This window comes from Klebsiella sp. CB_Kp196 (genome assembly GCF_040061575.1).
GTDB classification, from domain to species: Bacteria; Pseudomonadota; Gammaproteobacteria; order Enterobacterales; family Enterobacteriaceae; genus Klebsiella; species Klebsiella michiganensis.
The window spans coordinates 57672-115342 of sequence record NZ_JBEAFH010000045.1; the positions used below are offsets into that span (position 1 = coordinate 57672).

Annotated in this window: 52 protein-coding genes (2 of these 52 cut by a window edge); 24 read left to right on the forward strand and 28 right to left on the reverse strand. The window is 55.0% G+C overall.

Going from position 1 to position 57671, the window contains the following annotated elements; all coding sequences use genetic code 11:
* The 4 genes in view from phnL to phnP are tightly spaced (at most 15 nt apart) and all read left to right on the forward strand, a layout consistent with a single transcriptional unit that may run on beyond the window.
* Positions 1-616, forward strand: partial view of a phosphonate C-P lyase system protein PhnL gene (phnL, locus tag ABLU87_RS14190; RefSeq protein WP_122117090.1) — the 3' portion only. Its footprint begins 71 nt before the window's first position; 616 of the gene's 687 nt are visible here — the last part of the coding sequence; its start codon lies beyond the left edge, outside the window; the stop codon is at positions 614-616.
* Entirely contained in the window at positions 613-1749 is a 1137-nt protein-coding gene (phnM, locus tag ABLU87_RS14195; protein ID WP_048262049.1) for an alpha-D-ribose 1-methylphosphonate 5-triphosphate diphosphatase, read from the forward strand. The genes phnL and phnM overlap by 4 nt, the downstream gene beginning before the upstream one ends.
* Positions 1749-2312, forward strand: a complete 564-nt coding sequence (gene phnN, locus ABLU87_RS14200; protein WP_122117089.1) for a ribose 1,5-bisphosphokinase — start codon at positions 1749-1751, stop codon at positions 2310-2312. Before phnM ends, phnN begins: the two co-directional genes overlap by 1 nt.
* Positions 2313-2327: 15 nt before the next feature.
* Positions 2328-3086 carry a phosphonate metabolism protein PhnP gene (gene phnP, locus ABLU87_RS14205; protein WP_049083646.1) on the forward strand — a complete coding sequence of 253 codons (759 nt, stop codon included), beginning with the start codon at positions 2328-2330 and terminating at the stop codon, positions 3084-3086.
* Positions 3087-3119: 33 nt separating this feature from the next.
* On the opposite strand, the gene yjdP is transcribed toward phnP, so the two are convergent.
* Together yjdP and rpiB are read right to left on the reverse strand one after the other, a co-directional pair.
* The gene (yjdP, locus tag ABLU87_RS14210) at positions 3120-3452 is read right to left on the reverse strand and encodes a DDRRRQL repeat protein YjdP (RefSeq protein ID WP_014837157.1); all 333 of its coding nucleotides are present in this window, start codon (positions 3450-3452) and stop codon (positions 3120-3122) included.
* A gap of 69 nt (positions 3453-3521) precedes the next feature.
* Positions 3522-3971, reverse strand: a complete 450-nt coding sequence (gene rpiB, locus ABLU87_RS14215) for a bifunctional allose-6-phosphate isomerase/ribose-5-phosphate isomerase RpiB (protein WP_032747528.1) — start codon at positions 3969-3971, stop codon at positions 3522-3524.
* Between the two features lie 363 nt (positions 3972-4334).
* Between rpiB and alsR the strand changes: the two genes are divergently transcribed.
* From alsR to ABLU87_RS14255, 8 genes are all read left to right on the forward strand, one after another.
* The gene (gene alsR, locus ABLU87_RS14220; protein WP_004097852.1) at positions 4335-5222 is read left to right on the forward strand and encodes a D-allose utilization transcriptional regulator AlsR; all 888 of its coding nucleotides are present in this window, start codon (positions 4335-4337) and stop codon (positions 5220-5222) included.
* A gap of 59 nt (positions 5223-5281) precedes the next feature.
* On the forward strand, positions 5282-6217 hold the full coding sequence (alsB, locus tag ABLU87_RS14225) for a D-allose transporter substrate-binding protein (RefSeq protein ID WP_009652711.1): 936 nt from the start codon (positions 5282-5284) through the stop codon (positions 6215-6217).
* Positions 6218-6282: 65 nt separating this feature from the next.
* Positions 6283-7815, forward strand: coding sequence for a D-allose ABC transporter ATP-binding protein AlsA (gene alsA, locus ABLU87_RS14230; protein ID WP_025107678.1), 1533 nt, complete (start codon positions 6283-6285; stop codon positions 7813-7815).
* On the forward strand, positions 7794-8774 hold the full coding sequence (alsC, locus tag ABLU87_RS14235; protein WP_014837152.1) for a D-allose ABC transporter permease: 981 nt from the start codon (positions 7794-7796) through the stop codon (positions 8772-8774). The genes alsA and alsC overlap by 22 nt, the downstream gene beginning before the upstream one ends.
* Positions 8775-8784: 10 nt before the next feature.
* Positions 8785-9480, forward strand: a complete 696-nt coding sequence (alsE, locus tag ABLU87_RS14240) for a D-allulose 6-phosphate 3-epimerase (RefSeq protein ID WP_032695089.1) — start codon at positions 8785-8787, stop codon at positions 9478-9480.
* The gene (gene alsK / locus ABLU87_RS14245; protein WP_122117787.1) at positions 9464-10375 is read left to right on the forward strand and encodes an allose kinase; all 912 of its coding nucleotides are present in this window, start codon (positions 9464-9466) and stop codon (positions 10373-10375) included. Before alsE ends, alsK begins: the two co-directional genes overlap by 17 nt.
* 256 nt (positions 10376-10631) lie before the next feature.
* Complete coding sequence (fdhF, locus tag ABLU87_RS14250; RefSeq protein WP_077598876.1) at positions 10632-12779, forward strand: formate dehydrogenase subunit alpha; 2148 nt, start codon at positions 10632-10634, stop codon at positions 12777-12779.
* A gap of 204 nt (positions 12780-12983) precedes the next feature.
* Positions 12984-13667, forward strand: coding sequence for a tetratricopeptide repeat protein (locus tag ABLU87_RS14255; RefSeq protein WP_014837150.1), 684 nt, complete (start codon positions 12984-12986; stop codon positions 13665-13667).
* 36 nt (positions 13668-13703) lie between these two features.
* On the opposite strand, the gene gltP is transcribed toward ABLU87_RS14255, so the two are convergent.
* Positions 13704-15017: a glutamate/aspartate:proton symporter GltP gene (gene gltP, locus ABLU87_RS14260; protein ID WP_004109428.1), complete on the reverse strand. Its 1314-nt coding sequence runs from the start codon at positions 15015-15017 to the stop codon at positions 13704-13706.
* Between the two features lie 411 nt (positions 15018-15428).
* Between gltP and acs the strand changes: the two genes are divergently transcribed.
* The 3 genes from acs to actP all read left to right on the forward strand — a co-directional run bounded on the left by acs (position 15429) and on the right by actP (position 19528).
* The gene (gene acs / locus ABLU87_RS14265) at positions 15429-17387 is read left to right on the forward strand and encodes an acetate--CoA ligase (RefSeq protein ID WP_047724829.1); all 1959 of its coding nucleotides are present in this window, start codon (positions 15429-15431) and stop codon (positions 17385-17387) included.
* 180 nt (positions 17388-17567) lie between these two features.
* Positions 17568-17882: a DUF485 domain-containing protein gene (locus tag ABLU87_RS14270; RefSeq protein ID WP_025107683.1), complete on the forward strand. Its 315-nt coding sequence runs from the start codon at positions 17568-17570 to the stop codon at positions 17880-17882.
* Positions 17879-19528, forward strand: coding sequence for a cation/acetate symporter ActP (gene actP, locus ABLU87_RS14275; RefSeq protein WP_025107684.1), 1650 nt, complete (start codon positions 17879-17881; stop codon positions 19526-19528). The genes ABLU87_RS14270 and actP overlap by 4 nt, the downstream gene beginning before the upstream one ends.
* A gap of 38 nt (positions 19529-19566) precedes the next feature.
* Here actP and ABLU87_RS14280 read toward each other — a convergent pair whose 3' ends face one another.
* The 7 genes from ABLU87_RS14280 to ABLU87_RS14310 all read right to left on the reverse strand — a co-directional run bounded on the left by ABLU87_RS14280 (position 19567) and on the right by ABLU87_RS14310 (position 26824).
* The gene (locus ABLU87_RS14280; RefSeq protein WP_025107685.1) at positions 19567-20670 is read right to left on the reverse strand and encodes a type 1 fimbrial protein; all 1104 of its coding nucleotides are present in this window, start codon (positions 20668-20670) and stop codon (positions 19567-19569) included.
* A 23-nt stretch (positions 20671-20693) separates the two neighbouring features.
* Positions 20694-21308, reverse strand: coding sequence for a fimbrial protein (locus ABLU87_RS14285; RefSeq protein ID WP_077267615.1), 615 nt, complete (start codon positions 21306-21308; stop codon positions 20694-20696).
* Complete coding sequence (locus ABLU87_RS14290; protein WP_047724832.1) at positions 21305-23893, reverse strand: fimbria/pilus outer membrane usher protein; 2589 nt, start codon at positions 23891-23893, stop codon at positions 21305-21307. The genes ABLU87_RS14285 and ABLU87_RS14290 overlap by 4 nt, the downstream gene beginning before the upstream one ends.
* Positions 23847-24533: a fimbrial assembly chaperone gene (locus tag ABLU87_RS14295; RefSeq protein ID WP_049083118.1), complete on the reverse strand. Its 687-nt coding sequence runs from the start codon at positions 24531-24533 to the stop codon at positions 23847-23849. The genes ABLU87_RS14290 and ABLU87_RS14295 overlap by 47 nt, the downstream gene beginning before the upstream one ends.
* Before the next feature lie 61 nt (positions 24534-24594).
* A complete protein-coding gene (locus tag ABLU87_RS14300; protein ID WP_049079196.1) occupies positions 24595-25134 on the reverse strand; it encodes a fimbrial protein in 540 nt (179 codons plus the stop codon).
* A gap of 597 nt (positions 25135-25731) precedes the next feature.
* Entirely contained in the window at positions 25732-26421 is a 690-nt protein-coding gene (locus ABLU87_RS14305; RefSeq protein ID WP_046876820.1) for an LrgB family protein, read from the reverse strand.
* Entirely contained in the window at positions 26414-26824 is a 411-nt protein-coding gene (locus ABLU87_RS14310; protein WP_004097823.1) for a CidA/LrgA family protein, read from the reverse strand. Before ABLU87_RS14310 ends, ABLU87_RS14305 begins: the two co-directional genes overlap by 8 nt.
* A 103-nt stretch (positions 26825-26927) precedes the next feature.
* Between ABLU87_RS14310 and ABLU87_RS14315 the strand changes: the two genes are divergently transcribed.
* Positions 26928-27809: a LysR family transcriptional regulator gene (locus ABLU87_RS14315; RefSeq protein WP_025107691.1), complete on the forward strand. Its 882-nt coding sequence runs from the start codon at positions 26928-26930 to the stop codon at positions 27807-27809.
* Between the two features lie 48 nt (positions 27810-27857).
* Here the strand turns inward: ABLU87_RS14315 and ABLU87_RS14320 are convergent, their stop codons facing one another.
* The 4 genes from ABLU87_RS14320 to soxR form a co-directional block, all read right to left on the reverse strand.
* Positions 27858-29504 (reverse strand): Na+/H+ antiporter, encoded by a 1647-nt coding sequence (locus ABLU87_RS14320; protein ID WP_025107692.1) that lies wholly within the window; start codon positions 29502-29504, stop codon positions 27858-27860.
* A 147-nt stretch (positions 29505-29651) separates the two neighbouring features.
* Positions 29652-31001: an NCS2 family permease gene (locus ABLU87_RS14325; RefSeq protein ID WP_004097818.1), complete on the reverse strand. Its 1350-nt coding sequence runs from the start codon at positions 30999-31001 to the stop codon at positions 29652-29654.
* 389 nt (positions 31002-31390) lie between these two features.
* The gene (locus tag ABLU87_RS14330) at positions 31391-32059 is read right to left on the reverse strand and encodes a glutathione S-transferase (RefSeq protein ID WP_014227554.1); all 669 of its coding nucleotides are present in this window, start codon (positions 32057-32059) and stop codon (positions 31391-31393) included.
* Between the two features lie 257 nt (positions 32060-32316).
* The gene (soxR, locus tag ABLU87_RS14335) at positions 32317-32775 is read right to left on the reverse strand and encodes a redox-sensitive transcriptional activator SoxR (RefSeq protein ID WP_004097815.1); all 459 of its coding nucleotides are present in this window, start codon (positions 32773-32775) and stop codon (positions 32317-32319) included.
* Between the two features lie 83 nt (positions 32776-32858).
* Between soxR and soxS the strand changes: the two genes are divergently transcribed.
* The gene (gene soxS, locus ABLU87_RS14340) at positions 32859-33188 is read left to right on the forward strand and encodes a superoxide response transcriptional regulator SoxS (RefSeq protein ID WP_004097813.1); all 330 of its coding nucleotides are present in this window, start codon (positions 32859-32861) and stop codon (positions 33186-33188) included.
* Here the strand turns inward: soxS and ABLU87_RS14345 are convergent.
* Complete coding sequence (locus ABLU87_RS14345) at positions 33173-34777, reverse strand: EAL domain-containing protein (RefSeq protein ID WP_122117194.1); 1605 nt, start codon at positions 34775-34777, stop codon at positions 33173-33175. The two genes, soxS and ABLU87_RS14345, sit on opposite strands and share 16 nt — an antisense overlap.
* A 543-nt stretch (positions 34778-35320) precedes the next feature.
* Between ABLU87_RS14345 and ABLU87_RS14350 the strand changes: the two genes are divergently transcribed.
* Positions 35321-35602 carry a YjcB family protein gene (locus ABLU87_RS14350; RefSeq protein WP_004097808.1) on the forward strand — a complete coding sequence of 94 codons (282 nt, stop codon included), beginning with the start codon at positions 35321-35323 and terminating at the stop codon, positions 35600-35602.
* A 156-nt stretch (positions 35603-35758) separates the two neighbouring features.
* Here the strand turns inward: ABLU87_RS14350 and iraM are convergent, their stop codons facing one another.
* Complete coding sequence (gene iraM / locus ABLU87_RS14355) at positions 35759-36148, reverse strand: anti-adapter protein IraM (protein ID WP_004097807.1); 390 nt, start codon at positions 36146-36148, stop codon at positions 35759-35761.
* A 319-nt stretch (positions 36149-36467) separates the two neighbouring features.
* Positions 36468-38891, reverse strand: coding sequence for an outer membrane protein assembly factor BamA (gene bamA / locus ABLU87_RS14360; RefSeq protein ID WP_122117196.1), 2424 nt, complete (start codon positions 38889-38891; stop codon positions 36468-36470).
* A gap of 445 nt (positions 38892-39336) precedes the next feature.
* Between bamA and ABLU87_RS14365 the strand changes: the two genes are divergently transcribed.
* Entirely contained in the window at positions 39337-39687 is a 351-nt protein-coding gene (locus ABLU87_RS14365; protein WP_014227551.1) for an AraC family transcriptional regulator, read from the forward strand.
* Between the two features lie 269 nt (positions 39688-39956).
* Here the strand turns inward: ABLU87_RS14365 and ABLU87_RS14370 are convergent, their stop codons facing one another.
* A complete protein-coding gene (locus tag ABLU87_RS14370) occupies positions 39957-42218 on the reverse strand; it encodes a TonB-dependent siderophore receptor (protein WP_025107697.1) in 2262 nt (753 codons plus the stop codon).
* Between the two features lie 595 nt (positions 42219-42813).
* Between ABLU87_RS14370 and ABLU87_RS14375 the strand changes: the two genes are divergently transcribed.
* Positions 42814-44409 (forward strand): lytic transglycosylase F, encoded by a 1596-nt coding sequence (locus ABLU87_RS14375; protein ID WP_241182990.1) that lies wholly within the window; start codon positions 42814-42816, stop codon positions 44407-44409.
* Positions 44410-44495: 86 nt separating this feature from the next.
* Here the strand turns inward: ABLU87_RS14375 and ssb1 are convergent, their stop codons facing one another.
* A complete protein-coding gene (gene ssb1, locus ABLU87_RS14380) occupies positions 44496-45023 on the reverse strand; it encodes a single-stranded DNA-binding protein SSB1 (protein ID WP_004097799.1) in 528 nt (175 codons plus the stop codon).
* 246 nt (positions 45024-45269) lie between these two features.
* Between ssb1 and uvrA the strand changes: the two genes are divergently transcribed.
* The 3 genes from uvrA to ABLU87_RS14395 all read left to right on the forward strand — a co-directional run bounded on the left by uvrA (position 45270) and on the right by ABLU87_RS14395 (position 48958).
* Entirely contained in the window at positions 45270-48095 is a 2826-nt protein-coding gene (uvrA, locus tag ABLU87_RS14385) for an excinuclease ABC subunit UvrA (RefSeq protein ID WP_004097797.1), read from the forward strand.
* A 132-nt stretch (positions 48096-48227) separates the two neighbouring features.
* On the forward strand, positions 48228-48638 hold the full coding sequence (locus ABLU87_RS14390) for a hypothetical protein (protein WP_122117192.1): 411 nt from the start codon (positions 48228-48230) through the stop codon (positions 48636-48638).
* A 2-nt stretch (positions 48639-48640) separates the two neighbouring features.
* Positions 48641-48958: a hypothetical protein gene (locus ABLU87_RS14395; protein WP_122117191.1), complete on the forward strand. Its 318-nt coding sequence runs from the start codon at positions 48641-48643 to the stop codon at positions 48956-48958.
* 2 nt (positions 48959-48960) lie between these two features.
* On the opposite strand, the gene ABLU87_RS14400 is transcribed toward ABLU87_RS14395, so the two are convergent.
* From ABLU87_RS14400 to dnaB, 6 genes are all read right to left on the reverse strand, one after another.
* Complete coding sequence (locus ABLU87_RS14400; RefSeq protein WP_032747498.1) at positions 48961-49314, reverse strand: MmcQ/YjbR family DNA-binding protein; 354 nt, start codon at positions 49312-49314, stop codon at positions 48961-48963.
* Between the two features lie 2 nt (positions 49315-49316).
* Entirely contained in the window at positions 49317-49733 is a 417-nt protein-coding gene (locus ABLU87_RS14405; RefSeq protein WP_348865968.1) for a secondary thiamine-phosphate synthase enzyme YjbQ, read from the reverse strand.
* A 142-nt stretch (positions 49734-49875) separates the two neighbouring features.
* On the reverse strand, positions 49876-50589 hold the full coding sequence (aphA, locus tag ABLU87_RS14410) for an acid phosphatase AphA (RefSeq protein ID WP_004097791.1): 714 nt from the start codon (positions 50587-50589) through the stop codon (positions 49876-49878).
* A gap of 194 nt (positions 50590-50783) precedes the next feature.
* Entirely contained in the window at positions 50784-51977 is a 1194-nt protein-coding gene (tyrB, locus tag ABLU87_RS14415; RefSeq protein WP_122117190.1) for an aromatic amino acid transaminase, read from the reverse strand.
* 238 nt (positions 51978-52215) lie between these two features.
* Positions 52216-53295 carry an alanine racemase gene (alr, locus tag ABLU87_RS14420; protein WP_004097789.1) on the reverse strand — a complete coding sequence of 360 codons (1080 nt, stop codon included), beginning with the start codon at positions 53293-53295 and terminating at the stop codon, positions 52216-52218.
* A 145-nt stretch (positions 53296-53440) separates the two neighbouring features.
* A complete protein-coding gene (dnaB, locus tag ABLU87_RS14425) occupies positions 53441-54856 on the reverse strand; it encodes a replicative DNA helicase (protein WP_004097788.1) in 1416 nt (471 codons plus the stop codon).
* A gap of 61 nt (positions 54857-54917) precedes the next feature.
* Here dnaB and ABLU87_RS14430 point away from each other — a divergent pair, with 61 nt between their 5' ends.
* Entirely contained in the window at positions 54918-55901 is a 984-nt protein-coding gene (locus ABLU87_RS14430) for a quinone oxidoreductase (RefSeq protein WP_014227544.1), read from the forward strand.
* Positions 55902-56078: 177 nt separating this feature from the next.
* Here the strand turns inward: ABLU87_RS14430 and pspG are convergent, their stop codons facing one another.
* The 3 genes from pspG to ABLU87_RS14445 form a co-directional block, all read right to left on the reverse strand.
* The gene (gene pspG / locus ABLU87_RS14435) at positions 56079-56321 is read right to left on the reverse strand and encodes an envelope stress response protein PspG (RefSeq protein WP_049079202.1); all 243 of its coding nucleotides are present in this window, start codon (positions 56319-56321) and stop codon (positions 56079-56081) included.
* A 140-nt stretch (positions 56322-56461) separates the two neighbouring features.
* The gene (gene dusA / locus ABLU87_RS14440) at positions 56462-57460 is read right to left on the reverse strand and encodes a tRNA dihydrouridine(20/20a) synthase DusA (RefSeq protein ID WP_116280016.1); all 999 of its coding nucleotides are present in this window, start codon (positions 57458-57460) and stop codon (positions 56462-56464) included.
* A gap of 104 nt (positions 57461-57564) precedes the next feature.
* Positions 57565-57671, reverse strand: partial view of a cupin domain-containing protein gene (locus ABLU87_RS14445; protein ID WP_014227541.1) — the 3' portion only. 382 nt of this gene lie beyond the right edge of the window; 107 of the gene's 489 nt are visible here — the last part of the coding sequence; its start codon lies beyond the right edge, outside the window — the gene reads right to left on this strand; it ends in the stop codon at positions 57565-57567.

A 57671-nucleotide genomic window follows, 5' to 3' on the forward strand; every position in this document is an offset into this window, starting at 1 on the left:
GGTACTCGCCGACGCCTCGCTGACCGTGACTGCCGGTGAATGCGTGGTGCTGCACGGCCATTCCGGTAGCGGAAAATCGACCCTGCTGCGTTCGCTGTACGCCAACTATCTCCCCGATAGCGGCCACATTCATATTCGCCACGGCGATGAATGGGTGGACCTGGTCACCGCCACGCCGCGTAAAGTGCTGGAAGTGCGCAAAACCACCATTGGCTGGGTCAGCCAGTTTCTGCGGGTGATCCCGCGCATTTCCGCCCTCGACGTAGTGATGCAGCCGCTGCTCGAACTGGGCATCCCGCGCGAAGAGAGCGCCGCGAAAGCCGCCCGCCTGCTAACGCGGCTGAACGTACCCGAACGCCTGTGGCACCTCGCCCCCTCGACCTTTTCCGGCGGCGAACAGCAGCGGGTTAACATCGCCCGCGGCTTCGCGGTCGACTACCCGATTTTGCTTCTCGACGAACCCACCGCCTCGCTGGACGGCAAAAATAGCGCCGCGGTGGTGGAACTGATCCATGAAGCCAAAGCCCGCGGCGCGGCGATCGTCGGTATTTTTCACGACGAGGCCACGCGCAACCAGGTCGCCGACCGTCTGCACCCGATGGGGATTTCAGCATGATTATCAATAATGTAAAGCTGATCCTCGAAGACGAGGTGATTAACGGCTCGCTGGAAGTCCAGGACGGCAGAATTTCGGCCTTTGCCGAAAGCCAGAGCCGACTGGCGGAGGCCATCGACGGTGAGGGCGGCTGGCTGCTGCCGGGGCTTATCGAGCTGCATACCGACAACCTGGACAAGTTTTTCACCCCGCGACCGAAAGTGGACTGGCCCGCCCACTCGGCGATGAGCAGCCACGACGCGCTGATGGTCGCCAGCGGCATCACCACCGTGCTGGATGCCGTGGCTATTGGCGATGTGCGCGACGGCGGCGATCGCCTGGAAAATCTCGAAAAAATGATCAACGCCGTGGAAGAGACGCAGAAGCGCGGCCTCAACCGCGCTGAACATCGGCTGCATCTGCGCTGCGAACTGCCGCATCACACCACCCTGCCGCTGTTTGAGAAGCTGGTTGGCCGCGAGCCGGTGAGCATGGTCTCCCTGATGGATCACTCCCCTGGCCAGCGCCAGTATGCCGACCGCAGCAAATACCGCGACTACTATCAGGGCAAATATCACCTGACCAACGAAGAGATGGACAAATTCGAAGAGGAGCAGATGGCGCTGGCGGCGGCCTGGTCTCAGCCTAACCGGCAGCGCATCGCCGCCATCTGTCGCGAGCGAAATATCGCGCTGGCCAGCCACGATGACGCCACCTGCGAACATGTGCTCGAATCGCGCCAGCTTGGCAGCGTCATCGCCGAATTTCCCACCACGATCGCCGCAGCGCAGGCGTCGCGCCAGCACGGGATGAACATTCTGATGGGCGCGCCGAATATCGTACGCGGCGGCTCGCACTCGGGGAACGTCGCCGCCCACCATCTGGCGGCCAGCGGCCTGCTGGACATTCTCTCCTCCGACTATTATCCCGCCAGCCTGCTGGATGCCGCTTTTCGCATCGCCGACGACGAGGGCAACGCCTTTACCCTCGCGCAGGCCATTCGTCTGGTGAGCAAAAACCCGGCCCAGGCGCTGGGGCTGCACGACCGCGGGGCGATTGCCGAAGGTAAGCGGGCGGACCTGGTGCTGGCGCGCCGTCACGGCGAGCATATCCATATTGATCACGTCTGGCGGCAAGGCAAGAGGGTCTTCTGATGACAGGGAAACTGATTTGGCTGGTCGGCCCCTCCGGCTCCGGCAAAGACAGCCTGCTGGCGGCGCTGCGCCAGCGGGAGCATCCGCAGCTGCTGGTGGCGCACCGCTACATAACCCGTCCACACAACGCGGGCTGTGAAAACCATATCGCCCTCAGCGAGCATGAGTTTTTTACCCGCGCCGAACAGCATCTGTTTGCTCTTAGCTGGCATGCTAACAACAATTACTATGGCATTGGCATCGAGATTGACCTGTGGCTGCACGCCGGGTTCGACGTGGTCGCTAACGGTTCACGCGCCCATCTGCCGCAGGCGCAGGCGCGCTATGCCGACGCGCTGCTGCCCATCTGTCTGCAGGTTTCTCCGGCGGTGCTGCGACAGCGCCTGGAGCAGCGCGGACGGGAGAACGAGACGGAAATCGCCCAGCGCCTGGCGCGCGCGGCGCGCTATACGCCGAATGAGTGTCTGATGCTGAATAACGATGGCCGACTTAGCCAGTCGGTGGATGCCCTGGTTTCGCTGATTCGTATTCACGGCAACCGGCGCGAACAGCAGCCTGCCTGAACGCGAGGAGAAGAGATGAGCCTGACTATCCGCTTAACCGGCACCGGCGGCGCGCAGCTGGTACCGGTTTTCGGCTGCGATTGCCCCGCCTGCCGCCGCGCCCGCGTCGACGAAGCGCATCGTCGCCGTCCCTGTAGCGCGGTCGTCAAATTCAACAACGCGGTGACCCTGCTCGATGCCGGGCTACCGGACCTGATGACGCAGTGGCCCGCCGGCAGCTTTCAGCAGTTTCTGCTCACCCATTATCATATGGATCACGTTCAAGGCCTGTTCCCGCTGCGCTGGGGCGTGGGCAAACCTATTGCGGTATACGGCCCCCCGGATGAACAGGGCTGCGATGATCTGTTTAAGCATCCGGGCCTGCTGGATTTCAGCCATACCGTCGAACCCTTTGTAAGATTTGAACTTCAGGGATTGCGCGTTACGCCGCTGCCGCTGAACCACTCAAGGCTCACGTTTGGCTATCTGCTGGAGTCGGCCCACAGCCGGGTCGCCTGGCTATCCGACACCGCCGCGCTGCCGGAGAAAACGCTGAAGTTCCTGCTGAATAACCAGCCGCAGCTTATCATTATCGACTGTAGCCACGAGCCGCGCCCGCAGCCGCCGCGCAACCACTGCGACCTGAACACCGTGCGGGCCATTAACCAGATCATCGGCTGCCCGCGGGTGATCCTCACCCATATCAGCCACCGCTTCGATACGTGGATGATGGAAAATGCTCTACCAGCGGGATTTGAAGCGGGATTTGACGGCATGGAGATAGCGCTGGATTAAGCGGGCGCGGCGAAAGCCGCGGGTCGTGCCGCATCAATAATCATCATCCAGCCTGCGCTGGTCGCTTTCCAACTGACGGCGGTCCCGATCAAGCTGGCGCTGGCGCTCGTCAAGTTCGCGTCGGCGATCCTCAAGCTGTCGCCGCCGGTCGTCATACTGCCGCTGGCGATCGGCGCTCTGCTGGCGGCTGTCCTGATAGCGCCCATCATCATAGTCATCATCGTCAGACCGGCTATCGCCCGGATGATAAGCATCATTAATGGCCTGCTGAATATTGCCGATCGCGTCATCAATCATATCGGCGTGCGCCAGCTGGCCGGCGAGGGACAAGGTGCAGATAAGCAAAGCGGTAGAGTAACGTTTCATAAAGCCAGTCTCATCGGGGGGCTGGCTCTACGTTAATCAAGGGCTATCGCCGGGAGTAGCGGAGGAATCTCAAATCCGCTGCTGTTCAATCGCGCCGATGGCGTCCACTCGCCCCTGATGTCGCCCGCCCTCAAATTCGGCAGCCAGCCAGGCATCGACGATCATTTTCGCCAGTTCAAGGCCGATCACCCGCGCGCCAAAGGCCAGAATATTGGTGTTGTTATGCTGTCGTGAAAGCTGCGCCGAGTAGGGCTCGCTGCACACCACCGCACGAATACCCGGGTGCTTATTGGCGGCGATAGAGATTCCGACGCCGGTGCCGCAGATCAGGATCCCGCCGTCGACCTCGCCGGCGGCAATGGCCTGAGCGACGGCGCTGGCATAGCGCGGATAGTCGGTACGTTCCGTGGACCATGCGCCTTTATCTACGACGTCAATACCGCGCTGGCGCAGATGCGCAAGAATATCGTCTTTCAGGATAATCCCGACGTGATCGCAGCCAAATGCAATCCTTTTCATACTTAGCCTCGCCTGTTGTTAACTTTACAAGGATGACTGGCGTTGTGATTTAAACGCCTAAAAATGCCCCAGGAAACGCTGAAAACAGCATCGTCAGGCTCCTTTCTACACGGGCAAATTTTACAAATCAAGACGAAAGCGTTATTTAACCTGATTTTCACCTTGCAAAAAAAGAACTGAAAAAAACAGTAATTCACTGATTTATAATGAATTCATAAGAAATTAAGATAAAATCAACATTAACAAAACTTCACGATAAACATAACTTTATAAAAAGTATAATTTTGTGAAGTTGGTAGTATCTTTTTTGTTTCGCCTGTGGTGATATAGTGTCGTCTTCATTTTATGGACAATGAGAAAGCGATGAGTCAGACAGAATCCAGTTCGCTCCCTAACGGCATCGGCCTTGCCCCCTGGCTTCGCATGAAGCAGGAAGGGATGACCGAAAACGAGAGCCGTATCGTCGAATGGTTGCTTACCCCCGGCAATCTCAGCGATGCGCCGGCAATCAAGGACGTCGCGGAAGCGCTGTCGGTATCAGAAGCCATGATCGTTAAGGTTTCTAAGCTGCTGGGGTTTAGCGGTTTTCGTAACCTGCGCAGCGCGCTGGAGGCCTACTTTTCGCAGTCTGAACAGGTGTTACCGACCGAACTCTCCTTTGATGATGCGCCGCAGGATGTGGTGAATAAGGTGTTCAACATCACCCTGCGCACCATTATGGAAGGCCAGTCGATCGTGAACGTTGACGAAATTCACCGCGCGGCGCGCTTTTTTGCCCAAGCCAACCAGCGCGACCTGTACGGCGCGGGCGGCTCCAACGCCATCTGCGCCGACGTGCAGCATAAGTTTTTACGCATCGGCGTACGCTGCCAGGCCTACCCGGACGCGCATATCATGATGATGTCCGCCTCGCTGCTGAAGGAAGGCGATGTCGTGCTGGTGGTCTCGCACTCCGGGCGCACCAGCGATATCAAATCAGCGGTGGAGCTGGCGAAAAAGAACGGGGCGAAAATTATCTGTATCACCCATAGCTATCATTCGCCGATTGCCAAGTTAGCTGATTTTATTATTTGTTCGCCAGCACCAGAGACGCCTTTATTAGGGCGTAACGCCTCAGCGCGTATATTACAACTCACATTATTAGATGCGTTTTTTGTTTCCGTTGCACAGCTCAACATTGAGCAAGCGAATTTAAATATGCAAAAAACTGGCGCGATTGTTAATTTCTTTTCACCCGGCGCGCTTAAATAAAAAACCGATCCCACACTGGTGGGATCAATATAACTGTATCCTACACTGAGAATACTGCCATGAATAAATATCTGAAACTTTTCAGCGGCACGCTCATGGGCGTAATGTTATCCACCAGCGCCTTTGCCGCCGCCGATTATGCTGTGGTATTAAAAACCTTATCCAATCCATTTTGGGTGGATATGAAAAAGGGTATTGAGGACGAAGCCAAAACGCTGGGCGTAAGCGTCGATATTTTTGCCTCGCCTTCCGAAGGGGATTTTCAGTCACAGCTGCAGCTGTTTGAAGACCTGAGCAACAAAAACTACAAAGGTATCGCCTTTGCGCCGCTCTCCTCGGTAAACCTGGTCATGCCGGTGGCCAAAGCGTGGAAAAAGGGCATCTTTCTGGTCAACCTCGATGAAAAAATCGATATGGATAACCTGAAGAAAGCCGGCGGCAACGTAGAAGGTTTTGTCACCACCGATAACGTGGCGGTCGGGGCAAAAGGCGCGGAATTTATCATCGACAAACTGGGTGCTGAAGGCGGCGAAGTCGCTATTATCGAAGGCAAAGCCGGTAACGCCTCCGGTGAGGCCCGCCGCAGCGGCGCCACCGACGCCTTCAAAAAAGCGAGCCAGATCAAGCTAGTGGCCAGCCAGCCTGCCGACTGGGACCGCATCAAAGCGCTGGACGTCGCCACGAACGTGCTGCAGCGTAACCCGAACGTTAAAGCGATTTACTGTGCCAACGACACCATGGCAATGGGCGTCGCCCAGGCCGTCGCGAACGCCGGCAAAACCGGCAAGGTGCTGGTGGTGGGTACCGACGGTATTCCGGAAGCGCGCAAAATGGTCGAAGCCGGGCAAATGACCGCCACTATTGCGCAGAACCCGGCGGATATTGGCGCTACGGGTCTTAAGCTGATGGTCGACGCCGAGAAGAGCGGCAAAGTCATCCCGCTGGATAAAGCCCCGCAGTTTACGCTGGTGGATTCCATTCTGGTGACGAAATAGGTTTGTAAATCCCCTCTTTCTTTGGGAGAGGGGAAATCACGCAGCGGTAATAAAGGAAATTTTCTATGCTCACGCCATATATTTCAATGGCGGGGATCGGCAAATCCTTTGGCCCGGTTCACGCATTAAAATCGGTTGATTTAACTATTTACCCCCATGAAATACATGCGTTACTAGGGGAAAACGGTGCCGGTAAATCAACGCTGATGAAAGTATTGTCGGGAATACATGAACCGACCAAAGGCACCATTACGATTAATAACGTTAACTACCACAAGCTTGACCATAAATTAGCGGCCCAGCTCGGCATTGGTATTATTTACCAGGAGCTCAGCGTCATTGATGAATTAACGGTGCTGGAGAATTTATATATTGGCCGCCATCTGACGAAAAAAGTCTGCGGCGTCAACGTTATCGACTGGAAGGAAATGCGCGTACGGGCGGCGATGATGCTGCTGCGCGTCGGGCTGAAGATCGATTTAGACGAAAAGGTGGCGAATCTCTCCATCAGCCACAAGCAGATGCTGGAGATCGCCAAGACGCTGATGCTCGACGCTAAAGTGCTGATCATGGATGAACCGACCTCCTCGCTGACCAATAAAGAGGTGGATTATCTGTTCCTGATCATGAACCAGCTGCGTAAAGAGGGCACCGCCATTGTTTATATCTCGCACAAGCTGGCGGAAATACGCCGCATCTGCGACCGCTACACGGTGATGAAAGACGGCAGCAGCGTCTGCAGCGGGAAGGTCAGCGAAGTGAATAACGACGACATCGTACGCCTGATGGTCGGCCGCGAGCTGCAAAACCGCTTCAACGCCATGAAAGAGAGCACCGGCAACATCGCCCGCGAGACGGTGTTCGAAGTGAAAAACGTCACCAGCCATGACAAGAAAAAGGTACGCGATATCTCATTTAGCGTGAATCGCGGCGAAATTCTCGGTTTTGCCGGGCTGGTCGGCTCCGGGCGCACCGAGCTGATGGACTGCCTGTTTGGAGTAGATAAGCGTAGCAGCGGTGAAATATACCTCAACGGCAACGCGATCTCGCCCCGCTCGCCGCTCGACGCCTTAAAGAAAGGCATGGGGTATATCACCGAAAGCCGCCGGGAAAACGGCTTTTTCCCCAATTTTTCCATCGCTCAGAATATGGCGGTCAGCCAGAGCCTGAAGCGCGGCGGCTACAAAGGGGCCATGGGGCTGTTCCGCGAAGGCGACGAACGCAGAACGGCGGAGGAGCAGCGCAAGCTGCTGGCGCTGAAGTGCCATTCGGTCGATCAAAACATCACCGAGCTCTCCGGCGGCAACCAGCAGAAGGTGCTGATTTCCAAATGGCTATGCTGCAGCCCCGAAGTGATCATTTTTGACGAGCCGACGCGCGGTATCGACGTGGGCGCAAAAGCCGAAATTTATAAAGTGATGCGCCAGCTGGCCGATGACGGAAAAGTCATCCTGATGGTGTCGTCCGAACTACCTGAAATTATCGCCGTCTGCGACCGCATTGCCGTGTTCTGCGAAGGGCGACTGACGCAAATCCTGACCAATCGCGACGACATGAGCGAAGAGGAGATTATGGCATGGGCACTACCACAAGAGTGAAAGGCGAGATGGGCGAGAAAAAACCGTTTAACTTCGCGCTGTTCTGGGATAAATACGGCACCTTTTTTATTCTCGCCATCATCGTCGCCATCTTCGGCACCCTGTCGTCAGAGTACTTCCTGACGACCAACAATATTACGCAGATCTTCGTCCAGAGCTCGGTCACCGTCCTGATCGGCATGGGCGAGTTCTTCGCGATCCTCGTCGCCGGGATCGACCTGTCGGTCGGGGCGATCCTCGCGCTCTCCGGGATGGTCACCGCGAAGCTGATGCTGGCGGGCGTCGACCCGTTCCTCGCGGCGCTGATTGGCGGCGTGCTGGTCGGCGGCGCGCTGGGGGCCATCAACGGCTGCCTGGTCAACTGGACCGGCCTGCATCCGTTCATTATTACCCTCGGCACCAACGCCATCTTCCGCGGTATCACGCTGGTGATCTCTGATGCCAACTCGGTGTACGGGTTTTCGTTTGATTTCGTTAACTTTTTCGCCGCCACGCCGCTGGGCATTCCGGTTCCGGTGATCTTCTCGCTGATTGTGGCGGTGATCCTGTGGTTCCTGACCACCCGTATGCGCGTGGGCCGCAACATCTACGCGCTGGGCGGTAACAAGCACTCCGCTTTCTACTCCGGCATCGACGTCAAGTTCCACATGCTGCTGGTGTTCATCATTTCCGGCGTTTGCGCCGGGCTGGCCGGCGTGGTCTCCACCGCCCGCCTCGGGGCGGCGGAACCGCTGGCCGGCATGGGCTTTGAAACCTACGCCATCGCCAGCGCCATCATCGGCGGCACCAGCTTCTTCGGCGGTAAAGGACGCATCTTCTCGGTGGTCATCGGCGGCCTGATTATCGGCACTATCAACAACGGACTGAACATCCTGCAAGTACAAACCTACTACCAGCTGGTGGTAATGGGCGGATTAATCATCGCGGCTGTCGCCCTCGACCGTCTTATCAGTAAGTAAGGAATTTATCATGAAAATTGCTCCCTCTTTAATGTGTATGGATCTGCTGAAATTCAAAGAACAGATCGAGTTTATCGACCAGCACGCAGACTATTTTCACATCGACATTATGGACGGTCATTTTGTACCAAACCTGACCCTGTCGCCTTTTTTCGTCAGCCAGGTCAAAAAGCTGGCCAGCAAACCGCTGGACTGCCATCTGATGGTCACCCGCCCGCAGGACTACATTAGCCAGCTGGCGCAGGCGGGGGCGGATTTTATCACCCTGCATCCGGAAACGATTAACGGCCAGGCCTTCCGCCTGATCGAAGAGATCCGTCGCCACGGCATGAAGGTCGGACTGATCCTTAACCCGGAAACCCCGGTTGAGACCATGAAGTACTACATTCATAAAGCCGACAAAATCACGGTGATGACCGTCGATCCGGGCTTCGCCGGGCAGCCGTTTATCCCGGAGATGCTGGAAAAAATCGCCGAACTGAAAGCCTGGCGCGAGCGCGAGGGGCTGAGCTACGAGATCGAAATCGACGGCTCCTGCAATAAAGCCACCTATCAAAAACTGATGGCGGCGGGCGCGGACGTCTTTATCGTCGGCACCTCTGGCCTCTTCAATCACGCCGATAAGATAGAAGACGCGTGGCAGATCATGGCAGAGCAGATCCTGACGGCAAAACGCGAGGTACTGCCTCATGCAAAAACAGCGTAACGTCGTCGCGGGCGTGGATATGGGCGCGACCCATATCCGGCTTTACCTGCAAACGGCGCAGGGCGAAGCGTTGCACTGCGAAAAGCGGCGCACCGCCGACGTGATTAGCGCCGACGGCCTGGTCAACGGTATTAAAAACCTGCTGCAGCAGCAGCTGACCCAGCACGACGCCCACTGCTGCGGGCTGGTGATGGGGTTTCCGGCGCTGGTGGCAAAAGACAAGCGGACGATTATCTCAACGCCCAATCTGCCGCTGGCCGCCGACGACCTGTATAACCTGGCCGAGCGGCTGGAAGCGGCGCTGGGCTGCCCGGTGGAGTTTTCCCGCGATGTGAATCTGCAGCTCTCTTTTGATGTGCAGCAGAACGGCCTGCAGGAGCAGGAGGTGCTGGCGGCCTATCTTGGCACCGGTATGGGCTTCGCGGTCTGGCTGAACGGCGGGCCGTGGACCGGCGCCCACGGCGTGGCGGGCGAGCTGGGGCATATTCCGCAGGGCGATGACGCCCTCACCTGCGCCTGCGGCAACCCCGCCTGTCTGGAAACCGTCTGCTCCGGGATTGCGCTAAAGCGCTGGTATGAACAGCAGCCGCGCGCCTATGAACTGGGCGAGCTGTTCGTTCACGCCGCGCGGGAGCCGTTTGTGCAGCAGCTGCTAAACCACGCCGCCCGCGCCATCGCCACCAGCATCAACCTGTTCGACCCCGATGCGGTGATCCTCGGCGGCGGCGTGATGGATATGCCTGCCTTCCCGCGTGAAGCCGTCATCGCCATGATCAAAACCTACGTCCGCCGTCCGCTGCCGTATCAGGCCGTACGCTTTATCGCCGCCTCCTCTTCCGCGTTTAACGGCGCTCAGGGCGCGGCGGCGCTGGCGAGAAGCCGGTATTTAAGCTAGCCGAGGTAACGCCAATAGCCCGGACCTGCCTCTTCCCCCCCGGCGGCGGTGCTGCGCGCCTGGCCGGGCTACCCGGCCGCGTCACAGGCGCCCGCGTCGACACGTCAAAACTGACGATAGCCTGTTTTTCGTCAGCATTTCGCCCAAAAAAACGACGTATCATCAGTCAATACCCACAGTGAAAACATGGCATAGAAGATGCATAGTGACGGCGCGATAGCGCGTATGCGCCAATTGATTAACTGGAGCAAGACCGATGAAAAAAGTCGTCACGGTTTGCCCGTATTGCGCATCAGGTTGCAAAATCAACCTGGTGGTCGATAACGGCAAAATCGTTCGGGCGGAGGCGGCACAGGGGAAAACCAACCAGGGAACCCTGTGTCTGAAAGGCTATTATGGCTGGGACTTCATTAACGATACCCAGATCCTTACCCCGCGCCTGAAAACCCCGATGATCCGTCGCCAGCGCGGCGGCAAGCTGGAATCCGTCTCCTGGGATGAGGCGCTCGATTACGTCGCCACTCGCCTCAGCGCCATTAAAGAGAAGTATGGCCCGGACGCGATTCAGACTACCGGTTCGTCCCGCGGGACGGGTAACGAAACCAACTATGTGATGCAAAAATTCGCGCGCGCCGTTATTGGTACCAATAACGTCGACTGCTGCGCTCGCGTCTGACACGGCCCATCGGTTGCAGGTCTGCACCAATCGGTCGGTAACGGCGCTATGAGTAATGCCATCACCGAGATCGACAACACCGATCTCGTGTTTATCTTCGGGTATAACCCGGCAGATTCACACCCTATTGTGGCGAATCACGTGATTAACGCCAAACGCAATGGGGCGAAAATCATCGTCTGCGATCCGCGTAAAATCGAAACCGCGCGCATCGCCGATATGCACATTGCGCTGAAGAACGGCTCGAATATCGCGCTGCTCAACGCTATCGGGCACGTGATCATCGAAGAGGATCTCTACGATAAATCTTTCGTCGCCAGCCGTTCCGAAGGCTTCGAAGAGTATCGCAAAATCGTCGAAGGCTATACGCCGGAGTCGGTGGAAGAGATTACCGGCGTGAGTGCCCAGGAGATCCGCGCCTGCGCCCGCATGTACGCCAGCGCGAAATCCGCCGCCATCCTGTGGGGCATGGGCGTCACCCAGTTCTACCAGGGCGTAGAGACCGTACGTTCGCTGACCAGCCTGGCGATCCTCACCGGCAACCTCGGCAAGCCGAGCGTCGGCGTCAACCCGGTGCGCGGCCAGAACAACGTTCAGGGCGCCTGCGACATGGGCGCGCTGCCGGATACCTATCCGGGCTATCAGTACGTTAAATTCCCGGAAAACCGCGAGAAGTTCGCCAAAGCCTGGGGCGTCGACAGCCTGCCGGCGCACACCGGCTACCGCATCAGCGAGCTTCCGCACCGCGCGGCGCATGGCGAAGTGCGGGCGGCATACATCATGGGGGAAGATCCGCTCCAGACCGACGCCGAGCTGTCCGCCGTGCGTAAGGCTTTCGACGATCTGGAACTGGTTATCGTCCAGGATATTTTCATGACCAAAACCGCCTCAGCGGCCGACGTTATCCTGCCCTCCACCTCGTGGGGCGAGCACGAAGGCGTTTATACCGCAGCGGACCGCGGCTTCCAGCGCTTCTTTAAAGCGGTAGAGCCGAAGTGGGACCTGAAAACCGACTGGCAGATCATCAGCGAAATCGCCACCCGGATGGGTTACAAGATGCACTACAACAACACTCAGGAAATCTGGGACGAGTTGCGTCATCTGTGCCCGGATTTCTACGGCGCCACCTACGAGAAAATGGGCGAGCTGGGCTACGTCATGTGGCCGTGCCGCGATGAGTCCGACGCCGACCAGGGGACCTCTTATCTGTTTAAAGAGAAGTTCGATACCCCGAACGGTCTGGCGCAGTTCTTCACCTGCGACTGGGTCGCGCCGATTGATAAGCTCACCGACGAATACCCGATGGTGCTGTCGACGGTGCGCGAAGTCGGCCACTACTCGTGCCGTTCGATGACCGGCAACTGTGCGGCGCTGGCCGCGCTGGCGGATGAACCGGGCTATGCGCAGATCAATACCGCTGATGCCGAACGTCTGGGCATTGAGGATGAGGCGCTGGTGTGGGTGAACTCGCGTAAGGGCCGTATTATCACCCGCGCGCAGGTCAGCGATCGTCCGAATAAAGGGGCGGTCTATATGACCTACCAGTGGTGGATTGGCGCCTGTAACGAGCTGGTTTCCGAGAACCTGAGCCCGATAACCAAAACGCCGGAGTACAAGTACTGCGCCGTCAACGTTGAGCCGATTGCCGACCAGCGGGCCGCCGAGCAGTACGTAATTGACGAGTACAATAAGCTGAAAACCCGCCTGCGCGAAAGCGCGATGGGCTAATCAGGCCGCCTCCCCGGAGGCGGTGCTTCGCACCTGTCCGGGCTACACAATCGGTAGCCCGGGTCAGGCTTTTACGCCGCAACCCGGGAAACAGACGGCACGATGGTTCGAGTAAAACGTTCATATCCCCCACTCGTTCCCGTCGTTTTCTTCTCCTTCACCTGCCTTTATACTGCTCGCTATGTCCTCTACCGATAATAAAAAATGAAATACCTCTATTTACTGCTGGTGATGGCAAGCGTCGCCGCAGGCGCCATGGAACCCGGCAGCCAGTACAAACCGCTGGCCGAAGCGGGCGACCCGCGCGCACAGTACTACCTGGCCGACACTTACGTCAGCTTCGGCGATTTTCCGCAGGCTGAATACTGGGCGCAGAAAGCGGCAGACAAGGGCGACGGCGATGCGCTGGCGCTGCTGGCTCAGCTCAAAATCCGCAATCCGCAGCAGGCCGACTACCGCCAGGCGAAAGCGCTGGCGGAAAAGTCGGTGCAGACCGGCAGTAGGGCGGGAGAAATTGTCCTCGCCCGGGTGCTGGTGAACCAGCAGGCCGGTACGCCGAACTATCCGCACGCCATCTCCCTGTTACAGCATGCCGCCCAGGATCCGGAAAGCGATTCAGCCGTCGACGCCCAGATGCTGCTGGGGCTGATCTACGCCAGCGGCGTTCATCCCCCGGAAGATGACGTAAAGGCGACGCAGTATTTTAAAGAGAGCTCTGCCCTCTCCCGCACCGGCTACGCTGAATACTGGGCCGGGATGCTTTTCCAGCAGGGGGAAAAAGGCTTTATCGAACCCAACAAGCAGAAAGCGCTGCACTGGCTCAACGTCAGCTGTCAGGAGGGGTTTGATACCGGCTGTGAAGAGTTCGACAGGATCAGTAAAAGATAAGAAAAAGCCCGGTGCGATGTCACCGGGCTTTCTGTTTTATTGCGCCGTTTTATCAAATTTTCCCAGCACTTCACGCTCGTACGCCAGCGCTTTTTTGCGGTCAAACTTGTGTTCCCATTTGGCGATAACCAGCACCGCCAGCGCGTTGCCCACCACGTTCAGCGCGGTACGCGCCATATCGAGGATACGGTCAACGCCGGCGATAAACGCCAGACCTTCCAGCGGAATGCCCACGCTGCCCAGCGTCGCCAGCAGCACCACGAAGGAGACGCCCGGTACGCCGGCAATCCCTTTCGACGTCACCATCAGCGTCAGCACAAGGGTAATTTCCTGCCAGATGGAGAGGTCGATACCGTACAGCTGGGCAATAAAGATCGCCGCAATGCTCTGATACAGCGTTGAGCCATCAAGGTTAAAGGAGTAGCCGGTCGGCACCACGAAGCTGGTGATTGACGCCGGCGCGCCATAGGCTTCCATCTTCTCAATAATCCGCGGCAGCACGCTCTCGGAGCTGGCGGTAGAATAGGCCAGAATTAGCTCATCCTTCAGAATGCGGATCAGGGTCCAGATGCTCAGTCCGCACACCCGCGCCACGATGCCTAATACCACCAGCGCAAAGAACAGAATGGCGAAATAAACCAGAATCACCAGCTTCGCCAGCGGCCACAGCGAGGCGAAGCCGAAGGTCGCCACGGTCACCGAAATCAGCGCGAACACGCCCACCGGCGCATAGCGCATGACCATGTGCGTCACTTTGAACATGGTTTCAGAGATAGAGCGGAACACCGTTACCAGCGGTTCGCGATGGGTGGCGGGCAGCGAGGAGAGGCCCAGACCAAACAGCACCGAGAAGAAGATGATCGGCAGCATATCGCCTTTCGCCATCGAGGCCACGATATTGGTCGGGACCAGCGAGAGGATCGTGCCCATCAGGCCATGCGCGTGGCTCTGCACTTCCGCCGTGGTGTTTTGATATTTCGAAATATCCACCGCCGCCAGCTGCGACATATCGATTCCGCTCCCCGGCTGGAAGACGTTAGCCAGAGTAATCCCCAGCACGATCGCCACCGTGGTGATCACTTCAAAATAGATAATGGTCTTCGCGCCGATACGGCCCAGCTGCTTCGCATCGCCCACGCCCGCAATACCGACCACCAGGGTCGAGATGACGATCGGTACGACGATCATTTTAATCAGATGGATAAAGATATCGCCTGCCGGAGTCAGCAGGTTTGAGATTAACCAGTCACGGCTTTCGGCATGGTAATGCAGGTAACTGCCCAGAAGTATGCCCAGCACCAGAGCCAGCAAAATTTGCCAGGCCAGGCTGACTTTTGTTTTTTTCTTCACTACAGACTTCCTCGATGAAAAGCGCCATTCCGGGAGGTAATGGCACCCACTGAAAGGGGTATGAATTGTGTTGCGTTGCTTTATAGGGTTATTTAACGCGCAATATCAGTATCATTTGCACGGCATGCTGCGCAAGTCTTTAAGAACAGCGGTTTACTCTGGTTTTATGCATAAACCCGCTAATATCCCCACCTTATGTTGCATAAGTATTTGTTATAAAAAATATTTAATATATTCATTTTCTATAAATCCACTTCAGAAATTATTTCATATCAAAGTTTCATTTGATTGCTTTTCATTCAATTTAATTATTGCGTGATCTGCCCCCCAAATAGCAAACAAAGCCGCCAAAGCCCCTACTATTAACGTTTATTTGACATATATTTAACAACCTACAGGAGAAAAAAAGCCATGAGCCAAATACATAAACACTCTATTCCCGCTAATATTGCGGAACGTTGCCTGATTAACCCGGAACAGTACCAGGCGCAGTATCAGCAGTCCGTCACCGAACCTGACGCCTTCTGGGGCGAGCAGGGCAAAATCCTTGACTGGATAAAACCCTATACGCGCGTGAAAAACACCTCGTTCGCGCCGGGCAATATTTCCATTAAGTGGTATGAAGACGGTACGCTGAACCTCGCCGCTAACTGCCTCGATCGCCATCTGGCGGAGCGCGGCGACCAGACGGCCATCATCTGGGAAGGCGACGATGCCAGCCAGAGCAAAAACATCACTTATCGCGAGCTACATCGCGATGTCTGCCGCTTTGCCAACGTCCTGCTCGATCTGGGCATTAAAAAGGGCGATGTCGTGGCTATCTATATGCCGATGGTGCCGGAAGCGGCGGTAGCCATGCTGGCCTGCGCGCGCATCGGCGCTATCCATTCGGTCATTTTCGGCGGCTTCTCGCCGGAGGCGGTCGCCGGCCGTATCATCGATTCCAACTCTCGCCTGGTGATCACCTCGGATGAAGGGCTGCGCGCCGGCCGCGCGATCCCGCTGAAGAAGAACGTCGACGACGCGCTAAAAAATCCGAACGTGAAGAGCATCGAAAACGTGGTGGTGTTCAAACGTACCGGCGGCAAAATCGACTGGCAGGAAGGCCGCGATCTGTGGTGGAGCGATCTGATCGAGAAAGCCAGCGCGGAACACCAGCCCGAAGAGATGAACGCCGAAGATCCGCTGTTTATCCTTTATACCTCCGGTTCGACCGGTAAGCCAAAAGGCGTGCTGCACACCACCGGCGGCTACCTGGTCTATGCGGCGTCAACCTTTAAATACGTGTTCGACTATCATCCGGGCGACATCTACTGGTGCACCGCCGACGTCGGTTGGGTCACCGGCCATAGCTACCTGCTCTACGGCCCGCTGGCCTGCGGCGCGACGACGCTGATGTTCGAAGGCGTACCGAACTGGCCGACCCCGGCGCGTATGTGCCAGGTGGTCGATAAGCATCAGGTCAACATTCTTTATACCGCCCCTACGGCGATCCGCGCGCTGATGGCGGAGGGCGATAAGGCCATCGAAGGCACCGACCGCTCTTCCCTGCGCATTCTCGGCTCCGTCGGCGAACCGATTAACCCGGAAGCCTGGGAGTGGTACTGGAAGAAGATCGGCAACGAGAAGTGCCCGGTGATGGACACCTGGTGGCAGACCGAAACCGGCGGCTTTATGATCACCCCGCTGCCCGGCGCTATCGAGCTGAAGGCCGGTTCCGCCACGCGTCCCTTCTTCGGCGTCCAGCCGGTGCTGGTGGATAACGAAGGCGCGCCGCTGGAAGGCGCGACCGAGGGGAACCTGGCGATCGCCGATTCCTGGCCGGGCCAGGCGCGCACGCTGTTTGGCGACCACGAACGCTTCGAACAAACCTACTTCTCCACCTTTAAAAATATGTACTTCAGCGGCGACGGCGCGCGCCGTGACGAAGATGGCTACTACTGGATCACCGGCCGCGTCGATGACGTGCTGAACGTTTCCGGCCACCGTCTGGGTACCGCCGAAATTGAATCGGCGCTGGTGTCGCATCCGAAAATCGCCGAAGCGGCGGTGGTCGGCATTCCGCATAACATCAAAGGCCAGGCCATCTACGCCTACGTGACCCTCAACCATGGCGAAGAGCCGACGCCGGAGCTGTACGCCGAGGTGCGCAACTGGGTACGTAAAGAGATTGGCCCGCTGGCGACGCCGGACGTGCTGCACTGGACCGATTCGTTACCAAAAACCCGTTCGGGCAAAATCATGCGCCGCATTCTGCGCAAAATTGCCGCGGGCGATACCAGTAACCTCGGCGATACCTCAACGCTTGCCGATCCTGGCGTGGTGGAAAAACTGCTCGAAGAGAAGCAGGCCATCGCTATGCCATCGTAAACCAACGATCCCCTACACCCTCTCCCCACCAGGGGAGAGGATATAATTACGACTCCCCAAGGATTTCAGGTAGCAGGAAAGCGGTAAACAGGCTGATTCCCGACAGTTAACTGCCGGGCGGATGAGTGTTGCCGACGACCGGCGCGTGAATGACGAAAGGGAACCTCTGGAGACGCTACGATGAACGAACAGATTTGTCAGCGGATAGAAAATAGTGCGCATTTTAAGGAGCTTGTTGCAGCCCGGCAAAGGTTTGCCGCCATCCTGTCACTGATTATGCTGGTGATTTATGTGGGCTTTATTCTGCTTATCGCCTTCGCCCCCGGCTGGCTGGGCACGCCGCTGCATGCGGGAACCAGCGTCACCCGGGGTATTCCGATTGGTATCGGCGTGATCGTTATCTCTTTCGTCTTAACCGGAATATACGTCTGGCGGGCAAATGGTGAATTTGATCGGCTGACGAAAAGCGTTCTCAGCGAGGTAAAAGCATCATGAAGAAAGTCCTGACGGCGCTCGCCGCCACGCTCCCGTTGACCGTCAATGCCGCGGATGCTCTCACCGGCGCGGTACAGCGCCAGCCGACCAACTGGCAGGCGATTATCATGTTCCTGATTTTCGTCGCCCTGACGCTCTATATCACCTGGTGGGCCTCAAAACGCGTACGTTCGCGCAGCGATTACTACACCGCGGGCGGCAATATCACCGGTTTCCAGAACGGGCTGGCGATTGCCGGCGATTTTATGTCGGCGGCCTCGTTCCTCGGCATTTCCGCGCTGGTTTACACCTCCGGCTACGATGGGCTGATCTACTCGCTCGGTTTCCTCGTCGGCTGGCCGATTATTCTGTTTCTTATCGCCGAACGCCTGCGTAACCTCGGCCGCTACACGTTTGCCGACGTAGCGTCCTATCGTCTTAAGCAGGGGCCGATCCGCACCCTCTCCGCCTGCGGTTCGCTGGTAGTGGTGGCGCTCTATTTGATAGCCCAGATGGTCGGCGCGGGTAAGCTTATCCAGCTGCTGTTCGGCCTCAACTACCACATTGCGGTGGTGCTGGTCGGCGTGCTGATGGTGCTTTACGTCCTCTTTGGCGGCATGCTCGCCACCACCTGGGTGCAGATTATCAAAGCCGTCCTGCTGCTGTTCGGCGCCAGCTTTATGGCCTTTATGGTGATGAAGCACGTCGGCTTCAGCTTCAATAATCTGTTCACCGAAGCGATGGCGGTCCACCCGAAAGGCTCGGCGATTATGAGCCCCGGCGGACTGGTGAAAGACCCGATATCGGCGCTATCGCTAGGCCTCGGGCTGATGTTCGGCACCGCGGGTCTGCCGCATATTCTGATGCGCTTCTTCACCGTGAGCGACGCCAAAGAAGCGCGTAAGAGCGTGTTCTACGCCACCGGCTTTATGGGCTACTTCTATATTCTGACCTTTATCATCGGCTTCGGCGCCATCATGCTGGTGGGGGCGAATCCGGCGTTCAAAGACGCGGCCGGTCAGCTTATCGGCGGTAACAATATGGCGGCGGTGCATCTGGCGGACGCGGTCGGCGGTAACCTGTTCCTCGGCTTTATCTCCGCCGTGGCCTTCGCCACTATTCTGGCGGTGGTCGCTGGCTTGACGCTGGCTGGCGCGTCGGCGGTCTCTCACGACCTGTATGCGAACGTGTTCCGTAAAGGGGCGACCGAGCGTCAGGAGCTGAAGGTGTCGAAGATTACCGTGCTGATCCTCGGCGTGGTGGCGATTCTGCTGGGCATCCTGTTCGAGAATCAGAACATCGCCTTTATGGTCGGCCTCGCGTTCTCCATCGCCGCCAGCTGTAACTTCCCGATTATCCTGCTGTCGATGTACTGGTCGAAGCTGACCACCCGCGGGGCGATGATTGGCGGCTGGCTGGGTCTGCTGACCGCGGTGATTCTGATGATCCTCGGCCCGACCATCTGGGTGCAGATCCTCGGTCACGAAAAGGCGATATTCCCGTATGAATATCCGGCGCTGTTCTCTATCGCCGTGGCCTTTATCGGTATCTGGTTCTTCTCCGCCACCGATAGCTCAGCGGAAGGCGCGCGCGAGCGCGAGCTGTTCCGCGCTCAGTTTATCCGTTCGCAGACCGGTATCGGCATCGAGAAAGGCCAGGCGCATTAATCATTGCCCGTTCCCCGGCCTGCCGGTCGGGGAATATTTTATTGGTAGATAAAGGTTATCGTTCCGCTCGCATTCGCGGTGCCTGGCGTCACGTTAGATCCGGTTTTGTAATAGTTCGCGGTAAACGTCAGGACGTTCGATGCCGCCGCCCCGCCGGGATTATCAGGATCGGTGAATATTGTATAGCTGGCCTCCGAGCCGGGGTTGGTCACAGTCGTTCTTTTCGATTCTGAAAATACCCTGTAGATTGCATTATTCACGATTAATGGTGTGTTATAAAGATTCAGCTGTACTCCAACGCCGGTCGCTACGTTTTCGCCGGACGTTAACGCAATAACGGTATGATCGGAATTATCACCCTCCGCTTCTGGCGCCGTAACGCGCATCGCCACGAATGTTCCCGGCTCACAGGTTAGGGTCAGCGTTTGCTGAGCTGAGCCAGCTTTGTTAGAAAGATTAAACTCACTTGTTTTCACTGAGCCCATTTGGAAATTCAGCGCGGTCGAATCAACCGAACACCCCATCGGGGTCAGCTGGATTTTTGTCGAGCCCGTCACGTGCAGCTGGGAAATAGCCATCGTTCCGTCAAGATCCAGAATAGAAACCGTGGAAATCGGATCGGCCAGCGTCAGCGTGCTGTTACTGGCAATAGCTCCCCCCGTTGCCACAAGCTGGACCTGGTACGTTGGCGCATAATATGTGCTTGCCTTGTCATCAAAAGATCCATTAGGTTTTCCCAGATACAAGTCTGCATCACCGATATGATGAACGCTGTAGTCAGCATTAAAATCATCGTTATCACCACCATATTCACCCGTGATATTGAGCCAGAATTTGACGCGAATACCGATACCCTGCACGGAGGTCGAGTAGATGTTATCCCCCACTAAGGTGCCCGCATTCCCCGAGCTCCATCCGAACAGTGCATATAACCAACCCCGACAATCCGTAATGGAGGTGGTTGGATGCGTTATCTGCCCTGAATCATAAAGGATGGTCCCCGCCGAGTAGCTACCAGCATTAACCAGTATCTGTGGAGGTAAATTAGTTAAAGCGATATCGCCCGAGTTTGCACCCGTTTGGCATGCCCAACTGTAAGCCGGTAATAAGCAGGCCAGCAGCAATAAAATTAACGTCTTCATAGTTCTTCCCTGGCGAAAATAGATCATTTATAGGCAACATTGAACGTGACCGTATAGGAGACACTGCCCGCCGTCACCCGACCATTCGGCGTATACATTCTTGCGATCATATTAAAAACATGTTCAGTGCCATCAGTGAAAAAATAGGTATAGCTATCACCTGGTCCCAGGTTTTTCTGGTCCACCGCGCTTTGCAACTGTAGCCACACGTCCTGAGCACCAGAAAAAAGCTCATTCATATATACATTGATATCGTTGCCAACAAATACAATACCGCTAAACATTAGCGTCACTGACGCCGTACCCTTTGAGCAATTATCAAAGGCGATTGAAACTATCTTAGCCGCGCTACTCGCGCCCGGTTTACCGCTCAAACTTTGATAGGAAACCGTTCCTAAATCGATAGCGCTGGAGGGTTTTACCGATACCTCACATACGGGCTCTTCAATCTTACCGGTGATATTGAAATTAACAGTACTATTGGCGTCATAAGCCCAGGCTGGCCTTACAAACATCAACGCAAGTCCGATAGTGATAATAAATACCTCGAACGATTTCATTAATCGCCCGCCATTATTTACCCTCATTAATTCCATTCTTAATTTATGTATCAAGGCAATCATCCAGTTATTCATCATCGGCAATCCGCTGCATAAAAAACGATATCATCAACCGATTTATTGGTGGATAAATCATAGTTAACATAGCATTGGCTATTTTTGCTATCACCCCACTTCACAAATAACCGGCCTTTTTCAGATAGCCCGGTCAGATAGGCCTGTCCGGAATCCCCTACGATAGTGCTGCGTTTTTCTTGAGGTTGCTGGCTTGCATCATCTAATGTAATAACGGCGCCAAAAGGGACCTCTTTATTATTAAAACGCAAAGTCATCATCGCTTTATAGCCAATCCAGGTATTATATTTAACTTTTACAATCGCATTACGCGTCGGGACCACCGTTTTGGCAATATTATCGATTTCCGCTCCCGAGACCTGCTGTTCATCAAGAGAGAGATTATTTTCATGGTAGGGTCGTACGAAGGGTACAACGGCGTATCCGGCAGAGTCGGTCATCACGTTAGTCTGCCCGCGCACCGCAATATTGCTGACGCCAGGCGCTTCAACCAGCGCAACGCTTTCGCCCAGATAGCGTGACAGCGTTATTCCACTGGAATGGGCCAGCATCCCACCGCGTAGCGAGTAATTATAGTGGGCGCTATAGCTGTCATACCCGTATCCCGCGGTGACTTCACCTTTTGAACCCTGATAGTTGAGATTGACGTTGCCGGAAGTCCTTTTAGCGCTGGCATTGTAACCCTCCTGCATATTCCAGTTCAGAGAACGGTCCGCAAAAGCCGAACCGCTTAAACCCAGGCTATGGGTCGTGTCGCCCATCCGGCTGCTGTTCATATTGTAGCTGGCCGAGATATCCGCACCAAAAGGCACGCTCACCGTGAGTGAAATAAGGTTATCGCTGATCTGAGAACTATCGCTATTCTGGCCTGAACTCTGGACATTTCGACTATAGGAATAGTTAATGAAATAGGAAATGCGGCCAATGGTATTGCTGTAGCTCACGCCCAACGACTCCATGCGTGAATTATCCCAATAAGATTCACTGACCAAAGAGAAGGAGAGTGAACCATACCCTGAGAGAGTCTGAGAGGCTGAAGCGTCAAAACGATCTTTAGTCCGCCCCGTTGATGAACAGCACCCGCTATGCGCATTCGACCTATCAATAAAATTCTGCAGAGAATAATAGCCATGGGTTGAATAACGATACCCGGCAACGGAGAAGTTGGTTCCCGTCTGCGGAATATCTTTGCTAAAGCGCACGCGATAAGATTGCCCTTCGCTGGATGACGTGTGATTCGACGTTGGCGTCTCTTTTATATCCGCCCGGGACTGGGACGCATCGAGGGAGAGCGCGCCGATCGTGCCCAGGTTAAGCCCGGCGCCCAGGATAACATTACTGTATTTGTTCTCCAGCTGCTGAAAACCGCTATACAGCGTGACGTTGCTCGATGCTCCCCAGGCAATGTTAGATTGCAGGAAGCTATATTCTTTTCCGCCGGAACTCCCCGAACGCGTTTTACCGCTGCTCAGGGCGTAATCTATCTGGCCCTCGCGCTGCAAAATCGCCAGCGAAGCAAAAGGCACCACAAAGCTCTGTTCACTGCCATCGGACTCTTTTACCGTCACATTCAGATCGCCCGCGCTCCCGGTTGGGTAAAGATCGTTTATTTCAAACGCGCCAGGGGGAACCGTTGTTTTATAAATGCTGTATCCGTTCTGATAGACCGTCACGTCGGCGGTGGTGCGGGCGATACCTTTAATGACCGGCGCAAAACCATTCATGCTATCCGGCAGCATCTCTTTATCTGAGTTCAGCTGTAGCCCGGTGAAGCTAATACTGTCGAACACGCTTGATGACGTATAGGTCTGACCCAGGATCAGCTGGCCTTTCAGGGCCTGGATATCACGTGAAATATAGCTGTAGACCGAGTCCCACTGGTTGCCGTCATCATTATGGTTGAGAGTACTGTAGTTCCGTAAACGCCACGGCCCGACGTTTAAACCCGGCTGCAGGCTCACAAACTGGCTGGACGTCGCTTCGCCGCCGTGCCGCGGATCGGTCTTTTGCCCGGAGAGATTATAGTTAAGTAGCCCCGCGGTAATACCCTGTTGCCACCGGCTTTCAGGGACATATCCCCGCGGATGATGCATCACCGCGACCTGAGGCACGTTAAAATCAACGCGCTGTTGTGAAAGTAATACCGTGGTTCCCCATCCAGGGATTGCGGATAGTCGGGCACAGCGGGAACCCGCGACCGTGAGCTCGGGATAATTTTCCGTTTTGATTGACCACGCTTTCAGATGCGCGACGCTGATACAGGGTGAAGAAGCGTCACGATCTTCACTCTGTTGCGTGAAGCTGATTGATTCGGAAGCAATAAATTCGTCGTTAATATAAACATCAAGGTTATATTCGCCCGGCGGGACGGTTTCCTGGGAAATATAGCTCAGGTCGACGGCCGTTGTACCGGTTTCATTGACCTCCAGCAGGTGAGGATTGAAATACTCACCTGCGATAGCGGGTAACGGGATAGTGATAAAGCAGGAAATAATGGCAACGTAGCCACGTTTCAACAGGAATGTAAAATTCTGTCCAACGTTATTGAATGATGGCGGTATATTTTGGTCCCGGCATTCCATAGTCATTGATCACGCTCCATGTGATTTTCTTTTTCCCTGGTGAAGATGTGTTTGCTACCGGTATTTTTATGGTTGAAAAAGGCGCAACAAACCATGCTTCAGGAACTGACTTACCATTAACCGTAATATCAGAAAAGTTCATATATAATGGCGAGGGGTTTTTAACTTTAATATCTCTGCCTTCAGCAGACCACTGCAGTTTTTCGGCAAACTTTTCCGGTATGGCATTTTTTAATGCCGCTGGTCGAAAAATAAGTTTAATCCGCGAGTTAATGGCAAACTGCACCATGTTTTTGTCCGGCGCGCTATCCATAGCGGGAATACCTTTAATATTCAGCCAAAACATCGACTCTCGCTCTTCGGGCAGCGGTTTACCTGAGCGGAGGATTCGGACAAACCCTTGTTCGCCGGCCTTCAGGCGAAACAGCGGAGGGGTGGTAATAAAGGAATCTTTTGCTGGTGATGCCTCATCCACAATCGCGATCCAGGACTGTACGATATTTGTCACGTTATCCTTATTTTGCACAGAGACCGTCGCCGCCTTTTGGGTACCATCGAATATGACTCGCGTGCCCCCCACCACCACGCTGGCCTGTGCGACAGACATGCAGGAAAAAAAACAGATTAAGTAAGCTAATTTTTTCATGGTAGAGTCCAGGAAGGGAAAGCGGCGAGCTTTCCCTTTTGTCGGTTTATATGACGCTAAATTAATAGTAGGTAACGTTGTAAGTCACGGTTGTCTGCACCGCCCCTTTGGTGGGAGCATCCGCGCCAGATTTAGCCAGTTTGACGGTAAAAGGAATGGTCGCGGTGCCGGAGGTAATATCGACGTCAGCACCTTCCGTATTGTTCTTCAGCAGGGCACCCTTGTTGTCAAAAATCGCCACCGCAACGCCGGTAGCGGGTGAGTCTGTCGCCTGGTTCCTGAAGTAATCGCTATTCGTCGTGTCCGCTTCGCCACCAAACGTCACTTTGGCCACACTGGTACCGCCGTCTGTAGTCTTAGGGCATCCAGTTAAAGTGAAAGAAAAACTCTTCGCCGCACCGTAGATATTCGCATCCAGATCGGCTACCGATGAGGTCCCCATATCAATGGACGAAACGCCATTATCGATAGTGGCTGTACAGGTAGTGTCGGAGACCTTACCCTTAAAAATAATGGTATTCGCGGCCTGAGACAGATTAACCAGAGAGCAGCCGGCAGATAAGGCTAATATTTTGGCAAGCGTTTTGGTACTGAAGTTCATTGGTATTCCCCTTTTTATTAAGATTAACAATCAATCCATCAATTGTTTTATGGCGTCTATTAGAGAATGAAGCCAGACATCAGCTAAAACTATAAGCCGATAATATGCATGGGGAGTGAGTAACCTGCATTTAATATTACTAACCTATAAATACAAGAGCTTTAGTTCCACATGAATCCATTCAATAATAAAAGCTCACGTCAATAAGGTATCTAAAATCGAGACTATTCTCAATAACCATATGTGAATCATCTCAAATGAATAATAACTTTGAACCAATCAATACAAAATATATATTATAAATAACCAAATAAAATCATAGCGTTAAACATTAAACTTATTCATAAAAAATATCATTTCACATATTCACATTCTTCATTAATATCAAAAAAACCTCAAATTGAAACATTTAATTACAATTTAAGAGGGGGACAAATAAGGATAAAACCTATGATACCATCGGATTATCTTACAAATACGAATATTTAATTAACCGTTCATCTCGATAAGATGAAATGACTATTCATATGAGTATAAATAGTCGTGAGATATGGAAAAGTACCTTAGCGAGTATGCGTTGATTAATTAAAAAGGGGTTCAGAACATGGCCCATCTCACCAGCGGCGCGGCCAGCACCATCACCACTCCGGATAGCATCATCACCAGGCTGGCGACCACGCCCTCCTGAGGGCCAAGCTCGTAGGATCGTGCGGTACCCGCGCCGTGCGATGCGGCACCCAATCCGGCCCCTTTTGCCATACCTTCGCGAATAGAAAGACGCAGAAACAGTACATCCCCTACCGCCATCCCGAATACCCCGGTGACCACGACAAACAGAGCGACTAAATCTGGCTGGCCGCCCAGCGGTTTGGCTGCCGCCAGCGCAAAGGGGGTGGTAACGGAGCGTACCGCCAGGCTGCGCTGGATCTCATCAGGCAAGGTAAATAATCGCGCCAGCCACACCGAACTGGTCACCGCGACAACCGAGGCGGTAGTGACGCCAGCCGTCAGTGACATCCAGTGGCGTTTAATAATCGCCAGGTTGTCGTATACCGGCACGGCAAAGGCGATCGTCGCCGGGCCCAGCAGCCACAGCAGCCAGTGCGTCTCCCCCATATAGCGTTGATAAGAGATATGGCCGAATACCAGCATCATGACCAACAGGATCGGGGTGAAAACCAGCGGCATCAGCGGCAGTTTATGGAAGCGGCGATAAAGCCGCTTGTTGGCAAAATAGAGTCCCAGCGTGACAAGAAGGCACAGGAGGCTCAGCTGAAAATCACTCATGTTTCATCCTGCTGACTTCATAGCGATACACTTTATCAACCACCCATGCCGTGGCGCCCAACACCATCGTAGTGCTCAAGCCAATCACCAGAAAGATACGCCAGCCATCAACCATCAGCAGCTGCGCGTAGTTGACGACCGCCACCACCGCCGGTACGAAAAACAGCAGCATCTCCGCCAGCAGCCAGCGGGCTCCGGCGCGTACCCAGTTTAAAGGAATGACCCGGCAGACGATCAGCGCCAGCATCATCAGCATGCCCACCAGATTCGCCGGAAGCGGCAGGTGCAGCCAGTTAACTAAATATTCAGCGCAGACGAACAGTCCGGCGTAGATCAGGACCTGAACCGGTACCTGAAGACGTTGCATAACGAAGGGCGTCACGCGAGCTGGCGCAAAGGCCATGAGCGGTATTCCTGAAAAAGAAGACAGGCGTGCAGTATAGAGAGCCGCCCGGCGCGGCAGAAATGAATTAAAATCATCACAGGTATAGTCTCAGGGAATAATTATGGATATCCGAACGCTGCGTTATTTTGTCGAAGTGGTTCGCCAGCAAAGCTTTACCCGCGCGGCGGAGAAACTGTTCGTCACGCAGCCCACCATCAGCAAGATGCTTAAAAACCTTGAAGATGAGCTGAACTGCACGCTGCTGATCCGCGACGGTCGCAGGCTGCTGCTGACCGATACCGGACGCGTGGTTTTCGAGCGCGGGCAGGCCATCCTTGGCGAATTTCACCAGCTGGAGTCGGAGCTGAGCGATATTAATCATCTGCACAAAGGCGTACTGCGTCTCGGGATCCCGCCGATGGTCGGCATGCTGATGGCCGAGCCGATTAGCCGCTTTCGCCAGCGCTATGCGGGTATCGAGTTGAAAATCTCCGAGTTTGGCGGATTGACCGTGCAGCAGGCGGTCAGCAACGGCGAACTGGATTTAGCCATGACGGCGCTTCCGGTTGATGAGGCCAGCGGTCTGACGACGCTATCTCTGTTCAGCCATCCGCTCTGCGTACTGACGCCGAGAACGGCACAATGGGAGGGCCTCAGGTCATTGTCGCCGCAGGCGCTCGCCGCGCATCCGCTGGTGATTTACAACGAGGATTTCGCCCTCAGCCAGCAGCTGATGCGGCTGTTTGCTCAGCATGATGTTAAGCCGCGCATCGCCGTGCGCAGCGGACAGTGGGATTTTCTGGCCGCCATGGTCCAGGCGGGGATTGGCATCGCGATTTTGCCGGAGCCGATTTGCCAGCGCCTCGACCCGCAGAGCTTTTGCTGGATGCCGTTGCAGAGCGATCTGCGCTGGGAGCTGGGGATGATTTGGCGGGAAGGCGTTTATCTGTCGCACAGCGCACGAGCGTGGCTGGAGTGCAGTAAGGCGTTCTGGCTGAAGTAAGTCCCCGGGTCGCGGCGTCAACGCCTGACCCGGGGAACAGGTACGGTGTTACTGATCTTCGATAAGCAGCGCTTCCAGCAGATCGAGGTCGTGCAGCAGCTTCTGCAGCGTCTCGTTGCTGATCTGCCGGGTGGCGCGCAGGTGGTACAGCTCACCGCGTTCGGAACGCAGCGCCGCCAGGCGGAACCGGCGTTCGAGGCTCTCCTCCAGCATCGACGTTTCAACATCGTTGCGGCCATCAACGCGACGACGCAGGTTACCAATCACCCGCGAACTGACCTCGGTCAGCAGCTGATTATCAATATTCTCTTTGGTATCCGCAGCCAGACGCTCTTCCATTTTCTGAATCGCGACAATCGCCACATCCGCCGTAGCGGCCCGCGCCAGACGCTCCTCTTTGCGCTGCTGGACATGGTCGGTCGACTCGATATGGCGCAGCAGAATCGGCAGCACAATCACGCCGACGAACAGTGAGAACAGAATCACCCCGGCGGCGAGGAACACCAGCTCATAGCGCGCCGGGAAGACGTTGCCGTCCGGTAGCAGCAGAGGAATCGACAGTACGCCGGCAAGGGTAATCGCCCCGCGAACGCCGGCGACGGAGGAGATCAGCAGCTCGCGCGTGGTCCAGGAGCCGAACTCCATCGGTTTCTTTTTCAGGAAACGCTGGCTCAGTTTGCGCATCGTCCACAGCCAGCCAAAACGCACCAGCATCAGGGCGGCATAAATCAGAATGATATCGGTAAACAGCATCCAGGTTTCGACGTTGGGATCCGCTTCTGCGGCCACCAGCGAGCTGGAAAGGATGTCCGGCAGCTGCAGGCCCAACAGCAGGAAGACCATGCCGTTAAACACGAACTCCAGCATCGCCCAGGTGCTGTTGGCGCGCAGGCGCATCGCCAGCGGCGCGCTGCGCATCACCCCGGAACGCGTAATGGTCATCCCCGCGGCGACCGCCGCCAGGATCCCGGAAAAGCCGATATGCTCCGCGATCAGATAAGAGGCGAACGGCAGCAGGAACAGCAGCACAATTTGCGTTGCCGGTTCATCGCCGCCCCAGCGGCTGAGGAAGCGCATCGAGCGCCCGTACAGCCAGCTGACCACAAAGCCCGCGAGAATACCGCCGACCGCCACCTTGAAGAACTCCACCGTCGCGCCGCCGACGGTAAAGACCATGGTGCCCATCGCCACCGCAACGGCGAACTTCAGGGAGACCAGGCCGGAGGCATCGTTCATCAGCGCTTCGCCTTGCAAAATGCCCATTATTTTTTTCGGAATGCGCCCTTCGCCGACAATTCCCGACAGCGCCACGGCATCCGTTGGCGACAGAACCGCCGCCAGAGCAAAAGCCGGAATCAGCGGAATACCCGGCACGATCCAGTAGATGAGGTAGCCAATACCGACCACCGTTACCACCACCAGCGCCAGCGCCAGACCGAAAATTTCCCGTCCATGCTCTATGAACTCACGGGTTGGCGTCTTCCAGCCATCGGCAAAAAGCAGCGGCGGAATGAACAGAACCAGAAAGAGTTCGGGGTCGAATTCAACGTGCAATCCGAAGGTAGGCCAGGCCAACAGCGCGCCGATGCCAATTTGGATTAAGGGGAGTGGAACCTGAAAGGGCAGCACGCGTGTAACCACCCCGGAGAGAGAGACCACGAGGGTCATGATGAGTATGGTAAAGAATATTTCCATGTGTTCCCTGTTTGCTGCGTGTCTTTTTTTTACATCTGAGGCGTCATGTCTCGGCATAATACGCTACTCAGATTAACGCAAAAGGAAACAGGATGTGGCTTAAAAATTAAACGGGCGGCCAAAGCCGCCCGTTGTTAGCAGGAAAAGTTAAATCGCCCAACCGCCGGCGTAGAAGATAACCAGCGCCGCGGCGATGATCACCGTACCCAGGTTTAGCTTACGCCATTCGCCGGACACCAGACGACCGATCACCAGCGACGCAAAGCCGATCATGATGCCGGTCACGATGTTGCAGGTCAGCACGATAAAGACCGCGGTAATCAGGCCCGCCATCGCGTCGACGAAATCGTTGAAATCGATTTTCGCCACGTTGCTCAGCATCAGCAGGCCGACGTACATCAGCGCCGGCGCGGTGGCATAAGCCGGCACCAGATACGAGAGCGGAGAGAGGAACAGGATCAGCAGGAACAGCACGCCGACGGTCACTGCCGTCAGGCCCGTTTTGCCGCCCGCCGCAGTACCGGCAGCGGATTCGATATACACCGCCGCCGGCGCCGCCCCGACCAGGCCGGAGAAGACGCTGCTCAGGGAGTCGGTGGTCAGCGCTTTGCCGCCGTTAATAATCTGCCCGTCTTTATCCAGCAGGTTCGCCTGGCCGGCCACCGCGCGGATGGTTCCGGTGGCGTCAAACACCGCGGTCATCACCAGCGCAAGCACGCTTGGCAGAACCACCGGGTTCAGCGCGCCCACGATATCCAGGCTACCGATCAGCGAGTTGCCTTTATCGTCGCTCAGCGACGGCATGGCGAAGATACCGGAGAAGTGAACGTTAGGATCGAAGATCAGGCCGATAATCGAGACGCCGATAATCGTCAGCAGGATACCGCCCGGCACTTTCAGTTTTTCGAGGCCGATAATCACCGCCAGCCCGACCAGCGACATAATCACCGGGAAGCTATCAAAATTACCCAGCGCCACCGGCAGACCATCCAGCGGATTTTTGATAACCAGGCCCACGCCGTTGGCGGCAATCAGCAGCAGGAACAGACCGATACCAATCCCCGTACCGTGCGCCACGCCCTGCGGCAGGTTACGCAGGATCCAGCTACGAATGCCGGTCGCGGAGATCACGGTGAACAGGACACCCATCAGGAACACCGCGCCCAGCGCGACCGGAATGCTGATCTGTTGACCCAGTACCAGGCTAAAGGCGGTAAACGCGGTCAGCGAGATGGCGCAGCCAATCGCCAGCGGCAGGTTCGCCCACAGCCCCATCACCAGCGAGCCGACGCCGGCAACCAGACAGGTGGAAACAAATACCGCAGCCGGTGGAAAACCCGCTTTGCCGAGCATACCCGGCACCACGATGACGGAGTAAACCATCGCCAGGAAGGTGGTAAGACCGGCAACGATTTCCTGACGCACGGTGCTGCCGCGAGCAGAAATTTTAAACCAGGCGTCCAATGAACCGCCGGTACGCGCTGAAGGCGTAGACATAGAAAACTTCCCCTGAGAATTTTTATCGTTCGTCCGAATGCGTGGTGGACCATCCACTGCCAGCTAAACGCGATCTCCTTGTGCTACATCGCAGCGCCAGGGGCCGCGAAAAAGCAAACGTTTAACTCCGCGCATACAGTACGGTGTGAAGAATGACTTTGCTCCCCTCTGTCAGCAGAGGAAATGATGAGCAAAATAAAAAGGCAAACGATTATCCAGCCTTTAGACGGGCCTTTTCAACTGAAGTTTGTCGTATTTCGCTAAATTTCGCTTATGACGTTCAGGAAATAACCAGCCGATGCGCAAACGTTATCGTCCATGCGCAATCCGGTAACATTTTTGTATTGCGCTGATAGCAATTTTCCCCGGTCATCGGCTTTAGTAATAGTTTATTCGCCGGGTAAGGTGAACGGCCCCCCGCGCTCAACCGCTTTTTGCCAGGCCGGGCGCTGCTCCACGCGCTGAACCCACTGCGTCAGATGGGGTAAATTCTCCACGCCGCCGCGCGCCAGCAGCGCCATCGCGGGAAAGCTCATCTGAATATCGGCCATACTCAGCTCAGCGCCGGCAAACCAGCGCTGGCGGGAAAGGTGCGCTTCAATAAAGCGGGCATGGGTGTCCACCTGGCGGTTAAGCCAGGCCTTCTGTACCCCCTTGCCCAACGCATTACCCAGCGTGCGCATACCAAACGGCACCGGCGGTTTGCCCAGGCTGGCAAACACCAGCTTCATCAGCAGCAGGGGCATCAGCGACCCCTCGGCGTAGTGCAGCCAAAAGCGATATTGCAGCTTATCTTCCACCGACTCAGGTTTTAAGCGCCGGGCGCTATCATAGGTTTCCTGTAAATATTCCAGAATGGCGCCGGACTCCGCCAGAATGTGGCCGTTATCCTCAACCACCGGCGATTTACCCAGCGGATGAACGCTTTTTAATTCCGCCGGTGCGAGCATATCCTTGCCACGCTGATAAGAGACAACCTGATAAGGCAGCTGCAGCTCTTCCAGCGCCCATAACACGCGCTGCGATCGTGACTGATTGAGATGATGTACCGTTAACATGGGCCTCTCCCGCTGTTTGTTCAAATTAACTATAGGAACAGGCGGCGGATGCCGGGAATTTTTCGGCAAACTGAAGAGGCAAATTCAGAGAAAAGAGCCACACTTAAATTGTCGGCGCAAACCGGAACCTCCATCAAAGATTGCGCAATACTGAGGTGAGCCGACGTCGGGGGAAACCCTCCTGCGTACCAGCGGGATAGTGCGAAAGACCAAGACCGGAAAACAACTAAAGCGCCCTGTTGTGGCGCTTTAGTTTTTTAGTCATCCTCCAGCAATCGCGCGCCGGTCCCCTCTTCACCCAGCTTATCGCCCGGGTTGCGTAACGGGCAGTCGCGACGCGACAGACAGCCGCAGCCGATACAGCCATCAAGCTGATCGCGCAGCGCGGTCAGGGTATGAATGCGCCGGTCCAGCTCCTCCCGCCACTGGGACGACAGCATCTTCCACTCTTTGGCGCTGAGGTTATGCCCTTCCGGCAGTACGCCGAACGCGTCGCCGATGGTCGCCAGCGGAATACCAATGCGTTGCGCAATCTTAATGATCGCCACCGCGCGCAGGACGTCGCGCCGGTAGCGCCGTTGATTGCCCGCGTTGCGCTGGCTATGGATCAGCCCTTTACTTTCATAAAAGTGCAGCGCGGAGACGGCCACGCCGGTTCGTTTTGCCACTTCGCCGGGCGTCAGCAGCATTTTGATGCGGGGTGATTTCTTTTCCATAAAGCGCTTTACCTCAAGTTAACTTGAGGAATTATACTCGCCCGCAGACAAAACGACGAATCGAGAATTGAGAGAGGCCGCTTATGTCCCATCAGGATATTATCCAAACGCTTATTGAATGGATTGATGAACATATCGATCAACCACTTAACATTGATATAGTCGCCAGAAAATCGGGATACTCGAAATGGTATCTGCAGCGGATGTTCCGCGCCGTGATGCATCAAACGCTGGGCGATTACATTCGCCAGCGCCGCCTGCTGCTCGCCGCGGAAGCGCTAAGAACCACCCAGCGCCCTATTTTTGATATCGCGATGGATCTCGGCTACGTGTCGCAGCAAACCTTCTCGCGGGTGTTCCGTCGCGAATTTGACCGAACGCCGACCGCCTATCGCCATCAAATTTCTGCCTGATAGTGCGGCTGATAGGGGCTGAGGCAGGTGCGCTCATTCGCCAGCCACAGCATGAACTCCTGCGGCGGCATCGCTTTCGCAAAGTGCCACCCCTGACAGTACTGCACGCCGCGTTGCTGGAGCCAGGCTACCTGCTCTGCCGTTTCGACGCCTTCAGCCACGATTTTTAAATGCAGGCTGTTTGCCATCTGGATAATATGCTCGGCAATCAGGTGGCTGGTGGTATTGCTCGTCAGCATGTCGACAAAAGATTTATCAATCTTCAGAACGTCGACGTTGAGCGCATGAAGATTGTGCAGGTTGGAGTAACCGGTGCCGAAATCATCGATGGCGATTTCATATCCCGCATCGCGGAACGCCTGGATCACCGGCGTCGTTTTCGCCACGTCGATAAACCCGCGTTCGGTCACTTCGATTTTGATTTGTTCCGCCTTGACCGCGTAGCGCTGGATCTTCTCGTTGATGTGCTCAATCAAGCGTGCGGAATGGAAATCGGAAGCGGAGAGGTTAATCGCCACGTACAGATGCGGCTGCCGCGCCAGAAACTCGCCCAGGTCGGAAAATACCTCATCGATGACATAGTCGGTGACCTGGGCGATCATCCCTTCATTTTCCGCCATCGGAATGAACTCCGCCGGACTCATCACCGGCCCATCAAAGCCTGGCCAGCGCAATAATGCTTCGGTACCGACGCAGCGGTTATTTTTAATATCGATAACCGGTTGATAGTGAAGGCACAGCTGACGACGGTTTAACGCGCGCTGCAGCATCTTCCGCGGAGAGTGGTACTGCTGACGGGTGCGCGACCACACCAGCAGGAGCAATACGCTGCAAATCAGCCCCAGCGGTAGCGTCAGGGTCACCTGATTATAAAAATTCTGATAATAGCTGACGCGCGAAGTGGACATAATGACGGCTATCGGGCGAACGGTGGAATGGGCGATGGTATAAACGCGGCCATCCTGGTGAAATAAAGACGCTTCAGCGCGAATCAGGCGATGCAGCTCATCGGGGTCGGCATTCTTGCTGATGGAAAAAAACTGGTGGGTTTTGGTATCAAAAACGCCCCAGGCGAGGTCGCGGTCGCTGGTGATCAACGCGCTGTATGAGAGCGGATTAACCACCACCACATAGTTGCCGCGCTGCATATAGTTCATCGCATAGCCAGGGTAGAAAGGGGTCTCGCGGTAGTAGTAAATCGCGACATCCGGCTTTTTGGTATAGGTTGCGGCCGGAATTTGCCACCCCGTCTGGCGGCGAACCGAAGTGGAGCAGAAGAAATGGGTGCCGTTGGCGTAGATTAAATCGTCGATATAGAGCAGGCCGCGAACAATACCGAGCAAATATTGCTGATGCTGTGGTGAACATATCGCTCCCTGATACAAGCGGGCTTTATCGCGCGCTTCGTCGGCTTCACGAATCACCATCTCCGTTTTTTGCAGCGCCAGTCGAGAAAACAGCCTCAGCTGATCGGCGGTTTCCGCTTTGGCGCGAATTTGCGCAAACCACAACGCCAGCAGCACCGGCAGCAGAATGACCAGCACGATGCCAAATATTCTCAACGCCTTATGCGGCGCGCTATGATTCATTTCCGCTTTTTATCCATGCGATACGCCTTAATCAAGGTGAACAGCCCCGATGACTCTGCTTACTGTGATATGAACGGAGCATCTCAGCAACCCACGCTTTGACGTAAAAACCTCATGACGATGAATTATGAATAATACTGGCTTATAGGACCACTGGAGAAACATTCTCAACATAATGAGATTAGCTCCACTATGTCATTCGGTTTATCCGTATAATTAGCCAGAATAAGTAATAAAATCCGCAGAACATAAACCTTATTAAAAAACCAAAACCGCCGATAATCCCTTATAATCAGCCTTCACATTGCAAGAAAGCCCCGCGCCCTCCTTATTAACCCTGCTATTTACATGGCTAATAAGCGCAAGAAAACACCATTTTTGGCTGGTGAATAAAAGAACAAGTGTGATATAGTTCACATTAGCTGATGAAACAAAAACGTTGTTTCATTACGATCTTGTTTGCCTGAAGATAGCCAGAGCGCCGTTCCATCGTCAGTCTCATCCGGTTGTCAAAGGCTCCCAAATTTCGTTGAGGATAGGTTGATGGCTTCCATTACTACCAGTGTCGTGCTTTTGCGCTGGCCACTCGTGAGCGCAGTGCTGATGTTTCTGGCCAGCTCGTTGAACATTCAGCTACGTAAAAGCGATTATGCCGGTTTAGCGGTGATTTGTAGCTGTATGGGCCTGGCCGCAGCCTGCTGGTTCGCCACCGGTCTGTTAGGCATTACGCTGCTGGACGTGGCGAAAATCTGGGGCAATATCAAGGACGTGATGATTGAAGTCATGAGCCAGACTCCGCCAGAATGGCCGATGATGATGACCTGATATCGGCCCACCTTATCCGGGCGCCGATGTCGCTGACCGGACCACCAGACGGCGGTGAACCGGTTGCCCGGACAGGTGCACAGCACCGCCACCCGCGATTTCCCCCTCTGCGACAGCCTAAACCCATCACCGATATACACCGCAGCGATGACACCATTATGGTCTGGTTATAACGCTTCCGCTGGCCGACGGACGACTGCCCAATAGCCCGCGTGGAAAGTTGTTCGGGCAGCGTTTTATTGCGCAGTGCGCCTGGTAAGAACAGGCGTTTGCCGTCGTGGCGGTAGATTGATACGGACAAGAAGGCCGCTCCCGCAGTTTCTCCCACTGGGCTTCATCGTATCGCGTGATGTTATAAACCTTTACCGCATGATATTGCTCGTTAATTAACACGCTGGACGAGTAGAGCTTCATCGACTCTCCCGGCAGTAATAAAATGTCGGCTTCATACCAAAGAATAAACTTTAAAAACCGCAGGCTGGAAATCGAAGAAAAAGCCACGCCGGAATACGGGCAGACAAGCGTATTATGAATAGTCCATTTCATTTTTTATCCTTGCTGGCATTGCTGATAAATGACTCTATATAGTGATAGCATCCATGATAGCTAACCGCAAGGTTATCGATTAATAATGTGATATCAGACAATACTCAATACCACCCGTACTCAATAAGGCTTACCTTAAATATAGCATTCTAATAATGAATGGTTAACCATAATAGCCAGAAGCGCGCCCCGCAGGAATATACATAAATAAGAATATACTGACAATTAATTACAGGCTACCCACAGCGGTAGCCTGCGGTACTATTTTTAGCATTTACCACAAAGAACCGAGCTCTCCTTCAAATAATAAGCAGCAGGATTACCAGGTTTTACCAATATTAAACTGGAACTGCTCGGCTTTATCACCATCGTATTTTTTAAAGGGTTCGGCCCAGGAGAACACCAGCGGGCCCAGTGGCGACATCCACTGCACCGCAATCCCGACAGACATCCGGATATGCGACGGATCGCCATAGTCCGGGATCCCGGCCGCCAGCGTCTGGCCGGTATTTTGCCAGGAGGTGCTCCATACCGTACCGGCGTCGAGGAATAGCGACGTTCGCAGGCTGTCGGCATATTTGTTATTCACAAACGGCGTCGGCACAATAAACTCGCTGTTCAGCACCGCCATCGCGTTACCGCCAACCGCATCGGATGATGAGTCCAGCGGACAGGTGCTGTAGCTGCTTTCAGAACCATTACAACGATAATAAGCCGCTTTTGGGCCAATCGTATTCGACGAAAAACCGCGAACCGACGACGATCCGCCGGCATAAAAGTTATCGTAAAACGGCACCGATTTGCCGTTCAGCCCATCGGCATAGCCCGCGCGCAGGTGCTCCATCCATACCCAGCTTTTGCTCTCGGCCAGCGGCATATATTGGGTGGTATCGAAAGTCACTTTGTAATAGCTGTTATCCGAACCGGGTACGGTGACCTTGGCGGTCAGGCTGCTTTTATTCCCAGCCCGCGGGAAGAAACCGCGATCGAGGTTGTTATAGCTCCAGCCAACGCTGGCAAAATAGTCATTGGCGCTATAGGTCGCACCGCTGTCGCCGTCTTTGGTGACGACGTCAGGATAGATGCCCCGTGAGTTAAGATAGCTCCAGGTGGTGAGCTCCGGCTCCATATTGGTCAGGCGGTTATGGACATAGTCCAGGCCAAGGTTGAGGGCGTTATTCTCGCTAATCGGGAATCCCAGCGTACTGCCAACGCCGTAGCTTTGCTGGTTGTAGCTTCCGGAATCGGCATCCGAGGCGTCGTAGCTGTTGTAGAAAATTTTGCCGCCGAGGCTGACGCCATCCACGGTGAAGTAAGGGTTCGTCGCTCCCAGCTCAATATAGGACTGGTAGCTGTTGCGCGTGCCGTTGAAGCTGACGCTATTGCCGGTCCCCAGCCAGTTATCCTGAGTGACGCCGAGCTGGTAGCTCACGCCGCTGTCGGTACCAAAGCCCAGACCAACGTTAAAGGAGCCGGTATTGCGCTCCTTCACCTTATAGACCACGTCCACCTGATCCTGGCTACCGCTTACCGGAACGATCTGCTTGTCGACGGTTTCAAAAAATCCGGTACGATCCAGCCGCGTTTTTCCCTGCTCGACTTTCTCGTCATTCAGCCACGCGCCTTCCATCTGGCGCATTTCGCGACGCAGCACCGCATCGCGGGAAGTATCGTTACCCTCAAAGCGAATCTGACGAACCGAATAACGGCGCCCGGCATTGACGTTAATATGCAAAACGACGCTTTTTTTCGTCTCATCAATATCCGGCGCGGTATTAACCTGCGGCCAGGCATAGCCGTATTTTCCCAGCAGCGTCTTAATGCTGTTCTCAGCCGCCGTGATTTCCGCGCCGCTGTACCATTTCCCCGCTAAAGGCTTCACCAGCGCTTCAATTTCCTGGTTATGCTGCGCCATGTCGCCGGTCACGACCGTACTGGCCACGTTATAACGATCGCCTTCGGTAAGATTGATCGTGATATACAGCGATTTTTTATCCGGGGTAATACTGACCTGACTGGAGTTAATGGTAAAACGCGCGTAGCCGCGATCGAGATAATAGCTACGAATGGTCTCAAGATCCGCCGCCATCTTTTGCTTTTGGTATTTCTTATCGCCAATCACGTTCCACCACGGAACGCTGTCGCGAAGCTGCAGCTGGTCCAGCAATGTTTCTGCGCTAAAGGCCTGGTTGCCAATAATATTAATTTGCGCAATTTTTGCCGATACCCCCTCCTGAAAGACAAAGGTTAAATCAACGCGATTACGCGGTAGCGGCGTGACGACAGCATGGACCTGAGCGCTATATTTCCCGACGCTGTAATAGAAATCCTGGAGCCCCTTTTCTATTTCCGTGAGCGCATTGCGATCCAGCGCGCTGCCTTCTTCAATACCGCTGGCGGCCAGATTCTCCTTGAGGGCATCATCCTTAACGGATTTGTTCCCGGAAAAGCTGATTTTAGCGATGGTTGGCCGCTCTGTGACCTGCACCACCAGCGTGCTGCCATCGCGCAGGATCTGCACGTTCTCAAAGTTGCCGCTGGCGTACAGGGCGCGGACCGAATCACTGATATCCTCGTTAGAAACCTCTTCTCCCGTATGAACAGGCATGCTCAGTAGCGCAGCGCCAACGGTAACGCGCTGTAGCCCTTCGAAACGAATGTCATCTACCGTATAGGCGGTTGATGCGTAAAGCGTTAAAGGGGAAATCAATAGACCGGCGATGAGACTCGTTTTTTTTAGCATGGAGGTGTCGTCTAAAAGATATTTGGCAATAGCAGATACCTGCTGGGAATAATGCAGTTCATTGCGCCAGACAGATTCTGACGCCGTTTTAAATAACCTGAACGAGGCGCAGAATTGCACGCAATTATGACGAGAAAATGGAGAAAAAATGGATATGTGAGAATGGTGAAAAAATTATTTTTTAATGGAACTTTCCTTCTCCCACCCAGTCAGATAAGCATTTCCTGACAATATTAAAATTCAACATCTTTTGTTTTTTAATTAAAAAAACAAAAAGCCCCCTTTCTCATTGGTTGAAAGGGGGAAAAAGATCTTGTTAGGAATGATGCTCTCTGGGATAAACCAGGAACAGCCACAAACTAACCTATAACCCCGTAGATAAAATGAAGAGATAGTGAATAAATTATGCAGCCAGATTGCCATTATAATGAAATGAGTAGATATCATGCCACGAAATGAAATTCAGCGCTCAGTGCTTAGCGAGCTGGTGCAATGGATAAAAAACAATCTTGAAAAGAGGCTCACCATGCGGGCGCTGAGCCTCTTTTCCGGCTATTCTGAATGGCATCTTTTTCGCCTGTTTCGTCACTATTTTAACATGTCGCCAATGGCCTATATTCGCCAACAGCGGATGCAATTAGCCCTTGATTTATTAAAGGTTAAACCGGCTTTTCGCATCGTTGATATTTGTATTATGGCGGGCTATGAAGATATCAGCGCCTTTAACCGTACCTTTAAAAGATACTATGCGATTACGCCTGGCCAGTTTCGCAAAATCCTGTGTATCTCCGGATAGGGGATCCCCCTCCTCCGCATTGCTGCGGTTGGGAATGGAAGGGGGAAGAGGAACACAACGTTAGAATGGAAATGGCAGGATGCCACCGTTAATCGTTTCCGGGATCAAGCAGACCCGATCAACAGGAAACAGTGTAAGCTGCTAAGTTGAGTTAATTGTGTAGAAGCCGTGGAGATTTTGTCATCATTTATATCACTGGCCTTTTTCCCCGACATAAAAAATAAAAAGCCGGAATAGTTCACTATCCCGGCGGGTGTTTGAGTAGATAATCAGAAGTGCGTATTCACGCTGACATAAAACGTCCGACCCGATTCATTGTAGGTCTCCGCGCCCGCGCCATACAGATAGGCGCCGGTCGTCGAATTCCCCGTGGTCTGCGCGTTACCGGCGCGGTAGTGGCGAATATCGAACAGGTTATCCACGCCGCTGGTCAGGCTCAGGTTTTTATTCACATCCCAGGTCGCGCTGAGCCCGACGATACTGTAAGGACTCACTTCATTCAGCTCGCTGCCGGATACCGCCTCGCCCTTATAGTTGAAGCGCTTAGGTTTTTGTCGGCCATACCAGGTGAAAGTACTTTGCAGCGAAAGATCGTCACGTACCTGCCAGCTGACGGTCGAATTAAGGGTGAACTGCGGGATCACCGACAGGCGATCGCCGGTGGTCTTGTTCTTACTCTGCAGCATCCACGTCAGGTTGTTGCTCCAGTTGACCGTTTCGCTTACCGGCAGGTTTAATGAGCCTTCCAGCCCTTCAACCAGCGCCTTCGGTACGTTTTCCCATTGATAAATATTGGTCGTGCCGTTGCTGGCCGTTCCCACCGCCGAGTAGCCCGATTCAATCTTGTTATGATAGTCGTTACGGAACCAGGTCAGCCCCGCCTGATAGCCGTTGTGCTTATACTCAAGGCCAATCTCTTTATTAACGCTGGTTTCCGCCTTCAGATCGCTGTTCCCCATCAGGTAACAGGCTGAGCTGCTGGCATAGCAGCCCTGGCCGTTGCTGTAGAGAATATAGTTCGGGTTGAGCTGATAAAGGTTTGGCGCTTTATAGGCGCGGGCGATGCCCAGCTTCAGCGTCCAGTCATCCGACAGCCCCTGCGAGAGGTTCAGCGATGGGCTCCAGTTATTGCCAACGATGCTGTGATGGTCGAAGCGCAGAGCCGGCGTCAGCATAGTGCTCTCGGTCAGCGCGATATTATCTTCGGTAAACAGCGAGAAAATCTCGGCGCTGGAATAGGGGCTACGCCCGGTTGCCGAGATACCGTCAATGGAGCCATAAGAGAGCGACTGGGTGGTCGATACGCCATCTTTCATCCGCTGCTGGTTCCACTCGGTACCCAGCGTCAGATTCTGCTCGAATCCCAGGGTAAACGGAATATTCACCTCGCTGTGCAGCAGCACATCCGACAGGTCGATATCGGAGAATTCGCTGCTGGAGAAGATCCCCTCCGTTCCCCCCGCCAGACCCTCGTTCATACGCGAGTTACGGGTGTGCTCATACTGCGCGTAAGTATTGCTGGTCACGCCGTTATCCCAGCCGCCGGTCCACGTGACGCCATAAGTCTGACGATAGAGGCGGTTGGTCTCTTTACCGTACATACTTTTCACCAGCGTGCTGGTATTGGTATTCTGGGTATCGCCTGCATACAGGTTGCCCTGGCGGCTGTAGCCGGTTTCAAACTCCAGCGCCTGCATCGGCGCAAATTCCCAGCGCAGCTTACCGTGGATATCTTTATTCACTACGCCTTCGCGTCCAGCCGGATACGATCCCGCATAGCTACCGGTTCGCGCCGCTTCGTGACCGGAATTAATATCCTGGGCATCGGCCTGCGTTTTGCTCAGATTTCCCCATAAATTAAAGCTGACCTCATCCGATAGCGGGCCATTGAGGCTGAAGTTTGTCCGCTTCGTCGCGCCCTCTTTACGGTGCTGAGGTGCGTTCATATAGGTATTCCACGATCCATGCCATTCGCTGGTGGCCGGTTTGGTGACGATATTTACCACCCCGCCCATCGCGCCATTACCGTAGCGGGCCGCCGCAGGGCCGCGAATCACGTCGATATGGTCGATCATTTCCGCCGGTACCCAGCTGGTATCACCTCGCGTATCTCGATCGCCGCGCCAGCCATAGCGCACGGAATTACGGCTGGTCACCGGTTTACCATCCACCAGAATCAGGGTGTTCTCCGGCCCCATGCCGCGAATATCGACCTGACGGTTATTACCGCGCTGGCCGCTGGTGGAGTTGCCGGTGAGGTTGACGCCGGGCTGGGTACGAATCAGCTCAGAGACATCGCGCGCGGGCGGATGTTTACGGATCTCCTCAGCGGTGATGGTCGATACGCCGGGCGCTTGCAGCGTCTGCGCCGCCGCGGTGACCACCATGGTTTCGTCATCATTTGCCGTAGCCGTTTCTGATTTCTTCGTATCGTCTGGCGTGTTGCTGTCAGCGGCCTGCGCCGGCAGCATCCCTCCCCAGATGGCCATCGGGATCAGCACGGCCAGCGAGTAGTGTGAATCGTATTTCATGGAATATGCCCTGTTTTTCTTTTTAGCCGTCGGGGCACGCCTTCTTCATCCGCCAGATAAACACCGGCCATGTCTTCCATGCCTGGCGTAACATCTCTTTTTTTGGCGTAGTCAGGCCCTCCCGTTTAAATAGGGATAGCAATAAATAATGAGCGACCAAAATAGATTTATTACTCTGGCAAAAATGAAGAAATAAACGCACCGCGCTATTCTTTGATAGCATTCGCCGAACAGCAGTAATAGGAGTATTGTGCCACACAACGTTATTAGAAATGAGATTTATTATCAAGTGGATAATTATGCATCACAGCAATAATTTTAAATAATTCAATAAAAACAAAAAGATGAAATAATTACTTACGTTTACTCCTTATTTGCACTTTAAATAATCAAAATATATCCACACTAAAAAAACACAATCTGAGCATATTCTCTCCATAATTACCGATATTTATTTCTTTATTATTTCACTATAAATACTGAGCCTGTTAATTAATAAAATAGCTGATTAACCGACCGACATTCTCGATCGCCGGGCATGCTAACGGCCAGAAATTGACTAAAATAAGGAAATCCTCCTGCGGAGCACCGCGCCATGAATACGTCGTCGTTCTATCGATACCTTGTCGGCGGACTTGCATGCCTTGCCGCCCTGCTATGCTTCACATCCGTTTACGCCGCCACAGAGAATAAACTGTCAGAGCCCGAGGAGCGCGAGGCCCTGGAAGTCAACGTTGACGATATGCTGCAGCCATGGAAGGGAGATTTACCGGGTATGCTCGACCGGCGAACCATTCGCGTATTAACCACCTTCAGCAAAACCTTTTTCTTTATTAACAAAGGGACGCAGCGCGGCGCCACTCACGATATTTTTATGGAGTTTGAGCGAAGCCTCAATCAAAGCCTGACGAAGGAGAAAAAGCTCAAACATCGTCATCTTAAGGTCCGTATCATCTTTGTTCCGGTTGCCCGCGACCAGCTCATCAGCGCGCTTAACGCTGGTAAGGGGGATATTATCGCCGCCAACCTGACGATTACCCCCGCTCGCCAGCAGGAGATGACCTTTACCGCGCCAATCTACTCTCACGTTCAGGAGCTGCTTCTTTCCGGCCCCGGCTCGCCCAAAGTGGAAAATCTGCAGCAGCTTTCCGGTAAAACGGTCTTTGTGCGTACCTCATCGAGCTATTACGAGAGCCTGGTCGCGCTCAACGCGCGCTTTGCCCAGCAATCGCTGCCCCCCATCACCATCGAACCGGCGCCCGAAGCGCTGGAGGATGAAGATCTGATAGAGATGCTTAACGCGGGCCTGATTCCATTGACCGTCGTCGACCGCCACAAGGCTCTGTTCTGGAAACAGGTTTTCCCCAACATTCAGGTTCATCAGAACATCATTCTGCGCAAGGAAGGCAATATCGGCTGGGCGGTACGCAACAATAGCCCGCAGCTGCTGGCCTTGCTTAATGAATTCATCAACAAGAATCGTCAGGGCAGCAAGCTGGGTAATACGATTCTGCTGCGCTACCTGAAGGATGCCAGGTACGTTAAAAACGCGGCGGCGCAAAAAGAGCGGCGTAAATTTCTGACCATGGTGGAGATCTTCCGCAAATATGGCGATCGCTACGATGTTGACTGGCTGCTGATGGCCGCGCAGGGCTATCAGGAGTCGCGGCTAAATCAGTCGGTGCGTAGCCACGTCGGCGCAATTGGCGTTATGCAGGTAATGCCGAGCACCGGCAAGGAGCTGAAGGTCGGCGATATTAAGCAGCTCGACCCCAACATTCATGCCGGGGTGAAATATATGCGCTGGATGATAGACCGCTACTATGGCGATGAACCGATGACCCAGCTTGACAAGGCGCTATTCTCATTCGCTTCTTATAACGCGGGCCCCGCGCGCATCGCCCGGCTGCGGGCGGATACCAAAAAGCGCGGTTTTGATCCGAACGTCTGGTTTGGCAACGTGGAGTATCTGGCCGCCGAGAAGATCGGCTCCGAGACCGTAAGCTATGTCAGCAATATCTATAAGTATTACATCGCTTACCGGCTGATCGTGGATGAAATAGCGCGTAAACAGCAGGCGACGCCGGCCTCCAAAAATCAGGTCGTGCCGACAGTGGGGATGCCTGCCGCACCTGCCGCACCTGCCGCACCTGCCGCACCTGCCGCACCTGCCGCACCTGCCACGCAGTGAAATAGCGCAGATGGCCTGGGTGACAAAATAGAAAAAGCCCCGAACAGGGGCTTTTTCAGAGATGACTTTACGACGCTAACGCTTCGTTAGAACGGAATATCGTCATCAAAGTCCATCGGCGGCTCATTGGAAGGGGCAGCTGGCGCCTGCTGCTGCGGACGAGACTGCGCGCCGCCGCTGAACTGGTTTCCGCCCTGCGGCTGCTGAGGCTGGCCCCAACCGCCCTGCTGCTGACCACCGCCTGCCGGGGCGCCCGCGCCCTGCTGACGACCGCCGAGCATTTGCATCGTGCCGCCAACGTTAACGACAACCTCGGTGGTGTATTTTTCCTGACCGGATTGGTCAGTCCATTTACGGGTACGCAGCTGGCCTTCAATATAGACCTGAGAACCTTTACGCAGATACTCGCCGGCCACTTCCGCCAGTTTGCCGAACAGCACAACGCGGTGCCATTCGGTCTGCTCTTTCATCTCACCGGTCGCTTTATCACGCCAGGATTCGGAAGTAGCCAGCGTAATGTTGGCAACTGCGCCACCACTCGGCATGTAGCGTACTTCCGGGTCCTGGCCCAGATTACCGACGAGAATCACCTTGTTTACGCCTCTGCTGGCCATGTTTGTGTCTCCTGAATGCGTTTCTTAATAGTGTAAACGCGCGAGTGTACCATTTCCAGGTGCTATGTTGATAGCTGGGAAGTAGGTTCCAGATAACTCTCGCGGTGCGACATTTTTACACATCCCACCGGAAAATGCATTCCAATACTGTATATTCAAACAGGTTAAATTGTGTCATAATTAGCCGTTTCTGCCGTTTGTCCTTCTAACAAACCAGGCAATCCGCGTATCTACCGGGAAAGGTGAATGGATAAGATCGAAGTTCGGGGCGCCCGCACCCACAATCTCAAAAATATCAACCTCGTCATCCCGCGCGACAAACTCATTGTCGTCACCGGGCTTTCGGGTTCAGGCAAATCCTCACTGGCTTTCGACACGTTGTATGCCGAAGGGCAGCGTCGCTACGTTGAGTCGCTCTCCGCCTACGCGCGGCAGTTCCTGTCGCTGATGGAGAAGCCCGACGTCGACCATATTGAAGGGCTGTCGCCGGCGATTTCCATTGAACAGAAATCAACGTCCCACAACCCCCGTTCAACGGTAGGCACCATTACCGAAATTCACGACTACCTGCGTCTGCTGTACGCGCGCGTCGGCGAGCCGCGCTGCCCGGATCACGACGTCCCGCTGGCGGCGCAAACCGTGAGCCAGATGGTCGATAACGTGCTCTCCCAGCCAGAAGGCCAGCGCCTGATGCTGCTGGCGCCGATCATTAAAGAGCGCAAAGGCGAGCATAACAAAACGCTGGAAAATCTCGCCGGGCAGGGCTACATCCGCGCGAGGATCGACGGCGAGGTCTGCGATCTCTCCGATCCGCCGAAGCTGGAGCTGCAGAAGAAACATACCATTGAAGTGGTGATTGACCGCTTTAAGGTGCGCGACGATCTCAGCACGCGCCTGGCCGAGTCTTTTGAAACCGCGCTGGAGCTGTCGGGCGGCACCGCCATCGTCGCCAATATGGACGATCCGAAAGCCGAAGAGCTGCTGTTTTCCGCCAACTTCGCCTGCCCGATTTGCGGCTACAGCATGCGCGAACTGGAACCGCGCCTGTTCTCCTTCAACAACCCGGCTGGCGCTTGCCCGACCTGCGATGGTCTCGGCGTCCAGCAGTATTTCGATCCGGAACGCGTCATTCAGAACCCAGAGCTGTCGCTGGCTGGCGGGGCGATTCGCGGCTGGGATCGGCGCAATTTTTACTACTTCCAGATGCTGAAGTCGCTGGCGGAACATTATGAATTCGATGTGGAAGCGCCCTGGGGCACGCTGAATAGCAGCGTACAAAAAGTGGTTCTGTACGGCTCAGGCAAAGAGAATATTGAATTCAAATATATGAACGATCGCGGCGATACCTCGGTGCGCCGCCATCCGTTCGAAGGCGTGCTGCACAATATGGAGCGCCGTTATAAAGAGACGGAATCCAGCGCAGTACGTGAAGAGTTAGCGAAATTCATCAGCAACCGTCCCTGCACCAGCTGTGAAGGGACCCGCCTGAAGCGCGAAGCGCGGCACGTGTTTGTGGAGAATACCCCGCTGCCGACCATCTCGGATATGAGCATCGGCCACGCGATGGACTTCTTCAACAACCTGAAGCTCTCCGGCCAGCGTGCGCAAATTGCTGAAAAAGTACTGAAAGAGATTGGCGATCGCCTGAAATTCCTCGTCAACGTCGGTCTGAACTACCTGACGCTCTCCCGTTCGGCGGAAACCCTTTCCGGCGGCGAAGCGCAGCGTATCCGCCTCGCCAGCCAGATCGGCGCAGGCCTGGTCGGCGTCATGTACGTACTGGATGAGCCCTCTATCGGCCTGCACCAGCGCGATAACGAACGCCTGCTGGGCACGCTGATCCACCTGCGAAACCTCGGCAACACCGTGATTGTCGTTGAGCACGATGAAGACGCCATTCGCGCCGCCGACCACGTTATCGATATCGGTCCGGGGGCTGGGGTACACGGCGGTCAGGTCGTGGCTGAAGGCAAGCTGGAAGATATTATGGCGGTGCCGGAATCGCTGACCGGCCAGTTCATGAGCGGCAAGCGTAAAATCGAAGTGCCGAAACAGCGCGTACCCGCCAATCCGGAGAAAGTGCTGAAGCTGTCCGGCGCGCGCGGCAACAACCTGAAAGACGTGACGCTGACGCTGCCGGTGGGCCTCTTCACCTGTATCACCGGCGTTTCCGGGTCGGGTAAATCCACGCTGATCAACGACACGCTGTTCCCGATTGCCCAGCGTCAGCTCAACGGCGCCACCATCGCGGAACCGGCACCTTACCGCGACGTGCAGGGGCTGGAACATTTCGACAAAGTGATCGATATCGACCAGAGCCCCATCGGCCGTACGCCGCGTTCTAACCCCGCAACCTACACCGGCGTCTTTACGCCGGTCCGTGAACTGTTTGCCGGCGTACCTGAATCACGTTCGCGTGGCTACACGCCCGGCCGTTTCAGTTTTAACGTGCGCGGCGGTCGCTGTGAAGCCTGCCAGGGCGATGGCGTGATCAAAGTCGAGATGCACTTCCTGCCGGATATCTACGTACCGTGCGACCAGTGCAAAGGCAAACGCTATAACCGCGAAACGCTGGAGATTAAGTACAAAGGCAAAACGATTCATGAAGTGCTGGATATGACCATTGAAGAAGCGCGTGAGTTCTTCGATGCGGTTCCGGCGCTGGCGCGTAAGCTGCAAACGCTGATGGACGTCGGTCTGACCTATATTCGCCTTGGTCAGTCGGCTACCACGCTCTCCGGCGGCGAGGCCCAGCGCGTCAAGCTGGCGCGGGAGCTGTCCAAACGCGGTACCGGGCAAACGCTGTATATCCTTGATGAACCGACCACCGGTCTGCACTTTGCCGATATTCAGCAGCTGCTGGAGGTTCTGCACCAGCTGCGCGACCAGGGGAATACCATCGTGGTGATTGAGCACAACCTGGATGTCATCAAGACGGCTGACTGGATCGTTGACCTTGGGCCGGAAGGCGGAAGCGGCGGCGGAGAGATCCTCGTTTCCGGTACGCCGGAAACGGTCGCCGAGTGCGAGGCCTCCTATACGGCTCGCTTCCTCAAGCCCATGCTGAAATAATCTCATCTGCCTCTTCCCGTCCCGGGAAGAGGCCTCATTTCCTCTCATTTTCTCCCGCTGATATTTTGTGATTTGCGGCCGGACGGCATCTGTCATCAGATAGCACCACCGCCATAAATTGCAGGATGCATCATGTACTTAAAGCACGGACTTTATCGATTTACGCTCGTCGCGGCGTTATTCGCGCTGACCGCCTGCAGCTGGATAGACGGCTACAGCAGCGCGGCTCATCAGCAGCTGCTGATGCTGGAACAGCTTCATCTGCAGTTCATCAGCGACGCGGCGGCAGCGCCACTCGACCAACGCTTGCTCAGTTACGAGGATCGCCAGATTCGCCCGCTATTCAGCCTGGCGTTAAGCGATAGCGATGCGCTACGGCAGAGTAATCTTCACGTGCTGGAGAAAAATTATCAGCGGCTGTACCGGCGCGTCGTCCCCCAGGAGAGAGCGCTGACGCCTTTCGAGGCCGGAATTCTGGCGCAACAGACGGAAAAACTTTACCAGCAGGCCATCAACGGCGAACAACAGCGTTCAGGGAGATAAGCATGTCCACCATAGAAGAGTTAAGCGCCCAGCTGGCCAGCGCCGGCGTGAATACGGCAGAGTGGTTGCAGCTTATGCACGCGATTGTAAATGATGAAGACAGCGACATTCGCGACGCCGGGATGCTCACGCTTCAGGCGTTACAGGAGAAAGCTCGCGGCTGGTTAAGTCAGGACGACCTCATTCTGCTCCTGCAAGGGCAGCGCGATATTGCCAGCATTCGCGCCAACAACGAACAGATCGCCATGCAGGCGCATCTGCAGTCCACGCTGCTTCGTCTGTTTGATGTGACCCTGCTGGCGCTGCTGGGCAGAATTTAGCGCTATGGCAACAGCTTACGCTTAGCCTCGGAAAGCGAATCAAGCGCCTGCTGGTAGGAAGCATCCACCAGATAGTAAATTTGCGAATCAGGCAGGGAGCCGTCAAGAAACACCGTACTCCAGTGGGCTTTATTGAGATGTTTGCTGGGGCGAACATCGCGATGCTGCTGCCTCAACAGTTCCGCAAGCTCAGGGCTGGTCTTTAACGATACCGCTGGCCGGTTGTCCTCAACCTCTTTTACCATCGCAAACAGGACGTCCACCGCTTTGATCTGCGTCGCTTTCCAGTCGCTATGTACGCTTTGTTCGGCGCCCGGCTTTGCCATGCAGTACTGCAATAAATCCGAAATTGTCATTTTTATTCCCCCATCAGCGTCGCGATGATATGGCGCGATCCGCCATGAATACGATGCTCCCCGAGCCAGATCCCCTGCCAGGTCCCCAGCCTGACGCTGCCATCCCGTACGGGCAGCATCAGCGATACGCCCAGCATCGACGACTTAATGTGCGAGGGCATGTCATCAGGACCTTCATAATCGTGTTCATACGGCGCGTTATCCGGTACGGCGTGCAGAAAATGCTGCTCCATATCGAAGCGAACGGTCGGATCGCAGTTTTCGTTTAGCGTCAGGGAAGCAAATGTATGCTGGAGCAGCAAATGCAGCAGGCCAGTTTTCACCCGCGATATTTCGCGGATTTGCCCGAGAATTTCATCAGTGACCAGATGGAAGCCCCGTGCTTTCGGGCCTAACGTCAGGGTTTGCTGATGCCACATAAACCACTCCTTTTACTAATGAACCTTCCTAAGTGTGCAGCAATAAGCGAAAAGGTAAAACCTTTGGCACGCTATTTTGCACAAAAAAACGGCAGCGTGCCGGCTACCGTTTTAGCGATTGATGATTAAGCCGGCGGGCAGCTTAATATTCTGAATTCACAATGACCTCTTCACCCTGAGCGCCCGCCATCGGCAGCGGCTTATAGGAAGAGTTTGAGGCCCGCAAGATACGGATCCCGCGCGCACCCACCTCGCGGGCAGCGGAGATATCGTTATCCGAATCGCCGTAGAAAACTTTGATCCCTTTCTCCTGCAGCCACTGCGTTTTGGTGTTCTGGCCAGGTTTATCGCCGGCAAAAATAACCGGGTTCATATTCGCCGCCGGGATGAGAAAATCATCCTGCAGGGTTTTTGATACCGTTTCGGTTTTGGTCTGGCTACGGCCGGTAACGAAATAGATGCTATCGCCGCGCTTTACGTGCATCGCAATCAGCTGGCGCGCCACCTCTTTCGGCATGCTGAATTCATCCCAGCCGTTGTTCATTTTTTCCCAGAACTCCGGATTTTTCAGGTAATCATCGCTGCCGGGGGAATAGGTTTTCTGCCCGCGCCAGAAGCCCGGGCTGGAGAACAGGACGGTATCATCAATATCAAAACCGACGGCCATCGGCTGGCGTCCCAGCAGGCTATTTTCAATCTGGGCGACGGAAACCCAATGGATCGGCGCCTGTTCGGCGAGTTTCGCCATATTGGTGCCCGTCCACAGCGGCTGCGGTGTGGAGGCGCGAGCAACGACGGAGCTATTTAGCGTGAACAGTAAGCAGACGGCCCCAAAGGCCAGGGTGATCTTGCGCATATTTTTCCCTAAATAATCGAATCGTTATAATTTTCAATAATGTGTACGCTTATTAATGCACCCAGACCTTACCCCCCGCGAAGGCGGATAGGAAGGTTTTTCTGCTCTGATGTCATATAAAAAGAGAATGATCACACTTCGGGAAGCGAATTGCCCGCGTCATGATTTGGCGCGGGCAAAAGGTCAGGAAGAACTTATATTACCGCAGCAAACGCCTGCGCGACGCGGCGCACGTTTCCTGCATTCAGCCCCGCGACGCACATGCGGCCGCTGGCAATCAGGTAGACGCCAAATTCATCGCGCAGGCGGTCAACCTGGGCCGCGCTGAAACCGGTATAGCTAAACATGCCGCGCTGCTTGAGCAGATAGTCAAAATCACCGCCCGGAACCGTCTCTTTCAGCACATCAACCAGCTCCTGACGCATGGCCAGAATACGGGTACGCATCCCTTCCACTTCCGTCAGCCATGAGGCTTTCAGCGCGCTGTCGCCCAACACCGCCGCAACCACCTGCGCGCCAAAGTTCGGCGGGCTGGAGTAGTTGCGACGCACGGTCGCTTTTAATTGCCCCAGTACGCGCCCCGCGGTTTCAGTATCTTCACAGACGATCGACAGCCCGCCAACGCGCTCACCGTACAGGGAGAAGATTTTCGAGAACGAGTTGCTGACCAGCATGGGCATCCCGGCGTTCGCTATGGCGCGGATAGCGTAGGCATCCTCTTCCATGCCGGCGCCAAAGCCCTGATAGGCAATGTCGAGGAAAGGAATCAAATTACGCGCTTTCAGCACCTCAACCACTTGATCCCACTGAGCGTTGGTAAGATCGGCTCCCGTTGGGTTATGGCAGCAGGGATGCAGCAGCACGATGTCGCGTTCCGGTAGCGTATTGAGTTTTTCAAGGAAAGCCGCGAAACGCACGCCATTGGTTTTATCATCAAACCAAGGGTAAGTACTTACTTCGAATCCAGCCCCTTCAAATATAGCGATGTGGTTTTCCCACGTCGGGTCGCTGACCCATACGCGCGAGCCTGGGAAGTAGCGTTTCAGGAAGTCTGCGCCGACTTTCAGCGCTCCGGAGCCGCCCAGCGTCTGAATAGAGGCCACGCGATGCTGCGCCAGTACCGAATGATCGGCCCCGAACAGCAGCGACGCAATCGCGTGGCGATAGGTGTTCAGCCCTTCCATCGGTAAATAGATTGAGGCGCCGTGCGGCTGGGCGTTAAGACGTGCTTCCGCTTCGGCAACCGCCTTCAGCTGCGGAATGATGCCGTCTTCGTTGTAATAAAGACCGATGCTGAGATTTACTTTGTCACTACGCGGATCGTCTTTAAAACGCTCCATCAGGGAGAGAATGGGGTCGCCAGCGTAGGCGTCAACTTTCTGAAACACGCGATGTTTCTCCAGGTTTACATGGGCTCGTTATAACACAATAAACTGGATGTGAAAGAAGGTCGAGGGGATGTTGGCGGATAAAACAGAACGGGCTGGATTTGACGCAACAACGTGAACGCCCATCCCGGATGGCGGCTTAAACCGCCTTATCCGGGCTACCGGCCCGTAGCCGGTAGCGGCCCCGTAGCCCCGGTAAGGCGTCAGCCGCCACCGGGGGAAAGCGCGCTGGCTGACATTAATCCACGTACTTCATGGATACCCGTGAAGTCAGGCGCGTAATAAGTTCGTAAGCACTTACTTTTGTAATTTCGGCAATCCGCTCGACGGGGAGGCCTTCGCCCCACAGCACGACCGCGTCGCCAGCGTGGTCCTGTGCTTCAGGCCCGAGATCGACGCAAATCATATCCATCGCCACGCGTCCGACAATCGGCACTTCCCGGCCGTTAACCAGTACCGGCGTTCCGGACGGCGCGGCGCGCGGATAGCCGTCACCGTAGCCCATCGCCACAACGCCTAAACGCGTATCACGCTCGCTGATCCAGGTTCCGCCGTAGCCCACCGGCTCGCCGGCTTTATGCTCGCGGACCGCGATCAGGCTGGAGGTCAGAGACATCACCGGCTGGCAGCCAAAATCCGCGCCGGTGGATCCACCGTCGAGCGGCGATACGCCGTAGAGAATAATCCCCGGACGCGCCCAGTCGAAGTGCGACTGCGGCCATAGCAATATACCGCCGGATGCGGCGATTGAGCGCAGCCCCGGTTTCCCTTCCGTGAAGGTGGTAAAGATATCCAGCTGACGTTCGGTCGCGCCGCACTCAGGCTCATCCGCACGGGCAAAATGGCTCACGATATTGACCGGCTGGCGGACGTTTTTACACTGGCTCAGGCGCTGATAAAAGGCTTCAGCCTGTTCGGGCAGAACGCCTAATCGATGCATCCCGGTGTCCAGCTTCATCCATACGGTTACCGGCTCGGGTAAATCCGCTTCCTCCAGCGCAGCCAGCTGCTCCGGGCTGTGTACCGCCGTGTGCAGGCGCTGGGCGGAGATCACCGGCAGGTCGGCGGCCTCAAAGAATCCCTCCAGCAGCAGGATCGGCTGGGCGATACCGCCCGCGCGCAGGCGCAGGGCTTCTTCAAGACGGGCGACGCCAAAAGCATCGGCGTCCGGGAGCGTTCGCGCGGTCTCAAGAAGACCGTGTCCGTAGGCGTTCGCTTTCACCACCGCAACCAGTTTGCTGGCGGGCGCCAGTTCACGCAGACGTTGCAGGTTGTGTCGCAGAGCGCGGCGGTTAATGACTACAGTTGCCGCTTGCATTTGAATTCCTTAATAAAAGAATCTCCTAAATCCTTCGTGTTGCAGGAAGGCGACAAGCCTGAGAATCCCCGGGAGCTTAGTAAACTAAGTGACCGGGGTGAACAGGCGTAGTCAACGCACCTGCGGCATGAAGGATGACGGAGATTTATTCGTCGTCGTATTGTGGCCCAGCATAATTATCAAAACGCGACCACTGACCGTTAAACGTCAGGCGCACCGTCCCGATAGGGCCGTTACGCTGTTTACCAATAATAATTTCAGCGATGCCTTTTAAGTCACTGTTTTCGTGATAAACCTCATCACGGTAGATAAACATGATTAAGTCGGCGTCCTGCTCGATGGAGCCGGACTCACGCAGGTCGGAGTTGACCGGGCGCTTATCCGCACGCTGTTCCAGCGAGCGGTTAAGCTGCGACAGCGCCACCACCGGCACCTGTAGCTCCTTCGCCAGCGCCTTGAGCGAGCGGGAAATTTCGGCGATTTCCAGCGTACGGTTATCGGAGAGCGACGGCACGCGCATCAGCTGCAGGTAGTCGATCATAATAAGACCGATGCCGCCGTGCTCGCGGGCGATGCGCCGCGCGCGGGAGCGCACTTCGGTTGGCGTCAGGCCGGAGGAGTCATCAATATAGATGTTACGTTTTTCCAGCAGAATTCCCATGGTGCCGGAAATGCGCGCCCAGTCTTCATCATCCAGCTGGCCGGTACGAATGCGGGTCTGGTCAACGCGCGACAGCGAGGCCAGAGAACGCATCATAATCTGCTCCGAGGGCATCTCGAGACTGAAGATGAGTACCGGCTTATCCTGCAGCATCGCCGCGTTTTCCACGAGGTTCATCGCAAAAGTCGTCTTACCCATTGACGGACGCGCGGCGACAATAATCAGGTCCGACGGCTGAAGACCGGCGGTTTTTTTATTGAGATCGTCATAGCCGGTATTCACCCCGGTGACGCCGTCATGCGGCTGCTGGAAGAGCTGTTCAATACGCGCCACGGTAGCGTCGAGCACGTCGGCGATATTCTTCGGCCCCTCGTCTTTATTTGCGCGGCTTTCGGCAATTTTAAACACCCGGGATTCGGCGAGGTCGAGCAGATCTTCGCTGGTGCGGCCCTGGGGATCGAAACCGGCCTCGGCGATTTCATTCGCCACGGAGATCATTTCGCGTACCACCGCACGTTCGCGGACGATATCGGCATAAGCGCTGATGTTCGCCGCACTTGGCGTATTTTTCGATAATTCCGCCAGGTAGGCGAAGCCGCCGACGCTGTCCAGCTGCCCCTGACGCTCCAGCGATTCGGCGAGCGTAATCAGGTCAATCGGGCTGCCCGATTCCTGCAGGCGCGCCATTTCGGTGAAAATATGGCGATGCGGACGGGTATAAAAATCTTCCGAAACAACCCGCTCGGCAACATCGTCCCAGCGTTCGTTATCCAGCATTAAACCGCCCAACACCGACTGTTCCGCTTCAATCGAGTGCGGCGGGACCTTCAACCCATCGAGCTGATAATCACGCTCGCGGGGTTCAGTCTGTGGTTTGTTGAAGGGTTTATTTCCTGCCATAGTGAATGGAGTTACCGAGATAGTGAATGGGTCGAAAGATTACCACATTTCTGGAGGAAGCATGGCAACACGAATTGAATTTCACCAGCACGGAGGGCCTGATGTTCTGCAAGCGCTGGAGTTCACGCCGAAAGATCCCGCAGAGCACGAAATTCAGGTAGAGAATAAGGCCATCGGCATCAACTACATTGATACCTATATCCGCAGCGGCCTCTACCCGCCCCCGTCATTGCCGAGCGGTCTGGGTACCGAAGCCGCTGGCGTAGTAAGCAAAGTCGGCAGCGGCGTGAAACATATCAAAGCCGGCGATCGGGTGGTCTACGCGCAATCGGCGCTGGGAGCCTATAGCACCGTCCACAACGTGCCCGCGGATAAGGCCGCCATTTTGCCGGACGCGATCTCTTTCGAGCAGGCGGCGGCCTCATTCCTGAAAGGGCTCACGGTCTATTACCTGCTGCGGAAAACCTACGAGATCAAAGCGGGCGAGCCGTTCTTATTTCATGCGGCGGCCGGCGGCGTCGGGCTCATCGCCTGTCAGTGGGCCAAAGCGCTGGGCGCGAAGCTGATCGGTACCGTCGGCAGCGCGCAAAAAGCTGAACGCGCCAAACAGGCTGGCGCCTGGCAGATCATTAACTATCGCGAAGAGAATATCGTCGAGCGCCTGAAAGAGATCACCGACGGTAAGAAAGTCCACGTGGTTTATGATTCCGTCGGGAAAGATACCTGGGAAGCCTCCCTTGACTGCCTGCAGCGTCGGGGGCTGATGGTGAGCTTCGGCAACTCCTCCGGCCCGGTGACCGGCGTCAATCTCGGGATCCTCAATCAAAAAGGTTCGCTGTACGTCACCCGCCCTTCTCTGCAGGGCTATATCACCACGCGTGAAGAGCTGACGGAAGCCAGCAACGAGCTGTTTTCGCTGATCGCCAGCGGCGTGATAAAAGTGGATGTCGCGGAGAGCCAAAAATATGCGTTAACCGACGCCAGACGCGCACATGAGGTGCTGGAAAGCCGGGCGACGCAGGGTTCAAGTTTGCTCTTGCCGTAATGGCCGGAGCACTAAAGTTTAGGGCTTCCACATGGGAAGCCCTTACTTTTTTTGTTCGGCTGTATGTAGGGTACAGCACGATGAATTCGTTAACCCGCTAATAGTGACAGATTTAATAAGCAAAGCCTACGCTGTTTTATGCAAAAATCTTCAGGTTGTGACATACCGCTCAATACCTTAGTAGCGCCAGCGGTTATTAGCACGATAACGGTTGCCGGTTGGTGATTTTATCGCCCGAATCACCCAAACCACAACAACGGCCAGCAGCAGCCACGGCAGCAGTTTAATCATTAACGCAAACAGACCGCCGACAAACATCAGCGCGGTCGCGACGACAATCGCGGCAATAATACCCAGCAGTGAAATGCCGGTGACCAATAACATGACAAAAAAGCCAATAACGAATAAGAGTTCCAGCATCGTCTTTCCCCTAAAGAAATTTTATCTACCTTACCGGATATTACAAAAATCGTGCCAAATATAACCTATTGAATAATAACAAAAACGCCCGGCACGATACGTGCAGGGCGTGGTGAATTTGACCAGGTTTTAGTGAAAAACTAACGCTTGTCGGCAACCAGTTTCAGCGCCTGTTCCAGCACGTTGATGTCCGCCCCGGCTTTATGCGCATTTTCGCTCAGATAGCGACGCCACTGGCGCGCCCCGGGGATCCCCTGAAACAGCCCGAGCATATGGCGCGTTACGTGCCCCAGATAAGTACCGTTGCTAAGCTCGCGTTCGATATAGGGATACATCGCCCGGACCACGGAAACCGGGTCAGCATCGATGCCTTCCACGCCGAAAATTTCCCGATCCACCGACGCCAGAATGCCTGGATTCTGATAGGCTTCACGGCCCACCATCACGCCGTCCATATGCGCAAGATGTTGTTTTGCTTCTTCCAGCGACTTAATGCCGCCGTTAATCGCCATCGTCAGATGCGGAAAATCACGCTTCAGCTGGTAAACGCGCGGATAGTCAAGCGGCGGGATCTCGCGGTTTTCTTTGGGGCTCAGCCCCGAAAGCCACGCTTTGCGCGCATGGATGATAAACATCTCGCACTCGCCTTTCCCGGATACCGTTTCGATAAAATCACACAGAAACCCGTAGCTGTCCTGGTCATCAATGCCGATACGGGTTTTCACCGTGACCGGGATCGACACGACGTCGCGCATGGCTTTAATACAGTCTGCCACCAGCTGCGCGTTCCCCATCAGGCAGGCGCCGAACATACCGTTCTGCACGCGATCGGACGGGCAGCCAACGTTCAGGTTAATTTCATCGTAGCCGCGCGCCTGCGCCAGCTTCGCGCAGTGTGCCAGCGCAGCCGGATCGCTGCCGCCGAGCTGCAGGGCGACCGGATGCTCTTCTTCGCTGTAGGCCAGATAGTCGCCCTTGCCGTGAATAATCGCACCGGTGGTCACCATTTCGGTGTACAGCAGCGTGTGGCGCGACAGCTGACGCAGAAAATAACGGCAGTGTCTGTCGGTCCAGTCGAGCATCGGCGCGATGGAAAAACGGTGAGCGGCGAAAGCAGTAGGCGTTGAATCTGACATCATGGCGAATAAATAAGCATCCGGGTAAAAAGGGGCGCTACTATAGCACAAAGATAAACCACTGACGCATAGCGTCAGCGCTCACCTTTTTTATCCCGCAATAAACGCTATATTTTCCGTGGCTTCCCGTCGTGAGGGCCAAAAAACTGCGGCGGATGGTCAACCCAGCGATCCTGTCGCGTGGCGGCATAGCCGGGGTTAAGCGGGTAGTAGA

What these genes read in the sequence shown, in the direction of transcription:
- phnM (WP_048262049.1), top strand. Translation starts at nt 613, where the DNA reads ATGATTATCAATAATGTAAAGCTGATCCTCGAAGACGAGGTGATTAAC.
- phnN (WP_122117089.1), top strand. Translation starts at nt 1,749, where the DNA reads ATGACAGGGAAACTGATTTGGCTGGTCGGCCCCTCCGGCTCCGGCAAA.
- phnP (WP_049083646.1), top strand. Translation starts at nt 2,328, where the DNA reads ATGAGCCTGACTATCCGCTTAACCGGCACCGGCGGCGCGCAGCTGGTA.
- yjdP (WP_014837157.1), bottom strand. Translation starts at nt 3,452, where the DNA reads ATGAAACGTTACTCTACCGCTTTGCTTATCTGCACCTTGTCCCTCGCC.
- rpiB (WP_032747528.1), bottom strand. Translation starts at nt 3,971, where the DNA reads ATGAAAAGGATTGCATTTGGCTGCGATCACGTCGGGATTATCCTGAAA.
- alsR (WP_004097852.1), top strand. Translation starts at nt 4,335, where the DNA reads ATGAGTCAGACAGAATCCAGTTCGCTCCCTAACGGCATCGGCCTTGCC.
- alsB (WP_009652711.1), top strand. Translation starts at nt 5,282, where the DNA reads ATGAATAAATATCTGAAACTTTTCAGCGGCACGCTCATGGGCGTAATG.
- alsA (WP_025107678.1), top strand. Translation starts at nt 6,283, where the DNA reads ATGCTCACGCCATATATTTCAATGGCGGGGATCGGCAAATCCTTTGGC.
- alsC (WP_014837152.1), top strand. Translation starts at nt 7,794, where the DNA reads ATGGGCACTACCACAAGAGTGAAAGGCGAGATGGGCGAGAAAAAACCG.
- alsE (WP_032695089.1), top strand. Translation starts at nt 8,785, where the DNA reads ATGAAAATTGCTCCCTCTTTAATGTGTATGGATCTGCTGAAATTCAAA.
- alsK (WP_122117787.1), top strand. Translation starts at nt 9,464, where the DNA reads ATGCAAAAACAGCGTAACGTCGTCGCGGGCGTGGATATGGGCGCGACC.
- ABLU87_RS14255 (WP_014837150.1), top strand. Translation starts at nt 12,984, where the DNA reads ATGAAATACCTCTATTTACTGCTGGTGATGGCAAGCGTCGCCGCAGGC.
- acs (WP_047724829.1), top strand. Translation starts at nt 15,429, where the DNA reads ATGAGCCAAATACATAAACACTCTATTCCCGCTAATATTGCGGAACGT.
- ABLU87_RS14270 (WP_025107683.1), top strand. Translation starts at nt 17,568, where the DNA reads ATGAACGAACAGATTTGTCAGCGGATAGAAAATAGTGCGCATTTTAAG.
- actP (WP_025107684.1), top strand. Translation starts at nt 17,879, where the DNA reads ATGAAGAAAGTCCTGACGGCGCTCGCCGCCACGCTCCCGTTGACCGTC.
- ABLU87_RS14280 (WP_025107685.1), bottom strand. Translation starts at nt 20,670, where the DNA reads ATGAAGACGTTAATTTTATTGCTGCTGGCCTGCTTATTACCGGCTTAC.
- ABLU87_RS14285 (WP_077267615.1), bottom strand. Translation starts at nt 21,308, where the DNA reads ATGATGAATAACTGGATGATTGCCTTGATACATAAATTAAGAATGGAA.
- ABLU87_RS14290 (WP_047724832.1), bottom strand. Translation starts at nt 23,893, where the DNA reads ATGACTATGGAATGCCGGGACCAAAATATACCGCCATCATTCAATAAC.
- ABLU87_RS14295 (WP_049083118.1), bottom strand. Translation starts at nt 24,533, where the DNA reads ATGAAAAAATTAGCTTACTTAATCTGTTTTTTTTCCTGCATGTCTGTC.
- ABLU87_RS14300 (WP_049079196.1), bottom strand. Translation starts at nt 25,134, where the DNA reads ATGAACTTCAGTACCAAAACGCTTGCCAAAATATTAGCCTTATCTGCC.
- ABLU87_RS14305 (WP_046876820.1), bottom strand. Translation starts at nt 26,421, where the DNA reads ATGAGTGATTTTCAGCTGAGCCTCCTGTGCCTTCTTGTCACGCTGGGA.
- ABLU87_RS14310 (WP_004097823.1), bottom strand. Translation starts at nt 26,824, where the DNA reads ATGGCCTTTGCGCCAGCTCGCGTGACGCCCTTCGTTATGCAACGTCTT.
- ABLU87_RS14315 (WP_025107691.1), top strand. Translation starts at nt 26,928, where the DNA reads ATGGATATCCGAACGCTGCGTTATTTTGTCGAAGTGGTTCGCCAGCAA.
- ABLU87_RS14320 (WP_025107692.1), bottom strand. Translation starts at nt 29,504, where the DNA reads ATGGAAATATTCTTTACCATACTCATCATGACCCTCGTGGTCTCTCTC.
- ABLU87_RS14325 (WP_004097818.1), bottom strand. Translation starts at nt 31,001, where the DNA reads ATGTCTACGCCTTCAGCGCGTACCGGCGGTTCATTGGACGCCTGGTTT.
- ABLU87_RS14330 (WP_014227554.1), bottom strand. Translation starts at nt 32,059, where the DNA reads ATGTTAACGGTACATCATCTCAATCAGTCACGATCGCAGCGCGTGTTA.
- soxR (WP_004097815.1), bottom strand. Translation starts at nt 32,775, where the DNA reads ATGGAAAAGAAATCACCCCGCATCAAAATGCTGCTGACGCCCGGCGAA.
- soxS (WP_004097813.1), top strand. Translation starts at nt 32,859, where the DNA reads ATGTCCCATCAGGATATTATCCAAACGCTTATTGAATGGATTGATGAA.
- ABLU87_RS14345 (WP_122117194.1), bottom strand. Translation starts at nt 34,777, where the DNA reads ATGAATCATAGCGCGCCGCATAAGGCGTTGAGAATATTTGGCATCGTG.
- ABLU87_RS14350 (WP_004097808.1), top strand. Translation starts at nt 35,321, where the DNA reads ATGGCTTCCATTACTACCAGTGTCGTGCTTTTGCGCTGGCCACTCGTG.
- iraM (WP_004097807.1), bottom strand. Translation starts at nt 36,148, where the DNA reads ATGAAATGGACTATTCATAATACGCTTGTCTGCCCGTATTCCGGCGTG.
- bamA (WP_122117196.1), bottom strand. Translation starts at nt 38,891, where the DNA reads ATGCTAAAAAAAACGAGTCTCATCGCCGGTCTATTGATTTCCCCTTTA.
- ABLU87_RS14365 (WP_014227551.1), top strand. Translation starts at nt 39,337, where the DNA reads ATGCCACGAAATGAAATTCAGCGCTCAGTGCTTAGCGAGCTGGTGCAA.
- ABLU87_RS14370 (WP_025107697.1), bottom strand. Translation starts at nt 42,218, where the DNA reads ATGAAATACGATTCACACTACTCGCTGGCCGTGCTGATCCCGATGGCC.
- ABLU87_RS14375 (WP_241182990.1), top strand. Translation starts at nt 42,814, where the DNA reads ATGAATACGTCGTCGTTCTATCGATACCTTGTCGGCGGACTTGCATGC.
- ssb1 (WP_004097799.1), bottom strand. Translation starts at nt 45,023, where the DNA reads ATGGCCAGCAGAGGCGTAAACAAGGTGATTCTCGTCGGTAATCTGGGC.
- uvrA (WP_004097797.1), top strand. Translation starts at nt 45,270, where the DNA reads ATGGATAAGATCGAAGTTCGGGGCGCCCGCACCCACAATCTCAAAAAT.
- ABLU87_RS14390 (WP_122117192.1), top strand. Translation starts at nt 48,228, where the DNA reads ATGTACTTAAAGCACGGACTTTATCGATTTACGCTCGTCGCGGCGTTA.
- ABLU87_RS14395 (WP_122117191.1), top strand. Translation starts at nt 48,641, where the DNA reads ATGTCCACCATAGAAGAGTTAAGCGCCCAGCTGGCCAGCGCCGGCGTG.
- ABLU87_RS14400 (WP_032747498.1), bottom strand. Translation starts at nt 49,314, where the DNA reads ATGACAATTTCGGATTTATTGCAGTACTGCATGGCAAAGCCGGGCGCC.
- ABLU87_RS14405 (WP_348865968.1), bottom strand. Translation starts at nt 49,733, where the DNA reads ATGTGGCATCAGCAAACCCTGACGTTAGGCCCGAAAGCACGGGGCTTC.
- aphA (WP_004097791.1), bottom strand. Translation starts at nt 50,589, where the DNA reads ATGCGCAAGATCACCCTGGCCTTTGGGGCCGTCTGCTTACTGTTCACG.
- alr (WP_004097789.1), bottom strand. Translation starts at nt 53,295, where the DNA reads ATGCAAGCGGCAACTGTAGTCATTAACCGCCGCGCTCTGCGACACAAC.
- dnaB (WP_004097788.1), bottom strand. Translation starts at nt 54,856, where the DNA reads ATGGCAGGAAATAAACCCTTCAACAAACCACAGACTGAACCCCGCGAG.
- ABLU87_RS14430 (WP_014227544.1), top strand. Translation starts at nt 54,918, where the DNA reads ATGGCAACACGAATTGAATTTCACCAGCACGGAGGGCCTGATGTTCTG.
- pspG (WP_049079202.1), bottom strand. Translation starts at nt 56,321, where the DNA reads ATGCTGGAACTCTTATTCGTTATTGGCTTTTTTGTCATGTTATTGGTC.
- dusA (WP_116280016.1), bottom strand. Translation starts at nt 57,460, where the DNA reads ATGATGTCAGATTCAACGCCTACTGCTTTCGCCGCTCACCGTTTTTCC.